This window comes from Pseudomonas sp. 2822-15, assembly GCF_002742515.1.
Taxonomy (GTDB): Bacteria; Pseudomonadota; Gammaproteobacteria; order Pseudomonadales; family Pseudomonadaceae; genus Aquipseudomonas; species Aquipseudomonas salomonii.
In genome coordinates, this window is the sequence record NZ_LJRY01000156.1 from 564,558 (window position 1) to 621,893 (window position 57,336).

52 protein-coding genes (2 of these 52 running past the window's edge) are annotated in these 57,336 nt (G+C 61.0%); 27 read left to right on the forward strand and 25 right to left on the reverse strand.

Annotation, left to right across the window (positions count from 1 at the left end; translation table 11 throughout):
* The 3 genes from AOA59_RS04355 to AOA59_RS04365 all read left to right on the forward strand — a co-directional run.
* Positions 1 to 88, forward strand: the final stretch of a protein-coding gene (locus AOA59_RS04355; protein WP_099486099.1) for an L-serine ammonia-lyase. Its footprint begins 1,289 nt before the window's first position; only the last 88 of its 1,377 coding nucleotides appear in the window; its start codon lies beyond the left edge, outside the window; its stop codon occupies positions 86 to 88.
* Positions 89 to 150: 62 nt separating this feature from the next.
* The gene (locus tag AOA59_RS04360) at positions 151 to 1,455 is read left to right on the forward strand and encodes a serine/threonine transporter (RefSeq protein ID WP_099486101.1); all 1,305 of its coding nucleotides are present in this window, start codon (positions 151 to 153) and stop codon (positions 1,453 to 1,455) included.
* Between the two features lie 286 nt (positions 1,456 to 1,741).
* A complete protein-coding gene (locus tag AOA59_RS04365; protein WP_058419385.1) occupies positions 1,742 to 2,059 on the forward strand; it encodes a DUF3509 domain-containing protein in 318 nt (105 codons plus the stop codon).
* On the opposite strand, the gene AOA59_RS04370 is transcribed toward AOA59_RS04365, so the two are convergent.
* Entirely contained in the window at positions 2,056 to 2,544 is a 489-nt protein-coding gene (locus AOA59_RS04370) for a phosphate-starvation-inducible protein PsiE (RefSeq protein WP_056858911.1), read from the reverse strand. The two genes, AOA59_RS04365 and AOA59_RS04370, sit on opposite strands and share 4 nt — an antisense overlap.
* Before the next feature lie 391 nt (positions 2,545 to 2,935).
* On the opposite strand from AOA59_RS04370, the gene AOA59_RS04375 reads away from it, so the two are divergent.
* The gene (locus tag AOA59_RS04375; RefSeq protein WP_003188807.1) at positions 2,936 to 3,196 is read left to right on the forward strand and encodes a YebG family protein; all 261 of its coding nucleotides are present in this window, start codon (positions 2,936 to 2,938) and stop codon (positions 3,194 to 3,196) included.
* 55 nt (positions 3,197 to 3,251) lie between these two features.
* Here the strand turns inward: AOA59_RS04375 and AOA59_RS04380 are convergent, their stop codons facing one another.
* The gene (locus AOA59_RS04380; protein ID WP_065912635.1) at positions 3,252 to 4,271 is read right to left on the reverse strand and encodes a Glu/Leu/Phe/Val dehydrogenase dimerization domain-containing protein; all 1,020 of its coding nucleotides are present in this window, start codon (positions 4,269 to 4,271) and stop codon (positions 3,252 to 3,254) included.
* A gap of 187 nt (positions 4,272 to 4,458) precedes the next feature.
* On the opposite strand from AOA59_RS04380, the gene AOA59_RS04385 reads away from it, so the two are divergent.
* Positions 4,459 to 5,262, forward strand: a complete 804-nt coding sequence (locus AOA59_RS04385; protein ID WP_099486103.1) for a SirB1 family protein — start codon at positions 4,459 to 4,461, stop codon at positions 5,260 to 5,262.
* A 105-nt stretch (positions 5,263 to 5,367) separates the two neighbouring features.
* On the opposite strand, the gene AOA59_RS04390 is transcribed toward AOA59_RS04385, so the two are convergent.
* The 4 genes from AOA59_RS04390 to hmgA form a co-directional block, all read right to left on the reverse strand.
* Entirely contained in the window at positions 5,368 to 6,738 is a 1,371-nt protein-coding gene (locus AOA59_RS04390) for an aromatic acid/H+ symport family MFS transporter (RefSeq protein WP_099486105.1), read from the reverse strand.
* A 137-nt stretch (positions 6,739 to 6,875) separates the two neighbouring features.
* The gene (gene maiA, locus AOA59_RS04395) at positions 6,876 to 7,520 is read right to left on the reverse strand and encodes a maleylacetoacetate isomerase (protein WP_099486107.1); all 645 of its coding nucleotides are present in this window, start codon (positions 7,518 to 7,520) and stop codon (positions 6,876 to 6,878) included.
* A gap of 12 nt (positions 7,521 to 7,532) precedes the next feature.
* Entirely contained in the window at positions 7,533 to 8,819 is a 1,287-nt protein-coding gene (fahA, locus tag AOA59_RS04400; RefSeq protein ID WP_099486109.1) for a fumarylacetoacetase, read from the reverse strand.
* 3 nt (positions 8,820 to 8,822) lie between these two features.
* Positions 8,823 to 10,106, reverse strand: coding sequence for a homogentisate 1,2-dioxygenase (hmgA, locus tag AOA59_RS04405; RefSeq protein ID WP_099486111.1), 1,284 nt, complete (start codon positions 10,104 to 10,106; stop codon positions 8,823 to 8,825).
* 120 nt (positions 10,107 to 10,226) lie between these two features.
* Here hmgA and AOA59_RS04410 point away from each other — a divergent pair, with 120 nt between their 5' ends.
* The gene (locus AOA59_RS04410) at positions 10,227 to 11,006 is read left to right on the forward strand and encodes an IclR family transcriptional regulator (RefSeq protein ID WP_065912620.1); all 780 of its coding nucleotides are present in this window, start codon (positions 10,227 to 10,229) and stop codon (positions 11,004 to 11,006) included.
* 1 nt (position 11,007) lies between these two features.
* Here the strand turns inward: AOA59_RS04410 and dacB are convergent, their stop codons facing one another.
* The 7 genes from dacB to AOA59_RS04450 all read right to left on the reverse strand — a co-directional run bounded on the left by dacB (position 11,008) and on the right by AOA59_RS04450 (position 18,786).
* A complete protein-coding gene (gene dacB / locus AOA59_RS04415) occupies positions 11,008 to 12,465 on the reverse strand; it encodes a D-alanyl-D-alanine carboxypeptidase/D-alanyl-D-alanine-endopeptidase (protein WP_099486113.1) in 1,458 nt (485 codons plus the stop codon).
* A 259-nt stretch (positions 12,466 to 12,724) separates the two neighbouring features.
* Complete coding sequence (locus tag AOA59_RS04425; protein WP_099486115.1) at positions 12,725 to 15,139, reverse strand: TonB-dependent receptor; 2,415 nt, start codon at positions 15,137 to 15,139, stop codon at positions 12,725 to 12,727.
* Between the two features lie 109 nt (positions 15,140 to 15,248).
* Positions 15,249 to 16,184, reverse strand: coding sequence for a glutathione S-transferase family protein (locus tag AOA59_RS04430; RefSeq protein WP_099486117.1), 936 nt, complete (start codon positions 16,182 to 16,184; stop codon positions 15,249 to 15,251).
* Between the two features lie 75 nt (positions 16,185 to 16,259).
* Positions 16,260 to 16,535, reverse strand: a complete 276-nt coding sequence (locus tag AOA59_RS04435) for a GIY-YIG nuclease family protein (protein WP_099486119.1) — start codon at positions 16,533 to 16,535, stop codon at positions 16,260 to 16,262.
* Between the two features lie 36 nt (positions 16,536 to 16,571).
* The gene (locus tag AOA59_RS04440; protein WP_065912611.1) at positions 16,572 to 17,042 is read right to left on the reverse strand and encodes a nuclear transport factor 2 family protein; all 471 of its coding nucleotides are present in this window, start codon (positions 17,040 to 17,042) and stop codon (positions 16,572 to 16,574) included.
* 90 nt (positions 17,043 to 17,132) lie between these two features.
* Positions 17,133 to 17,768, reverse strand: coding sequence for a response regulator transcription factor (locus tag AOA59_RS04445; protein WP_099486120.1), 636 nt, complete (start codon positions 17,766 to 17,768; stop codon positions 17,133 to 17,135).
* A gap of 199 nt (positions 17,769 to 17,967) precedes the next feature.
* Positions 17,968 to 18,786, reverse strand: coding sequence for a response regulator (locus AOA59_RS04450; RefSeq protein WP_065912610.1), 819 nt, complete (start codon positions 18,784 to 18,786; stop codon positions 17,968 to 17,970).
* Between the two features lie 393 nt (positions 18,787 to 19,179).
* Between AOA59_RS04450 and AOA59_RS04455 the strand changes: the two genes are divergently transcribed.
* The 9 genes from AOA59_RS04455 (at position 19,180) to AOA59_RS04495 (ending at position 27,539) form a co-directional block, all read left to right on the forward strand.
* Positions 19,180 to 19,803, forward strand: a complete 624-nt coding sequence (locus AOA59_RS04455; protein ID WP_099486122.1) for a DUF1120 domain-containing protein — start codon at positions 19,180 to 19,182, stop codon at positions 19,801 to 19,803.
* Positions 19,804 to 19,818: 15 nt separating this feature from the next.
* A complete protein-coding gene (locus AOA59_RS04460) occupies positions 19,819 to 20,448 on the forward strand; it encodes a DUF1120 domain-containing protein (protein ID WP_099486124.1) in 630 nt (209 codons plus the stop codon).
* A gap of 31 nt (positions 20,449 to 20,479) precedes the next feature.
* Positions 20,480 to 21,100, forward strand: a complete 621-nt coding sequence (locus AOA59_RS04465; protein WP_065912606.1) for a DUF1120 domain-containing protein — start codon at positions 20,480 to 20,482, stop codon at positions 21,098 to 21,100.
* A gap of 12 nt (positions 21,101 to 21,112) precedes the next feature.
* Complete coding sequence (locus AOA59_RS04470; protein ID WP_099486126.1) at positions 21,113 to 21,730, forward strand: DUF1120 domain-containing protein; 618 nt, start codon at positions 21,113 to 21,115, stop codon at positions 21,728 to 21,730.
* Between the two features lie 3 nt (positions 21,731 to 21,733).
* Positions 21,734 to 22,408 carry a DUF1120 domain-containing protein gene (locus AOA59_RS04475; RefSeq protein WP_099486128.1) on the forward strand — a complete coding sequence of 225 codons (675 nt, stop codon included), beginning with the start codon at positions 21,734 to 21,736 and terminating at the stop codon, positions 22,406 to 22,408.
* 33 nt (positions 22,409 to 22,441) lie between these two features.
* Positions 22,442 to 23,146: a fimbria/pilus chaperone family protein gene (locus tag AOA59_RS04480; RefSeq protein ID WP_065912600.1), complete on the forward strand. Its 705-nt coding sequence runs from the start codon at positions 22,442 to 22,444 to the stop codon at positions 23,144 to 23,146.
* A gap of 118 nt (positions 23,147 to 23,264) precedes the next feature.
* Complete coding sequence (locus AOA59_RS04485) at positions 23,265 to 25,718, forward strand: fimbria/pilus outer membrane usher protein (protein ID WP_256593025.1); 2,454 nt, start codon at positions 23,265 to 23,267, stop codon at positions 25,716 to 25,718.
* A gap of 11 nt (positions 25,719 to 25,729) precedes the next feature.
* Positions 25,730 to 26,869: a DUF1120 domain-containing protein gene (locus AOA59_RS04490; protein ID WP_178076235.1), complete on the forward strand. Its 1,140-nt coding sequence runs from the start codon at positions 25,730 to 25,732 to the stop codon at positions 26,867 to 26,869.
* A gap of 25 nt (positions 26,870 to 26,894) precedes the next feature.
* On the forward strand, positions 26,895 to 27,539 hold the full coding sequence (locus tag AOA59_RS04495; protein ID WP_099486131.1) for a DUF1120 domain-containing protein: 645 nt from the start codon (positions 26,895 to 26,897) through the stop codon (positions 27,537 to 27,539).
* On the opposite strand, the gene AOA59_RS04500 is transcribed toward AOA59_RS04495, so the two are convergent.
* Positions 27,536 to 28,801, reverse strand: a complete 1,266-nt coding sequence (locus AOA59_RS04500) for a CynX/NimT family MFS transporter (protein WP_099486132.1) — start codon at positions 28,799 to 28,801, stop codon at positions 27,536 to 27,538. The two genes, AOA59_RS04495 and AOA59_RS04500, sit on opposite strands and share 4 nt — an antisense overlap.
* Positions 28,791 to 29,450, reverse strand: coding sequence for a FadR/GntR family transcriptional regulator (locus AOA59_RS04505; RefSeq protein ID WP_099486134.1), 660 nt, complete (start codon positions 29,448 to 29,450; stop codon positions 28,791 to 28,793). The genes AOA59_RS04500 and AOA59_RS04505 overlap by 11 nt, the downstream gene beginning before the upstream one ends.
* 159 nt (positions 29,451 to 29,609) lie before the next feature.
* Here AOA59_RS04505 and AOA59_RS04510 point away from each other — a divergent pair, with 159 nt between their 5' ends.
* Together AOA59_RS04510 and AOA59_RS04515 are read left to right on the forward strand one after the other, a co-directional pair.
* Positions 29,610 to 29,921: a type II toxin-antitoxin system MqsR family toxin gene (locus AOA59_RS04510; RefSeq protein WP_058419372.1), complete on the forward strand. Its 312-nt coding sequence runs from the start codon at positions 29,610 to 29,612 to the stop codon at positions 29,919 to 29,921.
* Positions 29,918 to 30,406 (forward strand): type II toxin-antitoxin system MqsA family antitoxin, encoded by a 489-nt coding sequence (locus tag AOA59_RS04515; protein ID WP_065912587.1) that lies wholly within the window; start codon positions 29,918 to 29,920, stop codon positions 30,404 to 30,406. Before AOA59_RS04510 ends, AOA59_RS04515 begins: the two co-directional genes overlap by 4 nt.
* 52 nt (positions 30,407 to 30,458) lie before the next feature.
* On the opposite strand, the gene AOA59_RS04520 is transcribed toward AOA59_RS04515, so the two are convergent.
* From AOA59_RS04520 to AOA59_RS04535, 4 genes are all read right to left on the reverse strand, one after another.
* Positions 30,459 to 31,223, reverse strand: a complete 765-nt coding sequence (locus AOA59_RS04520) for an amino acid ABC transporter ATP-binding protein (RefSeq protein WP_003171943.1) — start codon at positions 31,221 to 31,223, stop codon at positions 30,459 to 30,461.
* A gap of 11 nt (positions 31,224 to 31,234) precedes the next feature.
* Positions 31,235 to 32,332, reverse strand: coding sequence for an amino acid ABC transporter permease (locus AOA59_RS04525; protein WP_056858936.1), 1,098 nt, complete (start codon positions 32,330 to 32,332; stop codon positions 31,235 to 31,237).
* Positions 32,333 to 32,342: 10 nt separating this feature from the next.
* Positions 32,343 to 33,524, reverse strand: a complete 1,182-nt coding sequence (locus AOA59_RS04530; protein ID WP_065912585.1) for an amino acid ABC transporter permease — start codon at positions 33,522 to 33,524, stop codon at positions 32,343 to 32,345.
* Positions 33,525 to 33,596: 72 nt separating this feature from the next.
* A complete protein-coding gene (locus AOA59_RS04535) occupies positions 33,597 to 34,628 on the reverse strand; it encodes an amino acid ABC transporter substrate-binding protein (RefSeq protein WP_099486135.1) in 1,032 nt (343 codons plus the stop codon).
* A 345-nt stretch (positions 34,629 to 34,973) separates the two neighbouring features.
* Here AOA59_RS04535 and AOA59_RS04540 point away from each other — a divergent pair, with 345 nt between their 5' ends.
* Together AOA59_RS04540 and rhlB are read left to right on the forward strand one after the other, a co-directional pair.
* Complete coding sequence (locus tag AOA59_RS04540; RefSeq protein ID WP_099486137.1) at positions 34,974 to 35,630, forward strand: alpha/beta hydrolase; 657 nt, start codon at positions 34,974 to 34,976, stop codon at positions 35,628 to 35,630.
* 96 nt (positions 35,631 to 35,726) lie between these two features.
* Entirely contained in the window at positions 35,727 to 37,196 is a 1,470-nt protein-coding gene (gene rhlB, locus AOA59_RS04545; protein ID WP_178076240.1) for an ATP-dependent RNA helicase RhlB, read from the forward strand.
* Between the two features lie 103 nt (positions 37,197 to 37,299).
* On the opposite strand, the gene moaE is transcribed toward rhlB, so the two are convergent.
* From moaE to AOA59_RS04575, 6 genes are all read right to left on the reverse strand, one after another.
* A complete protein-coding gene (gene moaE, locus AOA59_RS04550; RefSeq protein ID WP_069786120.1) occupies positions 37,300 to 37,749 on the reverse strand; it encodes a molybdopterin synthase catalytic subunit MoaE in 450 nt (149 codons plus the stop codon).
* A gap of 2 nt (positions 37,750 to 37,751) precedes the next feature.
* On the reverse strand, positions 37,752 to 37,994 hold the full coding sequence (moaD, locus tag AOA59_RS04555) for a molybdopterin converting factor subunit 1 (protein WP_099486143.1): 243 nt from the start codon (positions 37,992 to 37,994) through the stop codon (positions 37,752 to 37,754).
* Positions 37,991 to 38,464 (reverse strand): cyclic pyranopterin monophosphate synthase MoaC, encoded by a 474-nt coding sequence (gene moaC, locus AOA59_RS04560; protein ID WP_099486146.1) that lies wholly within the window; start codon positions 38,462 to 38,464, stop codon positions 37,991 to 37,993. Before moaC ends, moaD begins: the two co-directional genes overlap by 4 nt.
* 115 nt (positions 38,465 to 38,579) lie before the next feature.
* Complete coding sequence (locus AOA59_RS04565; RefSeq protein ID WP_099486148.1) at positions 38,580 to 42,314, reverse strand: autotransporter domain-containing protein; 3,735 nt, start codon at positions 42,312 to 42,314, stop codon at positions 38,580 to 38,582.
* A gap of 309 nt (positions 42,315 to 42,623) precedes the next feature.
* Positions 42,624 to 44,018 (reverse strand): PhoH family protein, encoded by a 1,395-nt coding sequence (locus AOA59_RS04570; RefSeq protein ID WP_012722339.1) that lies wholly within the window; start codon positions 44,016 to 44,018, stop codon positions 42,624 to 42,626.
* Positions 44,019 to 44,357: 339 nt separating this feature from the next.
* Complete coding sequence (locus AOA59_RS04575; RefSeq protein WP_069786118.1) at positions 44,358 to 45,482, reverse strand: polysaccharide deacetylase family protein; 1,125 nt, start codon at positions 45,480 to 45,482, stop codon at positions 44,358 to 44,360.
* A gap of 120 nt (positions 45,483 to 45,602) precedes the next feature.
* Between AOA59_RS04575 and yaaA the strand changes: the two genes are divergently transcribed.
* From yaaA to AOA59_RS04620, 8 genes are all read left to right on the forward strand, one after another.
* Positions 45,603 to 46,382: a peroxide stress protein YaaA gene (gene yaaA / locus AOA59_RS04580; RefSeq protein ID WP_056858945.1), complete on the forward strand. Its 780-nt coding sequence runs from the start codon at positions 45,603 to 45,605 to the stop codon at positions 46,380 to 46,382.
* 893 nt (positions 46,383 to 47,275) lie between these two features.
* On the forward strand, positions 47,276 to 48,592 hold the full coding sequence (locus AOA59_RS04585; protein WP_065912575.1) for a nucleotide sugar dehydrogenase: 1,317 nt from the start codon (positions 47,276 to 47,278) through the stop codon (positions 48,590 to 48,592).
* 83 nt (positions 48,593 to 48,675) lie between these two features.
* Positions 48,676 to 50,157 carry a mannuronan synthase gene (gene alg8, locus AOA59_RS04590; RefSeq protein WP_056858947.1) on the forward strand — a complete coding sequence of 494 codons (1,482 nt, stop codon included), beginning with the start codon at positions 48,676 to 48,678 and terminating at the stop codon, positions 50,155 to 50,157.
* 36 nt (positions 50,158 to 50,193) lie between these two features.
* The gene (locus tag AOA59_RS04600) at positions 50,194 to 51,360 is read left to right on the forward strand and encodes an alginate biosynthesis protein Alg44 (protein WP_065912574.1); all 1,167 of its coding nucleotides are present in this window, start codon (positions 50,194 to 50,196) and stop codon (positions 51,358 to 51,360) included.
* Between the two features lie 9 nt (positions 51,361 to 51,369).
* Positions 51,370 to 52,893, forward strand: coding sequence for an alginate biosynthesis TPR repeat lipoprotein AlgK (gene algK, locus AOA59_RS04605; protein ID WP_256593026.1), 1,524 nt, complete (start codon positions 51,370 to 51,372; stop codon positions 52,891 to 52,893).
* The gene (locus AOA59_RS04610) at positions 52,890 to 54,377 is read left to right on the forward strand and encodes an alginate export family protein (RefSeq protein WP_017135216.1); all 1,488 of its coding nucleotides are present in this window, start codon (positions 52,890 to 52,892) and stop codon (positions 54,375 to 54,377) included. Before algK ends, AOA59_RS04610 begins: the two co-directional genes overlap by 4 nt.
* Positions 54,377 to 55,945 carry a mannuronan 5-epimerase AlgG gene (algG, locus tag AOA59_RS04615; RefSeq protein WP_099486150.1) on the forward strand — a complete coding sequence of 523 codons (1,569 nt, stop codon included), beginning with the start codon at positions 54,377 to 54,379 and terminating at the stop codon, positions 55,943 to 55,945. The genes AOA59_RS04610 and algG overlap by 1 nt, the downstream gene beginning before the upstream one ends.
* Positions 55,946 to 55,956: 11 nt before the next feature.
* Positions 55,957 to 57,336 carry the 5' portion of an alginate O-acetyltransferase gene (locus tag AOA59_RS04620; protein ID WP_099486318.1) on the forward strand. The gene runs 69 nt beyond the window's last position, so only the first 1,380 of its 1,449 coding nucleotides appear in the window; the start codon lies at positions 55,957 to 55,959; the stop codon falls past the right edge of the window.

Below are 57,336 nucleotides of genomic sequence, written 5' to 3' on the forward strand. Positions count from 1 at the left end.
CACCATGCGCGATACCGGCGCCGACATGCATGACAAATACAAAGAAACTTCACGGGGCGGCCTGGCGGTCAGCTGGGTGGAGTGCTGATCGGAGCACGCCTACCCGCCCCATACGTGAGCCCGCGCAAAAATAATAACGAGGCAATATCGATGACTGATGTACGTACACCTGCCGCTGAAAACCCTGCTGTTGCTGTAGATAACGCTGTAGACAAAACTGTCACTACAGGCTGGACCAAACACGATACCACCTGGATGCTTGGCCTCTACGGCACCGCCATTGGCGCCGGCACCTTGTTCCTGCCGATCAACGCCGGCGTTGGCGGCTTCTGGCCGCTGATCGTGCTGGCGTTGCTGGCCTTCCCCATGACCTTCTTCGCTCACCGTGGGCTGACGCGCTTTGTGCTGTCGGGCAAATCCGGTGACATCACCGAAGTGGTCGAAGAACACTTCGGCGTCGGCGCGGGCAAGCTGATCACGCTGCTGTACTTTTTCGCGATTTTCCCGATCCTGCTGGTCTACAGCGTGGCGCTGACCAACACCCTCAGCAGCTTCATGGAACACCAACTGCACCTGGCCCCGCCGCCCCGGGCGATCCTGTCGCTGGTGCTGATCCTCGGCCTGATGGCCATTGTGCGCTGCGGCCAGGGCGTGATCGTCAAAGCCATGAGCGTGCTGGTGTACCCCTTCGTCGCTGCCTTGCTGTTGCTGGCCGTAAGCCTGATCCCCAACTGGAACGGCGCGTTCTTCGCTTCCGCCAGCGAAAGCATGCCATTGCCGATGTTCTTCAAGACGCTGTGGCTGGCGATCCCGGTGATGGTGTTCTCCTTCAACCACTCGCCGATCATTTCCGCCTTTGCCGTCGACCAGAAGCGCGTCTACGGCCCACAGGCCGAGCGCAAAAGCAGCGGTATCCTCGCCACCGCCCACGGCATGATGGTGCTGACGGTGATGTTCTTCTGCTTCAGCTGCGTGCTGGCCCTGTCGCCGGCTGACCTGGCGGCCGCCAAGGCGCAGAACATTTCGATCCTGTCGTACCTCGCCAACCACTTCCAGACGCCCGTGATTGCCTACGCCGCGCCGTTGATCGCGCTGGTGGCCATCACCAAGTCCTTTCTCGGCCACTACATCGGCGCCAGCGAAGGCTTCCAGGGTTTGATCGTCAAATCCCTGCGTGGGCGTAACCGTTCGATGTCATCCAAAGGGTTGGAACGCTGCACCGCGCTGTTCATGGTGCTGACCTGCTGGGCCGTGGCGACCTTCAACCCAAGCATCCTGGGCATGATCGAAACCCTGGGCGGGCCGATCATCGCGTGCCTGCTGTTCCTGATGCCGATGTACGCGATCCGCCGCGTGCCCTCTCTGCGCCAGTATTCGGGCCAGGTGTCGAATGTGTTTGTGGTGCTGATCGGGTTGATTGCGCTGTCTGCGATCGTTTTTTCGGTTTTGCCCTGAAATCGAACACAACCCCCATCCCCTGTGGGAGCGGGCTTGCCCGCGATAGCGGTCTGTCAGGCAGAAATTATTGAGCTGATACACCGCAATCGCGGGCAAGCCCGCTCCCACAGGGGTCGGGCGCAGTCTGGTAGAGCGCTATACGGCACGCCCCTTGCTGTACAGCTAACGAGGCAAACGGACCTTGTGAAACCTCAGCGACGGAGTGGCCGGTGGTCAGGCAATGCGAACTTAACCCGACACCGGTCGTCAATGACTGCATGTTCTTATCAGGCGGTAACGCACCATGGACAATCCTTTTCAGATCATCACTGACACCTTCACGCCCACCTACCGCGTCAACCTGAGCATCCAACGGCTCGACGGCAGCATCATGCTCACCCTCTCGGACGAGACGGGGGTGGTGGCCAAACGCATGATCAGCGCCGAACAACGCAACGACCCGGAGCGGCTCAAGCGCCTGGTGCAGAGCATTCAATTCGGCATCGCCATCGAACAGGGCCACAGCGCCATGGAGATTCTGGCGGTGATGACCGACGGCGACAGCCACAAACTCTTGCAGCCACCGCCCGCCCGCACCCTGCCCTTCAGCGTCGGGCTTTAAAGCTCGCCCTTCTCGGTTTCCAGGCTCGCCTCGCCCTTGCGACGCGGGCCTTCGACCTTCACCGACGGGAACGCCGACGAAGCGTAGCGCACCACCAGAATCGAGAACGCCAACAGCAGAATGCCGCCGCACAGGTAGATGATGCCGACGTCCGGCGGGTTGTGGTGGGAGACGTTGGAGATCAGCAGGCGCGTCAGCGCCGTGATTGCCACGTAGATCAGGAAGCGCACGGGCATGTGGTTGGTCTTGAAATAAATCCCGACCATTGCGCCCAACTCCAGGTAGATGAACAGCAGCAAGATGTCATCGATCTTGATGTGCCCGTTCTCCAGCATCCCCAAAAACTCCATCACCGCCGCCCAGGCTGTTACGGCACCAATGGCGAACAGCGCCAGGTAGTGGAACGTCTCGACGAACAGATTGCCCAGCGACTCGGCCAGCCCATGGACTTGCTGACGCAGCTTTTCGGCCCAGTTGATTTTCACGATGATGCTTCCTTAGGTCGGCTCGACCGGATAATGCGGGGTGGACGTGACGGTTGTTCTGCATGCAGAAAAAAGGCCAGTGGCAGGTAAGTGAGAAGATAGCTGCAGGATATGAGGCACAAGGCCAGGATATAGATCGTTCCTACGCTCTGCGTGGGAATGCATCCCTTGACGCTCCGCGTCACACGAGCACCGTCGTCGACAGCGGGACGCAGAGCGTCCCAGGCGGCATTCCCACGCAGAGCGTGGGAACGATCGCAAGGCAAACCTGTATTTACGGGCTACATTAAAAAACTGCTACCCAAACCCCGTGGTTTGGCTTACCCTTTTCACTGTATATGAATACAGTAGTCGCAAAAGACAACTATCGTGAAGGCATGTGAGGTGGTGAATGGCCGTCGAAGTGGTATACCGCAGCAGCCGAGATCTGGAGCGTTTGTTCATGGATAAAGCCGAAGCTGACCGTCATGACAAGATGCTTGAACTCGCTGAGTTGCTGGCAGAAGTGTTGCAAAAAGCCGTGCCGTCCCTGAGCGAGCAGCAGGTGGAGGAAGCCGGGATCTACATGGCGAAGAATCGCGATGTGTTTGCCAAGGCGTTCAAGAGCCAGCCGGACGCATTGTCCGAGTTGCTGAACCCGGCGGCAGAATAAAGCCCGAATTGAACAGGCCCTGAATCATTGATTCAGGGCCTTTTTAATGCCTGGGCTATTTGTAGAGCAGGCGCTCGGCCAACTCGTCCGCCACCCGTGCCGGGGAGCGTTTTTCGGCTTGGGCGTGGGCGAAGATTTCGGTGAGGCGCGTGCCGATGTTCGACAGGTGTGCGGTGATGGCGGGCAACTCGGTGCCGGCGTGTTTGAGGGCGACGTAGATCAGGCCGCCGGAGTTGATCACGTAGTCCGGGGCGTAGAGGATACCGCGCCCTTCCAGTTGGTCGGCAATGTCCAGGGTGGTCAATTGCGCGCTGGCGGAACCGGCCACGGCGGCGCAACGCAGTTGGCCGACCGTATGACGATTGAACACCGCGCCGACACCGCACGGCGCCAGAATGTCACACGGCGTGCTGAGCAACGCATCATTGGCGATGGGGTGTGCACCCAGCTGCTCCATGGCCAGTTGCACCTTGCCGTGGTCGATGTCGCTGACCAGCAGTTCGGCACCCGCCGCGTGCAGTTGTTCGGCCAAAGCAAAACCGACATTGCCCAGGCCCTGGATCGCGATGCGCAGGCCTTCGAGGTTGTCACTGCCCAGGCGTGCCATAGCGGTGGTGCGGATACCGGTGAACACGCCCATGGCGGCATGGGGCGCCGGGTCGCCTGCGGCCGTGGTGCTGGTGACGAAACGGGTGTGTTGGGCGATGCAGTCCATATCGGCGACAGATGTACCGCTGTCGATCGAGGTGACAAAACGGCCGTCGAGTTTTTCGATACAACGGCCGAAGGCTTCAAACAACGCCGCGCGGCTTTCCACGTGCACGGGTCGGATGATCACCGCCGTGCCGCCGCCCACCGGCAAGCCGGCCAGGGCGGCTTTGTAGCTCATGCCTTGGGCCAGGCGTGCGGCATCGGCCACGGCACTTTCATCGTCTGGGTAAGCAAGATAACGGCAACCGCCCAAGGCAGGGCCGAGGCGGCTGTTGTGGATGGCGATGACAGCCTTCAACCCGGTCACCGGGTCGACGCTCAGGTGCAGCGATTCAAGGCGGGTGCTGTGCATGAGCGCAAACATCAATAGGCTCCCGAATCACTTCTGGTAGAGGCCCCAGTATAGGCTTGCAGCAAAAAACTGCTGAATCACGCTGGAATAAGCCGCCAGGTTTAATAGGCATCAGGACATAAGCCCGCAGGACATTTCCTAAGTTACTGGACGAAAATTCACAGCAAGGCTAAAACGTGGGCATCCGCCGGAGAATGCAATGAATCCCCGCACAGCCTTTTTCGCCTGCCTGGACCGCTCACCGCCTGCGCTGTTTGAAGCCGCGTTGTGGATGGCGGCTGAACACGATCCGAGCGTGCAACCCCTGCTGATCCTGCAAGACCTGACCTTGCTGCAACAACAGATCAGCGTAGGCATGCCCATGCTGCCGGCGGATGAACTCGGCCAGCCGTTGCTGCGGCGCATGAATGACCTGGGGTTTGCCCAGGATGATTCCACACCGCTACGCCCCGCCGCCGCGCTGCTCGACAAGGTAATGCTGCGCAAACGCGGCCAACCCTTGGCCATGGGCCTGATCGCGCTGGAGATGGCGCGGCGCCTGGATATCCCCATGGCGGGAGTTAATTTCCCCGGCCACTTCCTGCTGCGGGTGCCCGGTGCCGACCACCTGTTGGACCCTTGCGGCGGCCGGCGCCTGTACCCCAACGACTGTCGCGAGTTGCTGCACCGCCAGTACGGGCCAAACCTCAAGTTGCAGGCCGAGCACCTGCTCACCGCCGAACCGCGTTCGATCCTGCAACGGCTGTCACGTAACCTGCGCCAACTGCACCTGGCCAATGACCACCCGCTGTCGGCCCTGATCGATGCCGAGCGCGTGCTGGAGTTGGGCAACGCCAGCGCTGCGGATTATCTGGCGCGGGCCAGCCTTTACCAGCGCCTGGACTGCCCGAGTGCCGAGCGCTTTGACCTGGAACACGCCCTGTTGCTCAGCGAAGACCCGATCCAGCGCCTGCGCCTGACCGAGCGGCTGGGGCATTTGCCGCCCAACACCGTGGTGCACTGAAGGGTGGGAGCTGGCTCGCCTGCGATGCAGACGACTCGGTACACCTGGCCTACCGAAGTGATGCTATCGCAGGCAAGCCGGCTCCCACACTTGAGCTGCGTTGAATCAACGATTGGCCGGCGTCTTGAGAATATCGTTGTGTAACGGGCCCGGCAGGGCGTTGGAGCCAGGCGAGCGCACCTGAATGATCAACAGCGCCGCAATTACCGCCGGAATCGCGCAGAAGAAGAAAATCTGCTCCACCGGAATATGCATCGCCAGCAACAGGCTGCCGAACAGCGGCCCCAGGATTGAACCGAAGCGCCCCACACCCAAGGCCCAGCCTGTGCCGGTAGCGCGCACGTGTGCCGGGTAGAAATTACTCGCGAAGGCGTTGAGGGTCAGTTGCCCGCCAATAATGCAGAAGCCGGCCGCGAACACGCAGGCCACCAGATAACGCGGGTTGTCGTGATTCAGCCCCAGCAAGATCGTGCACACCGCAGCCGCCGCCAGCACGCCGGAGAGCAACCGCACCTTGCTTTTCAGGCGGTCGGCAAACCACGCCATACCGATGGCGCCCAAGGTGCCGGCAAACAGGAACATTGAGGTCACCAAATTGGCTTCCTTCAACGCCAGGCCGCTTTCCAGCAGCAGCGTCGGCAGCCAGCTGATCATGAAATACAGCAGGATCAGGCTGACAAAAAAGGTCGCCCAAATCAGCAAGGTCGGACGCGCATAGCCGTTGCGAAACAGCTCCACCACCGTAAGTTTGCTGCTCTGCTCCTGAAGGTTCTCTGCCTCGCTCGCCAGCGGCGGCTGCCAGTCGGGCAGCATGCGCGCCGTGACCTTTTGCAGCCGTGTATACGGTGGCGCATCCCGCAGCAAACGCGGCAAGGATTCCGGCAGCAACCACACCAGGAAAGGGAACAGCAGCAACGGCGTCACCCCGCCCGCCAGGAAGACCGCCTGCCAGCCGTAACCTTCGATAAACCCCGCCGCCACAAACCCACCCGCCGCGCCACCGAACGAGAAGCCGCAGGCGGCCAGGGTCACCATCAGGGTGCGCATGCGCGGCGGGGAATATTCAGACATCAACGCCATGGCGCTGGGCATCGCGCCGCCCATGCCGATGCCGCAGATAAACCGCGCAGCCATCAGGGTGGTCAGGGAATTGGCGAACACCATCAGCACGGTGAGGCTCGCGTAGATCAGCACGCAGGCGAGCAGGATGCGGCGCACGCCGAAGCGGTCGGCCAGCGGCGTTACCAGCAATGAGCCCAAGGTCAGGCCCAAGAGGTTGGCGCTGAATACCGGGCCGAACGCGGCTTTTTCCAGCCCCCAATCCTTGGCCAATGCCGGCACCACGTAGCCCAGCACCTGGGCGTCATAGCCGTCGGTTACCAGCAGCAGCGCCAGCAACAGGAGAATCAACCACTGGTAGCGCGACACCGCACGGGCGTCGAGTGCCGCGCGAAAGCTGGCAATCTGATTGTGCATCGCAAGGTACCTGTTATTTTTATAAGGATGACGCGGATCAAACGGTGGGAGCTGGCTTGCCTGCGATGACGGTGTGTCAGCCAGTTCATTATCAACTGATAGACCGCTATCGCAGGCAAGCCAGCTACCACATTGATTTAGGGTGTGTCAGGGGTGTCGGGTTGGTTGGCCGGATGCGCCTGCACAAACGCCGGATGCTGCGCCGCCAGCGCGGCCACTCGCCCGATACGCGGGTACGCGCCCAACGGCACCTTGAAGCGCTCAGCCGCGTACAGCTGCGGGATCAGAAACGCATCCGCCATCCCCGGTTGCGGCCCAAAGCAAAAACCTTCATCGCCAATCAACTGCTCCACCGCGCCCAGGCCCTGGCTTATCCAATGCCCGATCCACTCGAGCACTTGCGCCTCGTCATGCCCCCATTTGCGCAGCAGGTTTTGCGTGCTGGAGTTGTGCAGCGGATGGATATCGCAGCCAATGATCGACGCCACCGCCCGCTCATGGGCACGGGCTGCCAAGTCCTTGGAGAGCAACGGCGCCTGTGGATAACGCTCTTCCAGGTACTCGATGATTGCCAGTGATTGGATCAACAGCTCACCCTCATCGGTACGCAGCGCCGGTACACGGCCCTGCGGGTTGATCGCCAGGTAATCGGGCTGGCGATTCGCGCCGCCCGGCGGCACCAGCAAATTAACCGGCACGGCGGTAAAGTCCAGGCCCTTGAGCGCCAGGGCTATACGCACCCGGTACGACGCCGTAGAACGGTAGTAGGTATAGAGTTGCATCGCCCTGCCCTCTTAACGTGCTGCGGTCACGGTGCCACGGCATTCGCCGAAACCGATGGAGGCAAAACCTTCACGGTTGCAACGGGCACGCAGGATGATTTCGTCACCATCTTCAAGGAACTTACGCACTTCGCCGGAGGCCAGTTCAATCGGCTTTTTACCGCCTTCGGTGATTTCCAACAGGCTGCCGTACTGCCCCGGTTGCGGCCCGGACAAGGTGCCCGAACCAAACAAATCACCGGCCTGCAACTGGCAGCCGTTGACGCTGTGGTGTGCAACCAACTGCGCTACGGTCCAGTACATGTGCTGGGTGTTGCTCAGGGCCAGGCGGTGTTCCGGCAGGTTTTGCTCGCGCATCGCAGCGGTGGTCAGCAGCACTTCCAGCTCGATGTCCAGGCCTCCCGTGGCCTGGTCACGCGTATCCAGCAGGTACGGCAGCGGCTGTGGGTCACCTGCGGGACGTGCCGGTTGGGCCTTGCGGAACGGCTCCAGCGCTTCGGCGGTGACCACCCATGGCGAGATGCTGGTGATGAAGCTTTTTGACAGAAACGGGCCGAGCGGCTGGTATTCCCAGGCCTGGATATCCCGTGCCGACCAGTCGTTGAGCAGGCAGAACCCGGCAATATGTTCAGCGGCGTCGCCAATGGCAATCGAGTCGCCCATGGCATTGCCCTGGCCGATCCAGATGCCCAGTTCCAACTCATAATCCAGGCGCGCGCACGGGCCGAAGGTTGGCTCGGCCTGGCCGGCTGGCAGCGTCTGGCCTTTAGGCCGACGTACATCCGTGCCCGAGGGGCGAATGGTCGAGGCGCGACCGTGATAGCCAATCGGCACGTACTTGTAGTTGGGCAGCAACGGGTTGTCGGGACGGAACAGTTTGCCGATGTTTTGCGCGTGTTCGATGCCGACGTAGAAGTCGGTGTAATCGTTGATCTTCGCCGGCACATGCATGTGGCAATCCGCCGCGCGGTGCAGTACCTGCGCCTCACGGGTGTGCAGCTTGCTGCCTTCGGCGAGCAGTTCCAGCAGGCGCTTGCGCAAGGCTACGCGTGGGCCACGGCCGAGTTCGAAAAAGCCGTTCAGTTGGCCACCGGCAGTGGCTTCGACCGCACGGCGTGCTTCACCTTCAAACTCGTCCAGCGCAGCGTGCAGGTCGAGAATCGAATCGCCAATCGCCACGCCACTGCGCGGGGCCGAGCCATTGATGCTGAACACGCCCAGCGGCAGGTTCTGCAAGGGGAAATCGCGGTGGCCGTTGGCGGAGGCTACCCAGCTGCGGGCAAGTGTTGGCTGAGTCATGGGTTATCTCCGGTTCGGGTTGAAGGTGGCGGGCAGCGAGGCCCAGCACGCGTCGTAGGAAGGTTGCAGTTGTGGGCACTCAAGGGCGAACTGTGTGGGGCGCAGCACTTGGCTGGTCTCGAACATGAAGGCCATGGTGTTATCGATCTTGTGCGGCGCCAGCGCCACGTTGATGGCTTTGGTGCAGGTCTCGCCGTCCGGGCCGTGGGCGCTCATGCAGCTGTGCAGTGACGCGCCGCCCGGCAGGAAACCTTCGGACTTGGCGTCATACGCGCCCTGGATCAGGCCCATGTATTCGTTCATCAGGTTGCGGTGGAACCACGGCGGGCGGAAGGTATTTTCGGCCACCATCCAGCGCGGCGGGAAGATCACGAAGTCGAGGTTGGCCAGCCCATGCACGCTGGTGGGCGAGGTCAGTACGGTGAAAATTGACGGGTCCGGGTGATCGAAACTCACCGTGCCGAGGGTGTTGAAACGGCGCAGGTCATATTTGTACGGCACGTTATTGCCGTGCCAGGCGACCACGTTCAGCGGCGAATGGTCGAGCTCGCAGGCCCACAGTTCGCCGAGGAATTTCTGCACCAGCGTGGTCGGCTTTTTGCTGTCTTCGTAGTGAGCGACCGGTGTGAGGAAATCACGCGGGTTAGCCAGGCCGTTGCTGCCGATTGGCCCCAGATCCGGCAGGCGCAATGGCGCGCCGTGGTTTTCCGCAACGTAGCCGCGTGCCTGGGCATCCAGCAGTTCGATGCGAAATTTCAGGCCGCGGGGCAGCACCACGATTTCCAGCGGCTCGACGTCCAGCACACCCAACTCGGTGGCGATACGCAGACGGCCCTGCTCGGGGACGATCAACAGTTCGCCATCGGCGTTAAAGAACACCCGTTCCATCGAACGGTTGGCGCAGTAATTGTAAATGCTGATGCCTGAGGGTTTTGCCGACCCGGAGTTGGCGACCATGCCGACCAGGCCGTCGATAAAGTCAGCCGGTTCGCCGGGAATATCCAGCGGGTTCCAGCGCAAGCGGTTCGGCGTCACCGCCCCCAGCGGACCACCGGCCAATTGCCGTTCCAGCTTGATAAACGCCGGGTGATTGGCCGACGGCTGTATGCGATACAGCCAAGTGCGACGGGCTTCGCTGCGCACCATGGTAAAGGCGGTGCCGGAGAACAGCTCGGTGTACAGACCGTAGGGAGCTTTTTGCGGGGAATTCTGGCCGACCGGCAATGCGCCAGGCAACGCTTCGCTGGCGAACTCATTGCCGAAACCCGATTGGTATTCGAGGTTCATGGACCATCCTCTGTGCGGAAGTTGTTTTTATCGTAATCCAGTTACGCATAACGTAATTTGATCACTATCGACCGTCAAGCTATAAAGACGCCCATTCATCTCTCGGATTATCGCCCCTCCATGGAAAAGCCCCGCGACACCGGTAAACAGAAAGTCCGCTCGGCCGAAGTGGGCACCGATATCCTCAAGGCGCTGGCCGAACTGTCCCCCGCCACCTCGCTGTCGCGCCTGGCCGAACATGTGCAGATGCCGGCGAGCAAGGTCCACCGCTACTTGCAGGCGCTGATCGCTTCGGGGTTTGCCGAGCAGAACACCGCTACCAACCATTACGGCCTGGGCCGCGAGGCGTTGCGCGTGGGCTTGGCGGCGCTGGGCAGCATGGACGTGTTGAAAGTCGGCGCGATGCCCCTGGCAGAACTGCGCGATGAATTGAATGAAACCTGCTTTTTGGCGGTGTGGGGCAACCAGGGCGCGACCGTGGTGCAGATAGAACCGGCGGTGCGTGCCGTCACTGTGGTGACGCAGTTGGGTTCAGTGTTGCCGCTGCTCAGCTCGTCCACCGGGCTGGTATTCAGCGCTTACCTGCCATCGCGGGAAACCGTGGAATTGCGCGCACGCGAGATTCAGGCCGGGACTGCCCATGCCCTGGCGGACGACGCGGCCTACGCCGGCGCCTGCGAACAGATCCGCAACCGGGGCCTGCACTTTGTGCATGGTTTACTGATGCCCGGCGTCGATGCGTTGTCGGCGCCGGTGTTCAATGCGGTCGGGCAAGTCGCGGCGGTGATGACCGTGGTCGGCCCCACCTCACTGTTCCATGCCGATGAAGATGGCCCGGCGGCGCAGCGCTTGCTGGCGGCGACCCGGGCCGTGAGTTGGCGCATGGGCTATCAGCCCTGAATCATTCGTCCCAGCGTGACAGGGCCAACGCCACGCGGTTTTCCACGGCTTTGACCTGCGCGCCGCCCACCACGTAGTTGTTGCTCAGCATCGAGAACACCAGCTTGCGCCCCTTGGTATCGGTGATGTAACCGCTCAAGGACGACACGCCGCCCATGGAGCCGGTTTTGGCATGCAGGTTGTTCTCGGCCGGGGTGCCGCGCAGGCGATAACGCAGGCTGCCGCCGGTCATGCGGTCGGTATTGCCGGCAATCGGCAGCGCGTTGTACCAGGCGTTGAACCACGGCTGCTTGCTCGCGGCCAGCAGCAGGTCGGTGAGGTTTTGTGACGACACCAGGTTACGCCGCGACAGGCCCGAGCCGTCGACCTGGCTCAGCGTCGCCGTGTCCAGCCCCTGCCGCTTGAGAAACCCGGCCACCGCCACCGCGCCCGCCGCCGCCGTGCCGCTGTTGGCCGTCTGGCGGCCCATGGCCTTGAGCAAGGCTTCGGACATGTTGTTATTCGAGAGTTTGAGCAGCGGCGTAATCAACGCCTGCAAAGGCGCCGATTTATGCTCGGCCAGTACCGTCACCGCCGCCGGGCTTGCGCCGCCCATCACTCGATGGCCAAGCACCGAAATGCCTTGCTGCGCCAGCGCTTGCTCGAACAGGTTGGCCACCAGCTGCGTTGGCTCCCACACACTCACCAGCTGTTCGCTCTGTCGCCCCGGCGCCACGGCGCCACTGAGTTGCAGCAGGTTGGTGCCATGGCGACGGTTGATCCCATAGGTGTTGCCCGGCCCGCTGACCGCGCGGTTGCTCAGTTGCAGGTAGTTGGTCGGCGGAAAGATGTCGACGCTCACAGGCTGCCCGGCCTGCGCTGGCGCCTTGGCGGTGACCAGCACGCTGCCGGCATCAAAATCGGTATTGGGCGACACGGTCAATGCCGAAATCTGTGCGCCGTAGTAGGTGGTTTCGTCGTCGTGAGACCAGTCGACGCCCAGCCGCTCGGCGTCAAACCAGGTGTCATCAAACACCAGATCGCCCTGCACCTGACGCACGCCCTGGCTGGCCAACTGCGCCGCCAACGCCTGGTAATCGGCGAACTGAATGGTCGGGTCACCCAGGCCGCGCAGGTACAGGTTGCCGGTCAGACGGTCGCCCTGGCGAATGCCGTTGCTCAACAGTTGCGTGGCGAAACGGTACTGCGGCCCGAGCACATCCATGGCCGCAGCCGTGGTCAGCAGTTTGAGGTTGGAAGCCGGCACCAGCCGCGTGCGCGGGTTGTGCTGATACAGCGTGGCGCCACTGTTGGCGTCCCGCACCATCAGCGAGACCGAAGCGCCATGCAGCGCCGGGTCGGCCAGCAATTGGTCGAGGCTCTGGCCGGTAGCCGTCTTCGAAGGCGTGGCGCAACCACCCAGTAACAAACTCAAGCCCACCAGCATCGCGCTGGTGTGTATCCATCGACCCAACTGCATCAGTACCGTTTTCCCGCAAAATATTCAGTGGCGGCAACGCTACCAGCTCAATGCCGTTGTGGCGAGCGTGGCTGCTGTGGGATCGGGGCTATTGTGGCGAGCGGGCTTGCCCCGCGTTGGGCCGCGTAGCGGCCCCTAGTAGGCCCACCGCATTTTTTCAGGCTTTACGCAGTGCCAGGTTTTGGGGCCGCTACGCAGCCCAACGCGGGGCAAGCCCGCTCGCCACAACAAGCTCCCTCGCCACAGGATATCGCCTGTCTTAGAACTGCAGGGTGCTGGAAACCGACACCTGCCGCGCATCGCCGATGGACACAAACTGGGTGTTCACCGACGAGGTGTAGTAGGTGCGATCAAACAGGTTCTTCACATTGAGCTGGAACTTGACCTTCTGCCCGTCGATTTTGGTGTCGTAGCTGGCAAATGCATCGGCCACGGTGTAGCTCGGCAGTTCGAAGCTGTTAGCCGCGTCCCCGGCCCGCTCGCCCACGTAACGTGCGCCGGCGCCCACACGCAGCTGGTCACCCCCCAAGAGGCTGCCGAAGTCATACACGGCCGACAACGACGCGGTGTTTTTCGCCACGTTTTGCAGGCGATTGCCTTTGAGCGTCGGGTCTTCGGTCACCTCGGCATCGGTGTAGGCGTAGCTGCCGATCAGGCTCCAGTTGTCGGTCAACTGGCCGCTGGCGTCCAGCTCAAGGCCACGGGAACGTACCTTGCCCGCCACGCTGTAGACGGCGGCCAAACCGTCGCCGACCTGCACCAGCACGTTGCGTTTTTCGATATTGAACAGCGCCGCACTGGCGGTGATGCGCCCCGGTATGTCGAGCTTGGTGCCCAGTTCCCAGGCCTTGGACTGTTCCGGTTCCAGGCTGCCGTCCAGCACGCTTTTGTTCGCCAACGGCGCGATGGTGGAATTGGGTTTGAACGACTCGGTGTAGCTGCCATAGAACGACAGTTGATCGGTGTAGCGATACACCAGACCGGCACGCGGCACCCACTTCTGGCCGTTGCCATCGGTGTTGGCGGTGAACGGCACGCCTTTTCCGGCGTATTGGTCGTACATCTGGTAGCGCGCACCGCCGACCAGAATCCACTGGTCATTGAGGTGGATGGCGTCCTGGAAGAACAGCGAATCGCTGCGCAGCAAGTCGGTCTGGTTACTGTCCGGCGCGCTGACTTTGGTGCCCGCGACTTCGTTGCCGTACACCGGATCGTTATAGTTGAAGACGCCACGCGGCGCCTGGCGAATCAGGTCGGCACGGTAGATCTTGCGGTACTCGTCGTCGAGCCCGAACACCAGGTCGTGCTGCATGCCGCCGACATTGACCTTGCCTTCCAGGCTGGTGGTGGCGAAGCGGTCGGTGGTCAGCGCGCCCTGGGTGCCGTCCATGCTGCGGGTGAGGGTGCCGTTGGTGTTGACCTTGACCACGCGCACCTGGCTGGCGTCGTAGGTCTCGCGGTTCCAGCTGTAGCCGAAGTGCGCCTTCCAGTCGTCGTTCAAGTCGTGGTCGACTTCCAGGCGATACAGGTCGGAACGGCCTTGCATATTGTTGAACGGTTCATCCAGGCGACGGGTCGCGGGGATGTTCAACGGGTGGTTGGTCTTGGGGTCGATGGCGGTGCCACGGTCGAACGGCGAGAGAAATTCGCGGTGCTCATAGGCGAACACTACTTTCGTGGTGTCGCCGTACCAGGCCAGGGACGGCGCCACCAGCGTTTCGCGGTGGGTGCCGTAATTGCGCCAGTAATCTTCGTCTTCGTGGTCGACGATCAGCCGATAGGCCAGGCCACTGTCACCGATCGGGCCGGTGGTGTCGAGGTTGCCGCCGCTGCCGTTCTTGCCGTCACCGAAGGTCGAGCCGCGCGCGGTCAACGAGGTGGACTGCACCAGCTCGGGCTTTTTGCTGACGATATTGACCACGCCGCCCGGGTCCTGGATGCCATACAGCAAAGACGACGGGCCTTTGAGCACTTCGACGCGCTCGGCGGTGGCGTTCAGCGCCCGGCCCTGCACCACGGGCATACCGTCCTTCATGATCGAGCCGTTACGGTTGTCACCAAAACCGCGCAGCATCACCGCGTCCTGGGTGCTGCCGAGGGTGTTGGCCTGGGTGATGCCACTGATATTGCCCAGGGCGTCATCCAGGTTGCGTGGTTGCTGGTCGCGCAGCACCTGGGCCGGCACGACGTTGACGGTTTGCGGGGTTTCCAGCAGCAGGCCGTGGGAGCGCATCACCGAGCTGGTGGGCGGCGGCTGGTAGCTGGTGGTGTCCTGGGCTTGGCTCGCGCCGCTGATGGTGGTGGCGCCCAAGTTGACTGCGCCGTCGGTAGGCACAGGCTCAAGCGCCAGAGTACGGGCGTCGATCTGGCGAAAGGTAAAGCCTGAGTTGCCGAGCAGCCGTTGCAGGGCCTGGGTGGCACTCATCTGCCCGCTGACCGCCGGAGCATTGAGACCATAGGGCGCTTCGTCGGTGTAGATCACGCTGATGCCGGTTACCCGGCTGAAATCACTCAGCGCCTGGGGCAGCGGTTTGGCTGCCAGGGCAAAGTTGAACTGGGCACTTTGTTGCTCCTGCGCCTGCGCAATCGCCAGGGGCAACAACGCCAGCCCAGATACTGCCAATACCGAGGCTCCCAGCCACTGTTTTACCCAACCGCCCGCCGTCGACTTCATGCTGTGAGAACCCGTGTAGAAAACGCTGTTAATGCGAATAGCTCGCAGTTTCAAACACTACACGGATGGGCGGGCGATTTACCTCACCTTTGTTTGCAAATATTTTTATTTACTGCGCCTGAATGCGGAACCCCATACGCGGGAAGTGCACGTGCACGGTGCCGGCACGTTCGTCGGTACGGCGCAGGATCAGCTCTTCACGCCCGGCAAACAGCAGTTCACCCGCAACGGGATCAACCCCGTAATCAATGGCCGCAATCGTTACCGACTGACCCGCCTTGAAACCATTCAAGTCCTCGAACTCGTCATCCGGTAATGCCGCAGGCGTGGCATCACGGGCGATCGCCAATGCCTGCTCCGCCGTCATTTGACTCGCACTGCCGTGACCAAAACCCAGCACCCGCGCCAGCCAAGCCAGGACGGCCGGATAAGCATCCACCAATGGAGCCGTCACGGGAGTGGCTTTGAGGAACCACATCGGGTGGGCCAAGGCAAAGTCGGCAATCGACGGTTCACCGAACAGAAAGTCACCCGGCGCGTGCTGCAGCTGGAACTCCAGACGTGCCATGATCGCCGGCCACTGGTGCTTGGCCAGCTCGGCCGGGAGCTTGCTGGCCGTGCCGCCACTGAACAATGCGGCACGGTCAGCGATAAACGCCTTGATCGCGTCCGGCGATAATTTGCCAAAGCGCACCGCCACTGACTCCGGCTGGAATACCAGGCTGACGGCATGGGCGAACACCACGCTGTCGGCCCAGGCGGCGAACGTCTGTGTGATCATTTCCTGGCCCAGCGGGAACAGCGCCGGCGAGGACGTTTCCTGCTCAAGGCGACGGGCGATCAGGGCAGTGTCGCAATAGATATCGGCGCCGACTTGCAGTACCGGGGTTTTCCGGTAGCCGCCGGTCAAGGCTGTCAAGTCGGGTTTGGGCATGACCGGTGATATGTGTACGGAGTGCCAGGACAACCCCTTGAAACCCAGCAGCAGCCTGGCTTTTTCTGCAAAGGGTGAGGTCGGGTAATGGTGCAGGATCAACTCAGACATGCCAGGCTCCGCTCGATAGGTGAGCCGCCAGCTTAGCCTGCAAAGCCCTGCGTGGGGACGATGAGAACCTATCAATCAAATCAATGAGCCACTCGCCGCCAGGCATTCCTTGGCGCTTTTCTTCAATTTCTTGATCAGCCGTTCCTGGCGCAGCGCCTCGCCCTTGGAGGCGCACTGCTCGGTGTACACCAGCGCCACGGCCGGGCTGGACAGAAAAAACCGCGCGCCCTTGCCGCTCTGGTGGGAGGCAAAGCGGCGCACCGGGTCATTGCTGATGCCGCAATACAGCGAGCCATTGGCGGCACGTACCAGGTAGACGAACCAGGGTTTGGGGTCAGGAGTATCAGTCACGAGTGATTTCGGCAAACCAAAGGAGCGTCAAGCTTATCAACGACCGGCCTGAAATGCCTTCAAGCCTTTAAGCGCCTGGGCGCGCACGGCGTTTTTCAGCGCCGGCGACCAGCCCAGCAGCAAGCCCTTCAAGCCCAGGGCCTGGCGCGACCAGCGCCACAGGTCGAAGTGGTCGTGATGCTCAGAGATCTTGCCATCACGAAACACAAAGCGTGCACCAATGTCGTTGACCACCGTATTGCCCGTGGCGCTGAACAGGTAGGTCGCCACCCAGTGCGCACTGCCGGTGCTGTCATCGCTGCGCACATGGTCGAAGGTCAGGGAAAAGTCCTTGGCCCGCGTGGTGAGCATGCGCCACATGTCCCCGGCGTCGCGCCCGCGCAACTCGCCAAAGGCCGGGTCGCTGAACACCACGTCAGCGGTGTAGCAGGCGGCCATGGCTTCGGCGTCCAGGCGCTGGAAGGCACTGTAGAACTCGGTGATCAGGGCGTTATGGGCATCACTCATGGGCAGGCTCCGCAGGCGTCGAAAGAATAGGCGCACGATAAGCTGCCCACGCGGCCCTGGCTACTGACATTCGCCACGCAAATGATAAGCCTAAGGCACCATTCCAACACTGCGGGCATAGGCGAACAGGTCAACATCGGTGGAAATACTCAGCCGCTGCATGGCCGTGCTTTTCTGCTTGCTGATCGTGGAAATACTGCGATTGACCTGTGCCGCGATCTCGCTGACGGTCATGCCGCTGGCCAGCATGCGCACCACCTCGCGCTCCTTGCCGGATAATTGCGGCTCCTGGGACTGATCGCCCGTGCCCGCCTCGACCATTTGCACCCGCAGCGATTCACTGGCGAAGGTCTGGCCGGCACACACGGCCTTGATCGCCAGGGGCAGTTCCTTGGCGGAAGCACTTTTGGCCACCACCGCCTTGGCCCCATGGGCGAAGGAAGCACGCAAGGTGGCGACGCTGGCGAACATGGTCACCAAAATCACCGGCAACTGCGGATACTGGCGGTGCAACAGGCTCAACAGGCCGTAGCCATCGACCTGCTGGCCGCCCGGCATGGCAAAGTCCGTGACGATCACATCGCACGGCGTGGTACTTAACAGGCAGAGCAGTTGATCGGGGCCATCGGCCTCAGCGACCACTTTGCATCGGCCGTGCGCCTCAATCACGACTTTCTGCCCGATACGAACAATGGGGTGATCGTCAGCAATAATTACTCGAAGCATAAATCCCCACGAATGATGGCAGCTTGAATCCGCGCAAAATACCCCCGCAGGCGCTCATCAACAACCGCTAACAAACAGCCGTTTGCAGTCGCCCCCAATGTTCACTAGTTCACATTTTTTTGCCTACAGAACAACAGGAAAAAACCTACAACCAAAACTAGATCGTCGGATTGCAAACGCCTGAAGCAAATACCGTTCTTCAGACCTCAGTCAGGTACTCGAGATACACCAGCAACCGGGCCAGGAACAATTCCAATTGCACCTTGTGCGCCGCAACGCCCTGGGACCGGACCTGCTCGATCAACTTCACGGCACACGACTCAAGGCCTGTACCGCCCAAAAACACCAGGCTGCCGACCAAACGATGCAGGCGCTCAGCGGTCAGTGGCGCGTTCAACGTCGAGCAGGCGTGGCGCAATACACGATGGTCTTCCCACGCTTCCAGCAACAGGGTTTCCAACAACTGATCGACGATATCCCCGCTGCCAAAGGTTGCGATCAGCGAGGCCCGGGTTGGCCAGCCGGCGCGCGGCGCAACAGTCTCCTGGGCGACGGAGCAGTCATGCACGCCCGGCAACCAACGCGCCAGCACTGCGTGCAATTGTTCCAGCGTCAGTGGTTTGATCAACCAGGCATCCATGCCGGCATCGCGACAACGTTTGGGGCTGTCGTTTCGCAGGTTGGCGGTCAAGGCGATGATAGGCACGCGTCTCATCCCGGTGTCGCACTCATGTTGGCGAATGGCGCGGGCCATGCTGTAGCCGTCCATAAATGGCATCTGGCAATCGCTGATCACCAGATCGAAGGGGCGACTGGTATAGGCCACCAGCCCGAGGTAGCCGTCGGCGGCCACCTCGTGTCCCAGCCCCAGTTTCTGCAATAACCCACCCAGCAACAGACGATAGGCAGAATGGTCATCCACCACCAGCACGCGCAGGCGCCGCCAATGAAACGCAGGTGTGCCTGGCGGCTTCAGCAGGCGGCTCGCTCTTGCGGTTGAACCTACCAGCGAACCCATCAGTACCTCTATCGCGACTATTGATCCGGCAGCAATCCGCAGCACTGGTGCAATAGCCCGTGAGGCCTGTCATGCAGCAATGGTCGACGCATCCTTTTGAATGCTATCGGCTGCAAACAAATAACCTTTCGAGTTAATTAAAGCCCATACAACTACTACGAAAATCCCCCCTGAATCATTGCCTTTGCGCCGTCCTGACAATGTCGTATTAGTTGTATTTCCCCTGCACATCCCCCTCGCTAAATTGTGCTCACCCCAAAGAGGGTCGGCTTGCCACTCCCCGGCTACAGCCAATAAACATCGAGACCGCCGCTTGGCCAACCACCCGCTCATACCGGGTCGGGGGTAGCCCTGCACGCGCCTCTATCTGCCAGTTTGCAATGGAACATTAAAATGAAGACCCCTGTATCCCTGTTGAGCAGTGCCCTGCTGCTCGCCATGACTTCCTCGGTATTGGCCGCCAGCAGCGTCGACCTGACCGTCAAGGGTTTGATCACCCCCAGCGCCTGTACCCCCAGCCTGCCGGGTGATGTCGATTTTGGAAAAATCGCGGCAAAAGATCTGAATCAAGACACCGCCACGCGGCTTGAGAACAAGACCGTGCAACTGAGCGTCAACTGCGATGCCGCAACGCTGTTTGCAATCCACCCCCTCGACAATCGCGCCGGGACCGCATTGCACGGCGCCACCTTTGGCCTGGGCCTGATCAACGAAAACCAGAAGCTCGGCAAGTATCAGTTGGTGTTCAGCAACCCCGTCGCCGAAACGGCATCCACCCTGATCGCCATGTACAACTCGGAGGGTCAATGGACTGAGTTGCTGGATGATGAAGCCGTAGCGCCAAACGATCTGGTGGCGCTGGGCAGCCGTGGGGATAGCGGTTGGGCACCGCATCCGATCAAGGATGCGGTCATGGACATGACCCTGTACACCTCGATTGCACCTGCAAGCAGCCTGACATTGACCAGCGAAGTGGCAATCGACGGCTCCGCGACCTTTGAAGTGAAATACCTGTAAATGGACACTTTCCCAATGAAAACCTGCCTGTCCCTGCTGAGCAGTGCCCTATTGCTCGCCATCAGTTCATCCGCGTTCGCCGCCAGCAGTGTCGACCTGACCGTCAAGGGTTTGATCACCCCCAGCGCCTGTGCACCGAGCCTTTCAAACGGTGGCGTCATCGACCACGGCAAGGTAGCGGCCAAGGATTTGAAGCTCGATAACTGGACGTTGCTTGGCAATCACAGACTGGAAATGGCGATCACCTGCGATGCACCGACCCTGCTGGCCCTTAAGGGCATCGACAATCAAGGGAGCGCCTATGACTCAAGCAACGCGTACGGCCTGGGCTTGGTCAGCGGCAAAAAACTCGGCGGGTACACCCTGGCACTGGATAACCCAATGGCTGATGGCGCGGTGATTTCCGTGATTAATTCCCGGGACAACGGCCTCAGTTGGCTCGAAATCTTCCCAGGCGACGTCTGGCCAGCCGCCGACCTCGCTTCGTTTGGCGATCGCTCGACCGGCAGTTGGGCGCCCACACCGGTCCGGCAAGTAACTGCGGGGCTTTTGGTGCAAACCCTTATCGCTCCAACTGCCGGGATGGACCTGACCACTGAGGTCCCCATCTATGGCTCCGCCACGATTGAAGTGAAATACCTGTAACCCCATCCCCGTACTAAGGAAGGTTCAAACGATGACTTACTTAAGAGCGGCGCCCCTGGCCGCCCTGTTGTTGGGCACCTCGTCTCTCGCACTGGCCGCCAGCAGTCAGGATCTGACCGTCAAAGGCATCATCACGCCCAGCGCCTGCGACCCTGTGGTCTCCGGCGGCGGTAACGTCGACTTCGGCAAGGTATCGGTCAAGGACCTCAATGCGGACACCTACACTGATCTGCCAAGGGAAACCATGCTGTTGAGCGTGCGTTGCGACGGGCCGACGTTCTTCACCCTCAACACCATCGACAACCGCGCAGGCACCACCGCCAACCACTTCAGCTGGCATGGCCTGGGCATGACGCCCAACGATGAAAAAGTCGGTGATGCCGGGCTTGGCCTCTACATGCCGGTAGCCGACGGCGTGCCGGTGCGCACCATCACCTCCAGGGATGGCGGCGTGACCTGGATGCCCTCGGTAATGCTCAGCCACACCCTGCTGACAGCCGTTGCCAACAACGATGGCGTGATGCCGATTGCGATACAGGAACTGGACGCCGAGATCCGCCTGATCACCCACATTGCCCCCGCAAACGGCCTGACGCTGACCGACGAAGTGCCTATCGACGGCCACGCCACCGTACAAGTCAATTACCTTTAAGGAGCCGCACTGATGAAAGTACGATTGGCCACTCTGGCAGCCAGTGTATTGCTGCTCAACTCGGCGAATACTTTCGCCGCTTCCAGCGTCGACCTGACGGTAAAGGGCCTGATTGTACCCAGCGCCTGCACGCCTAGCCTGTCCGGTGGAGGCGTGATCGACCATGGCAAAATCTCCGCCAAAGACCTGAACTCAGACCGTATCACCGTGATCGGCAACAATACGCTGAGCATGGCGGTCAATTGCGACGCCCCAATCCTGTTTGCCTTGCACTCGATCGATAACCGCGCGGGTTCGGGTCTCGCTACGGACTACGGCCTGGGTTTTATCAACGACACCCAAAAACTGGGCCGGTACTCGCTCACTATGCTCAACCCAGTCACGGGTGACGGCACAGTGGTGCAAACCATTGGCTCGTATGACCTGGAAACCTGGTACCAGGAAAGGTTCTGGGACCCAGGCATGTACATGTCCGTCGCCGCAATGGATGACGACACCCAACCCGTCCCCGTCCAGGACTTGAGCGTTGATCTGGAGGTGCAGACCATCATCAATCGCGCCGATGGCCTGGACTTGAGCAACGAAGTGAACATCGACGGCTCCGCCACCCTTGAAGTGAAGTACCTCTAACCCATGGCCGCCCATCCCTTGAACACAGTCGGGCATGGGCTGCGCCTACCTGTGCTGGTACTCAACAGGTTCGCCTGTTGCCTCGCCGCCCTACTGTGCCTGGCCGATGCCCACGCGGCGTCGACTGTCGACCTCACGGTGACCGGCCGGATCACCCCGGACGCCTGCCTTATCGAGTTGACCAATAACGGCACCGTCGATCACGGCAAGATTCCTTCCCACAGCCTCAACGCCGACGAGTTCACCGTGCTGCCTGTCCAGGTGCTCGACCTGCGCGTGCAGTGCGCCAGGCCGATGCTGTTTGCGCTGGTGGGCATCGATAATCGCGCCGACTCCTCGTCGGCCCCCGATTACTTCTACGGGCTGGGCAGGAACATCCACGTCCCCGAGGAGCGTCTGGGTTCGGTGGCGTTGGCCTATCGCAACGCTGTGGGCGATGCGCAGCCCATGCAGGTATTGGCTTCCATCGACAACGGCGAAACCTGGTCACAGGAGCCCAACGCCTACCCACGCGTGTTTATGGCCTTTGCGCCAGTCGGGGACCACCAACCGGACTTCATCGGCCAGTTGACCGTTCAGGTTCAAGTAAGCACCGCCATCAATTTTTCGCAGTACCTGACCCTGGACCAGGAAGTCCCGCTCGACGGCGCGATCGTCCTGGACCTGCGCTATCTCTGAACGATCCTCTTTTGGCCTAATGGAAACCCCGTCATGACGACGATATTCTCAAACACCGCTGTGGGCCTGATTGCCTTGCTGTTGATACTCGGCAATCAAGTCAAAGCCGACGGTATGGTCCCGGACACCTCCGTAGTAATCGTGCATGAAGCCGATGGCGAAGCGGCGGTGTCGGTGACCAACACCGACAGCCAACTCGCGCTGCTGCATGTCACCTTGCAGGACATTCCTGAAGACACCGAGCCACTGCTGGTGGTGACGCCGCCGCTGTCGCGGGTCGAGGCGTCCAAATCCCAGCTGGTGCGTTTCATCCTGCAGAACCAGCAACCGCTACTCACCCAACGGCTTAAACGCGCAGTGTTCGAAGGCATGCCCCAAGGCCGCGCGGCCACCGCCGCCGGGCATGCCCGGGTGGGCGTGACCGTGCGCCAGAACCTGCCGGTGATCGTGCATCCCAAGGGCCTGGCGCCCAACCGCACGCCGTGGACCGACCTGACCTGGACCCTGCGCGACGGCCAATTGCAGGTGCGTAATGACACGCCGTATGTGGTGCGCCTGGCGCAGGAACTGCTGCTGTTGCCGAGTCACCGCAAGGCGATGCTGCCACGCACCTATGTGCTGCCGGGTGAGGCATTGAGTATGCCGGCCGGCAATGACCCGGCCACCACGGTCAGGCTGCAGCCGGCCACGGTGTATGGATTTGCGGTCAAGGCCTACGACGCACCGATCACCCTCTGACTAAAAACCACAGGCGCCGTATAAAGACCGCCGCCTGATAACGAAGTGACGGCTCATTGACCGTCACCGGAACGCCTGGGAGCACCGGGCCTGTGCGTTCACTATTCGAGTACCTTGCGTGAAAACAGTATTGAGCTACCGTGACGGCGAAGCCGTGTCTGACACCCCCGCCAACCCGGCCTTGTCGCTGGTGTTGTTGCTCTGTGCACTCGTGCCTGCCAAGGCCTGGGCCGAAGGCGCCAGCCCGTCCGGTTTCGACGCCCAGACCTTGCATCAGCGCGGCATCGACCCGCAATTGGCCAGCCTGCTGCTGGCGGCACCGCGCTTCGCCGCCGGGCGGCACACCGTCAACCTGCGGGTCAACGGCCAGCGGCGTGGCCGACAAGACCTGACCTTCGACCCACAAGGCAACCTGTGCTTCGACCGTGCGTTACTGGACGCCGCCAACCTGGTGGTCCCCAGTGACACGGTGGGCTGTCAGGATTTCCTCGCGCAGTACCCGCAAGCCCTGGTGGAGCCGGACCCGGCGACACTGACGGTGTCGCTGGTGGTGCCCACCGAAGCCCTGCGTCCTGTGCAGCAGGATATTTCGGGCTACGAGACCGGCGGTTTTGCCGGGCTGCTCAACTACGACCTCAGCGGTTTTTACAACCGCTTCGGCGATGACGCCAGCCGCTTTGGCTCAGCCAATACCGAAGTCGGGTTCAACGCCGGCGACTGGATCGTGCGCAGCCGCCAGGTACAGACCTGGCAGGATGGGCTGTCGCGCAGCACTCACCTGGAAGCCTATGCGCAACGCACCTTCGCCAGCCACCAGGCGGTGCTGCAGGCCGGGCAGATCAACCTCTATAACCCGGTACTGTCCGGTGCGCAGATCACCGGCGTGCAAGTGCTCACCGAACATGCGCTGCAAGAACAGGGCGAAGGCGCGTTGATTCAAGGCATCGCCAACAGCCCGGCACAGGTGGAAGTGCGCCAGAACGGCGCGCTGATTCATTCCACCGTGGTGCCTGCCGGGCCCTTTACCCTGAACGATGTACGCCGCTTGAACACGCGCTCGGACGTCGAAGTCACGGTCAAGGAAAGTGTCGGTGGCGAACGGCGTTTTACGGTGCCCGCGGCGATGCTCGGCCTTGGATTACCGGCGCCGGGCTATTCCGTGGCTGCGGGCCGGGTGCGCAATGTGGGTGACGCCAAGGGCGATGATCCGTGGGTAGTGAGCGCCGGCTGGACCGGCGCCCTGCACCCGCAATTGACCCTGGGCACAGGCGTGCTGGCGGCCAGCGAATACCGCTCGGCGGGCGCCAGCCTGGGCTGGTTGCCGTGGCTGGACAGCCAGATCCAGCTGTCGACTCAGCTGTCCAATTCCCAGGCGTGGGAAAAGGTCTCGGGCGTGCAGACCGACCTGTCATGGTCCCAGCGCCTGGACGAACAGTGGTCGATCAGCGCCGCCAACTCCTGGCGCAGCGTCGGCTATCGCGAACTGGAAGAAAGCACCTACGAGCGCGACGACAGCCCTGGGCGCAACAGCGAACGTCGCAACTCACGTTATCGCGACCAGCAAAGCCTCAACCTGGGCTGGTCACACCCGCTATTGGGCGCGTTCAGCGCCGGGGTTTCGCGCTCGGCCAATTTCGCCGGCGACAGCAGCAGCCGCGCCCTGGCGTCCTGGGGCACGAGCATCGGCGCGGTGGCGTTGTCGGCCAGTGCCGAGTGGCAAATGGGCGGCAGCCAGCAACAGGACAACGCAGTCTATTTGAACGTCAGTGTGCCGCTGGGCGAAAGCCGAAGAATGCGCAGTTGGGTGCGTAACTCCGGCGGTGAAAACCGCACCGGCCTGGGCGTTACCGAGCAGATCGACGATCAACTCAGCTATCGCGTCAGTGCCGAACACGACAGCAGCGATCACCAGGTAGAAACCACTCTGGGCGTCTCGGCATTGCCGCGCTATAGCCAGCTCGATTTCAGCTACAGCCGGTCCGATGCCGAGCGTTCCAGTTACCAAGGCGGCGCGCGCGGCGGTGTGGTGCTGCACAGCGACGGCATGACCTTTTCCCCCTACCCGGTGCGTGACACCTTCGCCCTGGTGTCGGTCGGCGACATGAGCGGCATCAAGCTCAGTACGCCCAGCGGCCCGGTGTGGACCGACTGGCAAGGCCAGGCCGTGGTGCCGCAAGTCGCCGCTTATGGCCGCAGCCCGGTGGAAGTGCAGACCCGTTCGCTGCCGCGCAATGCCGATATCAACAACGGCCTGGCGATGATCTCGGCCGGGCGCGGCGCCGTGGACCGGGTTGAGTTCGGCGTCGGTCTCACCCGCCGCATGCTGCTTACCGTCAGCAACGACCAGGGCGCGCCGCTGCCGGCGGGCGCCTCCGTCAGCACTGCCAGTGGCGAGTTCGTCACCTTGGTGCAGGACGGCAGCCAGGTGTTTCTACCCAATGTATTGGAGCAGCCAACGCTCTGGATAACCACGCCGCAAGGCGGGCGTTGCGAGCTGCGCTACGAACTGCCGGCAAAGGCCGATCCGTCGGTGTACTTCGAAACTGCTCCCGCACATTGCAACGTGCCTTGAGGATGTCCGCCATGCCCGTCACACCTTACTTGCGTCAACTGTGCCTGTGGCTGCTGCTCGGCGTCGCCGGTACTGCCCAGGCCGTGGAAGAATGCCAACTGAACGTCAGCGATGCGCTGGTGGATTTCGGCCGGATGAGCCGTCTGGCGCAGAACGACAGCGCGCCGCAACGCCTGCTCGGCGAGCGCCGCCTGAGCGTGACCGTCAACTGCCCGCAAGCCGACGACCTCAGCCTGTTCTACCGCGCCCTGGCCGCCAACCCGCAGCGCCTGCAATTTACCGAGCACGGCAGTTACGCCATCGAAGCCGGCAACGCCCTGCTCGACGGCCGCGCCGTAGAACTGGGTTTGCTACCGGCCGCCGGCCAGGCGCCCGTCGCCATTGGCAACGTGCTGGAGTGGCGTCCCGGCCACGGCATCGCGCCGGTCGAGCGCGGCGCGGTACTCACCGGCAACACGCTGTCGCTGCAACTGACCTTACGCGCCTGGGCCGACCTCGCCGCCACACAAGTGCGCGATGCCACCACCTGGGAAACCACCGCCATGGTGTACGGGGCACAGCACGGGGGCTACCGGGAACTGACACTGCGTGCGCACTTTGCGCCGATCGCCTGCCTGCCCTCGCTGTCGGACCACGGCGTGGTGGACTACGGCACCCTGTATGCCAAGGACTTGAGTGCCACCAACGAATCGCCGCTGCCCACCCGCACCCTGCGCTTGAGCGTGACCTGCGACGCGCCGATTCCCTTCGCCCTGCGCATGAAAGACAACCGCGACGGCTCGGCCACCGGCGGCACCGATGAAACCGCCTATGGCCTGGACCTGGACGCCAGTGGCAACAAGATCGGACGTTTTTACCTGACCATCGACCCGGCGGAGTTCAGCGCCGATAGCTTCCCCACGCTGTACCGCACCGATTCCACCAGCAATGGCGTGGCGTGGAGCAGTTCCACCGCACGGCAAATCCCCATGGCCGCCAACAGCATCCTCGGTTTTACCGACAAGACCGGTGTCACCACCGGCCCGGTCGCCATCCAGACCCTGACCGGCACCCTGCGCATCAAGACTTACCTGGCGCCCATGCAAAGCCTGGATCTGCGCGAGGTGGTGCATATCAACGGTTCCGGCACCCTTGAAATCGTCTATCCCTAACCCGTCACTGCAAGGAGTCCGCCCCATGAAAACCCACGTGCTTTACAGCTTGCTGTTACTGGCCTGCGCCCCCTCGTTGCTGGCTGCCTCGGCAGTGGACTTGAGCGTCAAAGGCCTGATCACGCCCGCCGCCTGTTTGCCGCAGTTCCCCGGCGGCGCCTTGATCGACTACGGCAAGATCGCCCAGCAAGACTTGAACCTGACGACCGCCACGCGCCTGCCCGTCCAGACCCTGCGCATCGGCATCGCCTGCAACGGCCCTACCCGCTATGCCCTGCGCATGCGTGACAACCGCGACGGCTCGGCCATGGTCAACAGTGAGATTTACTACGGGCTGGGGTTTGATAGCAGCGGCAACCGCCTGGGGGTGTACTCCATGACCTTCGACCCGCGCCAGACCCAAGCCAGCAACACCGCGCAAATCTTCGGCACCGAGTCCACCACCGGCGGCCTGGCGTGGCGCACGTCCAACCTCAACCCTATCGACATCGGCTCGCGAAGCTACCTGGGCTTTACCGAAGTCGAGGGCAGCGTCAGCGGGCCCACGGCCATCGGTACCCTGACGGGCGCCGTGACGGTGCAAACCGTGATCAACGCCCGGCAGAACCTCGACTTGAGTGTGGAAACCCCACTCGATGGTTCGGCCACCCTGGAGGTGGTGTACCTCTAGAGTTTCTCGCTGGTCACTTGCACGTAGCGCGCACGCCCGGCGCCAAGGCCCGCGACAATCGCGCCCAGGCCGATCACGGCGAAAATCCAGCCGATGGCCGTCCAGCCACCGGTCCAGTCATGCACCAGGCCGACCGCAAAGGGGCCCATCGATGCCAGGGTGTAACCAATGCCCTGGGCCATGCTCGACAGGTTGGCAGCCACATGGGAATCGCGCGAGCGCAGCACGATCAAGGTCAGCGCCAGGCTGAAGGTGCCACCCTGCCCAAGGCCGAGCAGAATCGCCCAGCCCCACAAACCGTCCAGCGGCGCATACAGGCAACCGAACAGACCGCCGAGGGTCAGCAGCATCACCACCACAATCGCCAGGCGCTGGTCCTTGCCGCGCGTGGCCAGCCAAGGTGCGGCCAGGGAACTGAGCAGTTGCACGATGATCGAGCCTGAGAGCGCCAGGCCCGCTTCGGTGGCACTCAGGCCGCGCCCAATCAGGATCGACGGCAACCAGCCGAACACGATATAGGCCAGGGAAGATTGCAGCCCCATGTACAAAGTCACCTGCCAGGCCAGCGGGTCACGCAGCAAGCCCTTGACCCGGTAAGCCACCTGATGGGCGCCGTGCTTTTGCCTCACTTGCGGCAACCAGAACAGGGCCGCCAGCAACGCCGGGACAACCCAGAACCCCAGGCCGATGGCCCAACTGTCGGCGAAGTGCTGACTCAGGGGCACCGTGGCCCCGGCTGCCAATGCGGCGCCCAGACACAACGCCATGGTGTAGACGCCGGTCATGGCGCCCGCCTGCCTGGCAAAATCACGCTTGACGATACCCGGCAGCAATACACCGATAATGCCGATGCTCGCGCCAGCGATCAGGCTGCCCGCGAACAAACCCACTTCACCGAATGCACTGCGCAAAATGATGCCGCAGGCCAGGGTGATCAGAATCCCCAGGACCACGCGCTCGGCGCCAAAACGTCGGGCCAGGATCGGCGCGGTCGGCGCGAACAGACCCAGGCACAACACCGGCAAGGTGGTCAGCAACCCGGCCTTGGCCGCCGATAACCCCAGGCTGCCGGAGACTTCAGCCAGCAGTGGCGACATGCTCGACAGCGCCGGCCGCAGGTTCAACGCCACCAGCACCAGGCCCAGCAGCAACAGCCACGGGCGAGCCACCTGCGGCGGGGCCTGCTGGACGGTTTCGTCATCGGCTTCGGCGTCGATCAGCAGTTCTTCGAGTTCAGTCGTACGTTTGGCTTCAAGGTTCATTGATCAACTGCCGGCAGAGGGATTTGGCGCGTTCGGGGTCTTGGTTTTCTACCGCGTCGAGCAACGCGCTATGCAGGTCGAATACCGACTGGCGACGGGGTGAGATGTTCAGGGTCTGACGCAACTGGGCGCCGACGATGCTGGAAAAATACTGATACAGCTCGCTCAACGCCGGGTTGCGCGCGGCATCCACCAGGCGCTTGTGAAACACCAGGTCAGCGCTGATATAGGCTTCCAGTTCACCGTGGTACAACTCGCCGCTGCGCTCAAGGGCTTCACGCAGGCCTTTGAGGTCGTCCTCGGTACGGCGCAACGCCGCCAGGCCGATGGCCTCCACTTCGAGAATCTGCCGCGTCTCCTGCGCCTGCGCCAGTGTGCAGTGGGACAGCGCACGCATTGCGCCCAGCGGGTCGGTCATCGAGCGCAGGTAACTGCCGTCGCCCTGGCGGATTTCGATCAGACCCGAGAACGCCAGGACGCGCATGGCCTCACGCACGGTATTACGGCTGATGCCCAGTTCGGCGGACAACTCCGGCTCGGTGGGCAGGCGTTCACCGATAGCCCATTTGCCTTCGGTAATACGCCAGCGCAGTTGCTCCAACGTTTGATCGACCAAAGAGCGTTTGATCAGAGGGGCGATGTCTGTCATGGATTTTTCACTTTCGTCCAATCATAGGATGAATTTTCCTACAGCCTATTCAGACTTGCCTACAAAGGCAACGCACTAGGGATCATAAGCAGCAAAAGGAGCAGTATTTTCGATTGGTAAAATTACCCATATAGGGTAATTATTGGACTCAGGTGTCTTATGGAAAAGTACACACCTCACTACGATCTGGCGGTGATCAAGGCGGATGTCAGGCGACTGGGTGCAAAAGCATTCACCCGTGCAGCCAAGGAGGCGGGAAAGCAACTCGACCTCGACATCAGCGAGATGCAGGCGGTCGTTTTCAAACTACAGAACAGGATGCTGTACAAGTCGATGACCACCTATGCGGATCACCGCGTCTGGCAGGACGTCTACCACATCCATTCACACGGTCTGGAGATTTACATCAAGGTCACTTACTGCTCCGGCAGTAACCCACCGGTGATCTCCTTCAAAGGGATGAACCTATGAAAACCCAACATTGTTTTATCTGCGGCGCCCCCGACGCCATGGTGCGTTTTGAGGGCCGCAGTGAAACCCTGCGCATCAAAGGCCTGGAGCAGCGCATTGATGATCTTTCGGGCTGGGAATGCGAGGTGTGCGAGGACGGCATGTATGACTCTGAATGCTCCGAGCGCCATGCCAAAGCAGGGGATGAGTTGCTTCACGCCGCTCGGCGGATGGTCGGAGCCGAACTCAAACGTATCCGCCGCAAGCTGCAGCTCACGCAAAAAGAAACCGTAGAACGGCTGTCCGGTGGCGGGCACAACGCATTCTCACGTTACGAACGCGGCGAAATAACGCCGCCCAAACCGTTGATGGTGTTGATGCGCCTGCTGGACCGTTACCCGCATTTGCTCGCCGACGCCAAAGAGCTGGCCGAAGGTGCAGACCTGCGCAACGCCTTCACCTGCACCGTCAACCACGAAACACAAGAAGCACTCAAGGCCTCCTGAACAGGCAAAAATAAACCCGGCACCAGGCCGGGTTTATGGGTTCAAGCTTCGATCAATGCAGAATCTGGCTCAAGAACAACTTGGTCCGATCATTCTGCGGGTTGTCGAAGAAGTCATTCGGCGCCGCCTGTTCCACGATCTCGCCCTTGTCCATGAAGATCACGCGGTTGGCCACGGTGCGCGCAAAGCCCATTTCGTGGGTGACGCACAACATGGTCATGCCGTCTTCGGCCAGGCCGATCATGGTGTCCAGAACCTCTTTGACCATTTCCGGGTCGAGTGCCGAGGTCGGCTCATCGAACAGCATGATTTTCGGCTTCATGCACAGGGCACGGGCGATGGCAACACGCTGTTGCTGGCCGCCGGACAGTTGCCCCGGAAACTTGTGCGCCTGCTCCGGAATACGCACACGCTCCAGGTAGTGCATGGCGATTTCTTCGGCCTTGCGCTTGGGCATCTTGCGCACCCACATCGGCGCCAGCGTGCAGTTCTGCAGGATGGTCAGGTGCGGGAACAGGTTGAAGTGCTGGAACACCATGCCGACTTCACGGCGGATCGCTTCGATCTGCTTGAGGTCGTTAGTCAGTTCCACGCCATCGACCACGATGCGGCCCTGCTGGTGCTCTTCCAGGCGGTTGAGGCAGCGGATGGTGGTGGACTTGCCCGAACCCGACGGGCCGCACAGCACGATACGCTCGCCCTGCTTGACGTTGAGGTTGATGTCTTTCAACACGTGGAACTGGCCGTACCACTTGTTGACGCCCTGCATCTGGATAATGCCTTCAGGGCTCACAGGCTGTTTGATCGCTTCGCTCATAACAACAACTCCTAACGCTTGTGGCCTGTGTCGAGCTTGTGTTCCAAATGAATGGAATAGCGCGACATACCAAAACAGAAAATCCAGAACACCAGGGCGGCGAACACGTAGCCTTCAGTGGCCATGCCCAACCATTTAGGGTCGGCGGCGGCTTGCTTGACGCTGTTGAGCAGGTCGAACAGGCCGATGATGATCACAAGGCTAGTGTCCTTGAACAACGCGATAAACGTGTTGACGATGCCGGGGATCACCAGCTTCAGGGCTTGCGGCAGAATCACCAGGCCCATGCTGCGCCAGTAACCCAGGCCCATCGCCGCGGCCGCTTCGTACTGACCTTTGGGAATCGCTTGCAGGCCACCACGCACCACCTCGGCCACGTAGGCCGACTGGAACAGGATCACGCCGATCAATGCACGCAGCAGCTTGTCGATGCCCATGCCTTCGGGCAGGAACAGCGGCAGCATCACCGAGGACATGAACAGCACGGTGATCAACGGCACGCCGCGCCAGAACTCGATGAAGGTCACGCAGACCACCCGAATCGCCGGCATGTTCGAGCGTCGCCCCAGTGCCAACACAATGCCCAGCGGCAAGGCGCCGGCGATACCGACAGTGGCGATCACCAGGGTCAGCATCAAGCCGCCCCATTGGCTGGTGGGCACGTTGGTCAGGCCCAGAACCCCACCGTGCAGCAGGCAGTAGGCGATGATCGGGTACAGCACCAGGAAACCCAGGCCATACACAGCCTTGCGTTGAAACCGCGAGATGAACAACGGCGCCACGCCCACGATAGCCAGCCACACGGTCAGGTCCACGCGCCAGCGCAGGTCGCCGGGGTAGTAGCCATACATGAACTGCCCGAAGCGCTGTTGGATAAACACCCAGCAGGCGCCTTCTTTGGTGCAATCGGCGCGCGTGGTCCCGACCCAGTTGGCATCCAGGATGGCCCAGTGCAGGATTGGCGGCACGATCAGGTAAATCAGGTAGAACGCCAACAGTGTCAGCAAGGTGTTGAGCCAGCTGGAAAACAGGTTGGCGCGCATCCAGGCCATCGGTCCGAAGACTTTGTTCGGCGGCGGCATATCGGGTTTGAAAGTATGCGAACTCATGTGCGTTTCCTCACCGCTCGATCAGCGCAATGCGCTTGTTGTACCAGTTCATCAGCAGGGAAATGCTGATGCTGATCGCCAGGTACACGCTCATGGTGATGGCAATGACTTCGATGGCCTGGCCGGTCTGGTTGAGCACCGTGCCGGCAAACAGCGAAACCATTTCCGGGTAACCGATACCGGCGGCCAACGACGAGTTTTTCGCCAGGTTCAGGTATTGGCTGGTCAGCGGCGGAATGATCACCCGCAGGGCTTGCGGGATGATGACCTTGCGCAGCGTTGGCCCAGGGCGCAGGCCCAGGGAGCGTGCGGCTTCGGTCTGGCCGTGGCTGACGGACTTGATGCCCGAACGCACGATCTCGGCAATAAACGCCGCCGTGTACACGGTAAGCGCCAGGGTCAGCGCCAGCAGTTCAGGGATCAGTACCCAGCCGCCGACAAAGTTGAAGCCTTGCAACTTGGGCATTTCCCAATGCAGCGGGGCGCCGAAGACCAAGGCACACAAAGCCGGGATCACAATAAACAGCGCCAGGCCCGCCCAGAACTTATGGAACGGTACGCCGGTGGCCTCAAAGCGTTTGTTGGCCCACCGCGCCATCAGCACGATCGCCACAATGGCAACCACCACACTGGCTACAAACGGCCAGAACCCATCGGCAGCCAGCGCCGCCGGCATGTTCAGGCCACGGCTGCTGACAAAAAAGGTGTCACCGAAGTTATGGCTGTTGCGCGGCCCCGGCATGGTCAGGAATACCGCGAAGTACCAGAACAGGATTTGCAGCAACGGCGGGATGTTGCGGAACACTTCCACATACACCGTCGCCAGCTTGTTGATCATCCAGTTGGGCGACAAGCGCGCCACGCCGATGATGAAGCCCAGGATAGTCGCCAGAACCACACCGATCACAGTCACCAGCAAGGTGTTAAGCAGCCCGATTACAAAAACGCGGGCATAGCTGTCCGATTCGGTGTAGTCGATCAGATGCTGAGCGATGCCGAAGCCGGCACTGCGCTCAAGAAAGTCGAAACCCGAGGTAATGCCCCGGTGTTGCAGGTTGGTCTGCGTATTGTTGAAGAGGTACCAGCCCAGCGCGACGACCGCCACAATGGTGATGATCTGGAAGAGCCACGCACGCACTTTAGGGTCGCTGAAGCTGAGCTTCTGCTTGGGTGCGCCGATTTGATTTTGCATGAAGTGCCCCGGAAAGAATGGAACAGAACATCACCCGGTGGTTGGCCCACCGGGTGATAGAACCATCAGCGATCAGCGCACAGGGGGTGCGTATTGAATGCCACCGTTGGTCCACAGTGCGTTCAGGCCACGGTCGATTTCCAGCGGGGTGCTCTTGCCCAGGTTGCGCTCGAACACTTCACCGTAGTTACCGACTTGCTTGACGATCTGTACAACCCAATCTTTTTTCACTTTCAGGTCTTTGCCGTATTCGCCGTCGGAACCGAGCAGACGAGCAACGTCCGGGTTCTTGGTGGACTTGGCTTCAGCTTCAACGTTTTTAGAGGTGATGCCGGCTTCTTCAGCGTTGAGCATGGCGTAGCCAACCCAGCGCACGATGGCCAGCCACTCGTCGTCGCCGTTACGCACGACCGGGCCCAGTGGTTCTTTGGAGATGGTTTCCGGCAGAACCACGTAGTCTTTCGGCGAAGCCAGTTTGCTGCGCTGTGCGTAGAGCTGGGATTTGTCCGAGGTCAGCACGTCGCAACGACCGGATTCCAGCGACTTGGCGCTTTCATCGGAGGTGTCGAAGGTGATCGGCGTGTATTTGAGGTTGTTGGCGCGGAAGTAGTCGGAAACGTTCAGCTCGGTGGTGGTACCGGCCTGGATGCAGATGGTTGCACCGTCCAGTTCCTTGGCGCTTTTAACGCCCAGCTTGTTGTTCACCAGGAAGCCAACACCGTCGTAGTAGGTGATGAAGCCTGGGAATTTCAAGCCCATGCCCGCATCGCGCGAACTGGTCATGGTGGTGTTGCGCGACAGTACGTCGACTTCGCCGGACTGCAGCGCGGTGAAACGCTCCTTGGCGTTCAACTGGCTGAATTTGACCTTGGTTGCGTCACCGAACACGGCAGCGGCCACAGCGCGGCACACGTCAGCGTCGATCCCGAGGATCTTGCCGCTGGCATCCGGCACCGAGAAACCCGGCAAGCCGTCACTCACGCCGCATTGCACAAAGCCTTTCTTCTGCACGGCGTCCAGGGTGGCGCCAGCGTGGGCAAAACCACTGACACCCAGTACAGCAGCCGCGGAAACGATGGCCAGGGTGGATTTCAATACCTTCATTCAAACCTCCAGTTGCTCTTGTTGTGTCGGAGCTCGAACCTCAGCGCACCCTTATGAGGCGATATCGACCCGTGTTGGCTTTTTTTGGGGTCAAGCGGCATGAGGTTTTCGCGGTAATTCCAGTTGCTATCCCACAAACGGCAGTCACTGATAGTGTTACCGTCATAAGATAGTTCTGACATCGACCTACACATAGCAAGGCGCGTACCAGAGTGGTGGCTGACTCGTTTCAGCCCATGGTCAATAGCAAAACATTCAACATTGCGACATTCTCTTAACAGATCAACCCGTCGCGCACCGTTCCGACGCACCCAATCGGAGCGCACGCACATATATGGAGCAGACATGACCGAACCCTTGATTCTTCAGCCCGCCAAGCCCGCAGACGCTTGCGTTATCTGGTTGCATGGCCTGGGTGCCGATCGCTATGACTTTTTGCCGGTGGCCGAAGCGTTGCAGGAAAACCTGCTGAGCACGCGCTTCGTTTTGCCCCAGGCACCGACACGCCCGGTAACCATAAATGGCGGTTACGAGATGCCGAGTTGGTACGACATTAAGGCCATGAGCCCGGCCCGATCGATCAGCCTGGAAGAGTTGGAAGCATCTTCCAAAATGGTCACCGACTTGATCGAAGCGCAGAAGAGAACCGGAATAGACGCTTCGCGAATTTTCCTCGCGGGTTTCTCCCAGGGCGGCGCCGTGGTTTTCCACACCGCCTTCCTTAACTGGCAGGGACCCTTGGGTGGAGTAATCGCCCTCTCGACTTATGCACCGACCTTTGGCGATGAACTGGAGTTGTCCGCCAGCCAGCAGCGTATTCCAACGCTGTGCCTGCACGGCCAATACGATGACGTGGTGCAGAACGCCATGGGCCGCAGCGCCTACGAGCATTTAAACAGCCGTGGTGTCACCGTGACATGGCAGGAATACCCAATGGGTCACGAAGTGTTACCCGAAGAGATACGCGATATCGGTACCTGGCTGGCCGCCCGCCTGGGCTGAACACCCGCCTTTATGTAGCTGTATGACAGACGCACTACGCCGCGCCCGTTTCTTGCATTACACTGGCCGGCGTACATTCCTTAACCAATTAATGAGATCACCGTGCTCAAAGCACTTAAGAAGATGTTCGGCAAAAGCGAGGCTGAGCCGCTCGCGCCAGTTCCCAGTGCTCCCGTGCCCTCCTCCGGCAGCCGCAATGACGGCCAGCAGCCGGCCCGGACCGCACCTGCCGCACAGCCGCAGAAGCCCAAGGTGACCGCGCCCGAACAGGCCCAACCTGTCGAGGCAGCCCCCGCGCCGGCGCCGAAAGCGCCGCGTCGTGAACGTGCACCGAAGCCGCCCGTGACCCCGTGGAAACTCGAGGACTTCGTGGTCGAGCCTCAGGAAGGCAAGACCCGCTTCCATGACTTCAAACTGGCCCCGGAACTGATGCACGCCATCCAGGACCTGGGCTTCCCGTACTGCACGCCGATCCAGGCGCAGGTGCTGGGCTTCACCCTCGCCGGCAAAGACGCCATCGGCCGCGCGCAGACCGGCACCGGCAAGACCGCCGCGTTCCTGATCTCGATCATCACCCAGCTGCTGCAAACACCGCCGCCCAAAGAACGCTACATGGGTGAGCCGCGCGCATTGATCATCGCCCCGACCCGCGAGCTGGTGGTGCAGATCGCCAAGGACGCCGCCGACCTGACCAAGTACACCGGCCTCAACGTCATGACGTTCGTAGGCGGCATGGACTTCGACAAGCAGCTCAAGCACCTCGAAGCCCGTCACTGCGACATCCTGGTGGCCACGCCAGGCCGCTTGCTCGACTTCAACCAGCGCGGCGACGTGCATTTGGACATGGTTGAAGTGATGGTGCTGGACGAAGCCGACCGCATGCTCGACATGGGCTTTATCCCGCAAGTACGCCAGATCATTCGCCAGACCCCGCCGAAAAACGAGCGTCAGACCCTGCTGTTCTCCGCGACCTTCACCGAAGACGTGATGAACCTCGCCAAGCAGTGGACCACCGACCCGTCCATCGTCGAGATCGAAGCGCTGAATGTTGCCAGCGAAAACGTTGAGCAACACATCTATGCCGTGGCCGGGGCCGACAAGTACAAGCTGCTCTACAACCTGGTCAACGACAACGGCTGGGAGCGCGTGATGGTGTTCGCCAACCGCAAGGACGAGGTGCGCCGCATCGAAGAACGCCTGGTGCGTGATGGCGTCAATGCCGCGCAACTGTCTGGCGATGTGCCGCAGCACAAGCGTATCAAGACCCTGGAAGGTTTCCGCGAAGGCAAGATCCGCGTGCTGGTGGCCACCGACGTGGCCGGGCGCGGGATTCACATCGACGGCATCAGCCACGTGATCAACTTTACGTTGCCGGAAGTACCGGACGACTACGTGCACCGCATTGGCCGTACGGGTCGTGCCGGGGCGGCAGGGGTGTCGATCAGTTTTGCCGGCGAAGATGATTCATATCAGTTGCCGTCGATCGAGACGTTGCTGGGTCGCAAGATCAGCTGCGAGACGCCGCCGACGCACCTGTTGCGGGCGGTAGAGCGCAAACGTCCTTAAGCTGGAATACAGTAGGAAATATGGGAGCTGGGCTTGTGTGGGAGCCAGCTCCCACACAAGCCAGCTCCCTCATTTGGATCTCCATACACCTTTAGTCAGCGGTTTATTTCCAGCGCTCAGCCGCCGCGTGATCACTGCCCCGCCCTTCCACCCAACGCGGCCCTTGCGGGGTGTTCTCCTTCTTCCAGAACGGCGCCCGCGTCTTCAAGTAATCCATCACAAACGCACAGGCATCAAACGCTGCCTGGCGATGGGCGCTGGCTGCCGCCACAAACACAATCGGCTCGCCCGGCTCCAGCGCGCCAATGCGGTGCAGCACTTCCAGCTTGAGCAACGGCCAGCGCTGCTCGGCTTCCACGCTGATCTTGGCCAGGGCTTTTTCGGTCATGCCGGGGTAGTGCTCAAGGAACATCCCGGACACATCGCGACCGTCATTGAAGTCGCGTACATAACCGACGAAACTCACCACCGCGCCCACGCCGACATTGGCGGCGTGCATGGCGTTGACCTCTGCGCCGGGGTCAAATGCCTCGGCCTGTACGCGAATGGCCATGTTCAGCCTCCGGTCACGGGCGGGAAAAACGCCACGTCATCACCGGCCTGCACCGGCTCGTCGAGGCCGCACAGTTCCTCGTTACGCGCGCACATCAGGCTGCTCTCATTGAGCACCGCAAACTCAGGGTCTGCCGCCAACGCCAGACGCACCGCATCGACGGTAGCAAACTCGCCCTCCATCTCCAGTGAATCGAAGCCTGTCGCTTCGGCATAACGCGCAAAAAACAATACGTTGATGCTCATGCCAGGTCCGCCTTGAAATGCCCGCTTTTGCCGCCAAGCTTTTCCAGCAGGCGAATACTTTCGATGGTCATGCCACGGTCCACGGCCTTGCACATGTCGTAGAGGGTCAGGGCTGCGACGCTGGCGGCGGTGAGCGCTTCCATTTCCACGCCGGTCTGGCCGCTGAGTTTGCAGCGCGCGAGGATATGCACAGCGTCCACACCGTCGGCGCGCAGCTCAACCTTGACGCCGGTCAGCATCAGCGGATGGCACAACGGGATCAGGTCACTGGTTTTTTTCGCCGCCTGGATCCCGGCGATGCGGGCCACGGCAAACACGTCACCCTTGGGGTGGGCGCCGTCGACAATCATTTTCAAGGTGTCGGGCAGCATGCGCACCCGCGCTTCGGCCACAGCTTCACGGAACGTCACGGCTTTGTCAGTGACGTCGACCATATGGGCGCGACCTTGGGAATCGAGATGAGTCAGCACAGGGATACTCCTGATCAGGAGCGGCAATTGTAAACCTGTGAGTCAATTTTGCGCAGGGCTGTTTATCCCATGAAAAAAGGGGCGCAAAGCGCCCCTTCAAAAACCAACACTTGCGTTAGAACCGGAAAGTAAACCCGGCATTGATCCCGTTGTTGTTACCCCGGTTGGACAGCAAACCGCTGTAGTTCAACGACACCAGTGTGTCCTTGGTCAGGGCCATTTCCGCACTGGCCTTGATCACCGCGCCATCGCGGGCCACGGGCACGCTGTTGACCGCAAACGCGTTGTCGCTGCCGGCAAACTTCAGCGAGGCGTCGCGATCGGTATCGCCAAACTGATGCTCCCAGCCCAGCTCACCGCGCAACGTCACTGCCGAGGTGGAACTGACCGGCAGTTGGGTATGCGCGCGCAGGCCCAGGGTGGACAGCGTGGCGTCCTGGCTTTGCTTGCTGGCATGCAAGGCTGCGGCGCCGCCTTTTTCCTTGAACGAATCACTCTGGTAGTTCAGGTAGGTCAGGTTGGCGAAGGGTTCGAACTGGTTCCACTGGGTGTAACCGATCTCGGCAAACACCTGGTCGGTGCGCGCGTTGTAGTCGGCTTTGTCGTAGTCCGACTGGTTGGCGTAAGCCACGCGGCGCGAGCTGTCGATACGGTGCCAGGTGGTGGCGCCGCCCATGCGCAGAGCGATCGCGTCGAAGCGTTTGCCGCCGTAGACCGACAGGTGATAGTTGTCACTGTCTGCCGAGGCCGACTCGCCATTGAGATGGCTTTGGGTGTAGCCGGTGGCGGCGCCCACACGCCAGCCGTCGCCGACCTCGGTGTCGAGGCCCAGCAGCACGCCACTGGTAGACGAGGAGTAACCGCTGGCGTTGTTGTCACCGCTGACGTTATTGCGCCCGCCCAGCAGCTGGACCCAGCCGCCGTTGTCATGGGTGTCGATCTGCGCGCTGGAATCCAGCGCCTGAGCCTGTTGCAGGCGGCCGTTCAGCGCTTCACGAATGTAACGGCTGTCGGCCATTTGCGCCGCCGCCACGTCCGAGTGCAGTTGCCCCGAGAGTTGCTTGAATGCCGCTTGCGCCTGGGCTGCCGAGTCCGAGGCCAGCAGGCTTTCATACACCGGGCTGCCCGCGCCCAAGGCTTCGGCCGCCGTCGCCACGGCGCGTTCATTGCGGGTTTGCGCAATGCTGGCAAAGGTCGTCTGGTTACGCGCCACGGCCAAGCTGAGTTGGTTCGGCTGATAGCTCAACTGAGTGCCGATAAACAGGTAGTTGGGCGCGATCGCTGCAAACTGGCCATTGATGCCCTGGCTGGCGGTAAGGATGTTGAATTGCTGGCCCACCAGGCTACGGGCCTCGGTGGCCGACAGCAGGTTCGGGCTGTTTTCCAGGGACACGGTCACCACACCACCGTTAAGGGTGGCGACGCCGCTGCTCTGGATCTGGTCGCTTCGCCCGTTCGGGCCGACCTCCACGGCGTATACCGAACCAGGGTTGAAGGTCACGTCGCCGGTGCGCAGCGTACCGATCGAATGGCCCGGTGCCACGCGCCCGCCGGTGTTCACGGTCAAGGCGCCCACCGTGCCGTTACCGGCCAGTGTGCCGCCCAACGTGGTCAGCACGCCGTTATCCGCATTGCGGGTGCCCACGGCGCTGCCATCCACGGTCACGGCGGAGGTCAACGAGCCGTCTACCGACAGCTTGCCGCCGCGCACCCAGGTGCTGCCCGAATAGGTGTTCCGGCCCTCGAGCACCAGTTCGCCGTCGCCCGACTTGGCCAGGCTGCCGACGTAAGTCGCGCCGGTGAGCAGATCCTTGCCGCGTGCCAGCGTCGCCTGTTCCCGGGCGTGGCCGATTTCGTAGGCAAACTGATCATCGTCAGAGGCATTGGCGGGCAAGCCGTTGAGCCAGCCCTTCTGTTGCTTGGTGGCGGCCCAGGTAGCTTGTTCGGCGGTGTCTTCGACCCGGCGGGCGCGGATCGCCTCATCGGAAATCGGATTAGCCCAGATATCCCGCGTGCCGGTGGGCAATGCCACCGCCATCGAGCCGAGGAACTGCCCCGGCCCCTGCATGGCTTTTTGCAGGTTGGGCAAGCCCCAGCCGCTGACCACGCCCGGCACTTGCGGCGTGCCCGGCGCGGCGTCGTGCACAGGTTGCAGGTTGTCGTAGGTGCGGCCGCCGGTCAGGTCGCCTACCGGCGTATCGGGCCCGTCCGGCGCCTGCAGGCTGGAGGTGGTCAGCAACACATCCCGAGCCTGGCTGGCGGTCATGTAGGGGAAGCGCTGAATCACCAGCGCCAGCGCCCCGGAGACGCTCGGCGCAGCGGCAGAGGTGCCGTTGGCATTGGGGATAATTTCCCCTTCAGGCCCGGTGGACGGAATGCCCGAAACGCCCATCACGCACCACCACTTCGACGTGCCGCAGCGGTTGTAGACCTGGGCGCTGGTCTCGTCATAGCCGGTGATCGAGAGGAATTTGCTCTCGATATCCGGCTTGAAAAACGGCAGGTTGGCGTTGGTGTCCGGGTTGGCACCGTGGCTGTCGTTGCCCGCCGAGATAATCTGGATAAAGGTGTTTTGCCGCGCGGCGTCAGCCATCGCGTCCATCCAGGTCTTTTGCCCGGCGTGGGCCTTGTCCCAGAACGGGCGATAGGCAGCGGTCATGTCGCGCAAATTATCGGCCGCGCTGTCGCCTACGTTGCCGAAGTGGTTTTCCACATCATTGCGCGAATTCTGCCCCCAGCTCTGGTTGACGATCGACACGTTTTTCGCCGCCAGCGCGTTGTAGCTGGCCATGAACGCGTTGTAGTCCAGGTCATTGGAGCCCTGGAAACGGTTGTCGTCAGTGCCGCCGGTATTGGCGACAAAGATATTCGCGTCAAACGCAATGCCATGCATGCCGGTGCCGTTGCGGCTGGCGCCCAGCACGCCGGACATCTCGGTGCCGTGACCGTCATTGATGGTCGGGTCGTACTCACCGGAAATACTGAAGTGCTCGCCCTTCTGAAACTCGCCATCGGGCGTGTCATGAATGTAACGCGGGTGGGTGGCGTAGTACTCGCCGGTGGAGGTTACGGCCTGCACGCGGTCCTGGCCCTGGGCATTCTTGCCCTGGAACTCGAAGTGTTCAGTGAGGATGCCCGAGTCGAGCACGCCGACGTTCACACCCTTGCCGGTCATGCCCAAGGCATAGGCGTAATACGCGTTGGTGCGATCCAGGCCGGAGTTGACCTGGGCTTCGGGGGTTTTCCAGGTTTGCGCGTTGGCGCTCCAGTCACGGGTGGCGCCAGCCCAGGATTGGCCGGCATTCAGTTGCGCGTTGAGGTTGCTGCTCACACCCGGCTCTACGTAGGTGTAGGGCTTGGCCGCCGGCAGGTTGGCGATAATGGCCTTGGAGAAGTCGAGAATATTGGTGGTATAGCGCCCGCTGTTGCTGAACAGCCGGCTGCGGTAGTAATCCAGGCGCGAGGCGTAGTCCAGCGGCCGCTTGGTATCGCCGAGCATGGCACCGATGGTGAGGTTTTCCGGTTGCAGTTCATAGTTTTGCTTGAGGGCCGAATCGAACTTGCCGGACTGTGCGGCAAAGTCCTTGGCCGCAAGGTCGACGATATCGGCGTAGGCGAACCGCAGGTTTTTATACACATCGGTGTTGGGGCCAAACGAGGCAACGGCTTTTCTGAAGGCCGACTCCAGCACCTGCGACGTGTAAGGGTTGGCGTCATCGGCCCAGGCCACGGAGCCTTGGCCCAGCCACAGGGCCAAGCCGAGTGCGATAGGTGTGAGAGGTATCGATTTGGAGCCTGTAGCGCGCTTGCGTTTTTGCGACAAAGTGAAGCCATTACCTGCTGCGTCCATTTTCCTTTCCCTTTGAATATGTGCTTCGTCAATGAGCGATGTATCGGGCTTTTTGTAATAGGCAGGATCACGCGCAAGACCAACGCCGGGTCTTGAATAAATCGTCGAGTCAAAGCGATCGCGTTTCGACGGGGTGACGCAGTGTTCTTATAGTTTTCGGCGATAAAAAATGTAACAAAATAATTACAAAGCCTACAAGCACCCAGGACGCATTAACGAAGACAAATGTCGCCCATAACAAAAACCCCGAACTTCGCGAGAAATTCGGGGTGTTTTGTGGCATTTAGCCACTAACTACAGCATGGGCGATTACAGATGGGATTCGGCGTACTCGGCCAGAATCGAACGTGGCACCCCTTGCAGCGCGATGTGCACGCCGTTGGGGAAGTCTTTGAAGCGTTCCGTCAGGTAAGTCAGCCCGGAGCTGGTCGCGGACAGGTAAGGGGTGTCGATCTGTGCCAGGTTGCCCAGGCACACCACTTTGGAACCGGCACCGGCACGGGTGATGATGGTTTTCATCTGGTGCGGTGTGAGGTTCTGGCATTCATCGATCAAAATCAGGCTTTGCTGGAAGCTGCGACCTCGGATGTAGTTGAGGGATTTGAACTGCAACGGCACTTTGCTGAGGATGTAGTCGACGCTGCCATGGGTGTTTTCGTCATCCATGTGCAAGGCTTCGAGGTTGTCGGTGATCGCCCCCAGCCACGGCTCCATTTTTTCCGCTTCGGTGCCGGGCAGAAAGCCGATTTCCTGGTCCAGGCCCTGCACACTGCGGGTGGCGATGATGCGGCGATAGCGTTTGGTCACCATGGTCTGCTCGATGGCGGCCGCCAGGGCGAGGATGGTTTTCCCCGAGCCTGCGGCGCCGGTCAGGTTGACCAGATGAATATCCGGGTCGAGCAGCGCGTACAGCGCCAGGCTCTGATAGATATCACGCGGTTTCAGGCCCCAGGCTTCCTGGTGCAACAGGGGTTCCTGATGCAGGTCGAGGATCAGCAGCTTGTCGACCTGAATCTCTTTGATCCAGCCCACAAACCCCTGTTCATCGATAATGAATTCATTGATGTGCACGGCCGGCAGGTTGTCGATCAGCTGTACCTGGTGCCAGGTGCGGCCATGGTCCTGACGGGTTTCGACCTTGCTCACAAGGTCCCAGAAAGAGCCGGTCACGGTGTGATAACCCCGCGACAGCATCGACACGTCGTCGACGAGCTGGTCGGTACTGTAGTCCTCGGCAGCGATCCCACACGCTCGTGCCTTGAGGCGCATATTGATGTCTTTGGTCACCAGCACCAGGCGCAGGTCCTTGTCGCGCGCGTGCAGGTCGATCAATTGGTTGATGATTTTGTTGTCGTTGAGGTTTTCCGGCAGCAGGCTGTTGGGCTCGCTGCGCTTGCTCATCAGAATCGACAGCAAGCCCTTCGGCCCGCTTTTGCCACGCTGGATCGGCACGCCGACCTCAACGTCCTCGGGCGAGGCTTCACCCAGGGTCTTGTCGATCAGGCGGATCGCCTGGCGGCATTCGGCAGCCACGCTGTGGTGCCCGCTTTTGAGTTTGTCGAGCTCCTCAAGCACGATCATCGGGATGGCGACGTGGTGTTCTTCGAAGTTAAGCAGTGCGTTTGGATCGTGGATCAATACGTTGGTATCAAGCACATAAAGGATTGGCTGGTCGGAAGAAGGGTTACGTCCATGATCATCCATACTCGGTCACCTTTGTGGGAGCCATTCGACGCAATACCTGGGCGGTGCTGCGCCTCGATTCGACCACCGACTGCACCTCAGTGACGTCAAGTGCAGTGCCCACATGAGGAGTCTTGGAAGACGCCACCTGTGTTGCAGGGTTCGGCGATCTGACTTCGTAATACCGCAAAACCCATGACAGGAAAAAGCACTTTGACGCTTTTTTGAAGTTTATTTTTCAGGATGACGAATAGCACTAGCCGAGTGCCAGTGACCCCGTTAAAGTCGGAAGTCCGCCTGCATCGAAATGTCGCACAAAATCACCCCTGAAATTCCCCATCCCTAACAGGGCCGGGCACTTCAGCGAAATGCCTCCCGGCAGTCCTGCCACCCCAAGCCACTTTGCGCCGTTGCCTGCAATAACATCGGCAATGCCACCCGCGCCTTGTCCTGGGTGTCGTGAAACACGATCACGCCCTTACGCCACAACAGCATCAACGTCAGCACCCGTTGCGCCGACTCATCGGCCTTGAGTTTGCCCGGTTCATCCTGGGAGTCGATGTCCCACAACGCCACCTGCAAACCCTGGGACTGGAAGAAACCCTGGCTGTCGGCACGTCGCTGGCCATAGGGCGGGCGAAACAGCGGCACATAGTTTTCCGGCATCAGGTTCTGCACCAGCGCGGCGCTGCGGGTAATCGAGCTTTGCCACTCGACCCAATGGCTATGGGACCGGTATTGCCAACCCTGGGTGCCCACGCACTGGCCTTGGTACAAGGCCTGCACGTCACTGCTGGAGCTGCGCTCTACGCGGGTTTGCAAACTGCTGCCAAGCGCGAAGAACGTGGCGTTCATCTTCTGCTTGCGCAGGTAGTCGGTGAGCCAGTCGGTATTGCCGCTGACCGGCGCCGGGCCGCCGTCGAAGGTCAGCAGGAACAGCCGGTCGTTCAACTCGTCGCCATTGCGTTCGTGGTCACCAAAGCGCAGCACTTCGCTGCCGATCTGGGGGAACAGCGCGGCTTTGCGCAACAGTTCGTCCAGGTAGCGCTCATGGAAGTTATGGCTGGGTCCGGCCCAGCCTATATAGAAGGAGTTATCGCTGACCTGGAACTTGCCGGCCTGCTCGCGCAGATCGTCCATGTTCTCCACCAGGTAGCAGAACGAGGCGTCCTCTTCACAGCTTTGCTGGGCGGCCGTGTAGTTTTCCAGCAAGCGCTGCCAGAGCTGTCGACGCAGGTCGTCGATGGCGGCCAGGTTGATGATCTTCAGGCCAAGACGTTGTTTGAGGGCGGCCTCATCCTGATTTTCGCTGGCCAGCAGGCTATGGGAGAACATCAGGATTTCGGCGCGTGAGGCGACATCGAACAGTGCCGGGCTGCTGAGCTTTTCGGGCCAGGTGCCACGGTCCAGGCTGGCCACATCCACCGGCGCGGCGTGGGCGTTCAGGCACAGTAAGCAGGCTGACAATAAAAGTGCTAGGCGCACGCAGGGTCTCCCTCTCCAGAGTTACCGCCCATCATAGCGGATCGTGCCTATCGCCATCATAGGTGGAGTCAAACCACTCAACCCCCTAGAATCCCTGCCACGATTACAGGAGCCAACTTCATGCTGATGGTGATTTCCCCCGCCAAAACCCTCGACTTCGAGTCAAAGCCGGTCACCCCGCGCTTTACCCAACCGCAATACCTCGACCACTCCCAGGAACTGATCGAACAATTGCGCGAACTGAGCCCGGCGCAAATCAGCGAGTTGATGCACGTCTCCGACAAAATCGGTGGCCTCAATGCCGCCCGTTTCGGCAGCTGGACCCCGGCCTTCACGCCGGCCAATGCCAAGCAGGCGCTGCTGGCATTCAAGGGCGACGTCTACACCGGCCTGAATGCCGAGACCTTCAGCGATGCCGATTTCAGCTACGCCCAGGACCACCTGCGCATGCTCTCGGGCCTCTACGGCCTGCTGCGCCCGCTGGACCTGATGATGCCGTACCGCCTGGAGATGGGCACCAAACTGCCCAACGCCCGCGGCAAAGACCTCTACGCGTTCTGGGGCACGCGCATCAGCGAATGGTTGAATGAAGCGCTGGCCGAACAAGGCGACGACGTACTGCTCAACCTGGCCTCCAACGAGTACTTCTCGGCGGTCAAGCGCACGGCCCTGAACGCACGCATCATCAACACCGAGTTCAAGGACCTGAAGAACGGCCAGTACAAGATCATCAGCTTCTACGCCAAAAAGGCCCGGGGCATGATGAGCCGTTTTGTGATTGAAGAGCGCATCAATGATCCTGCCAAGCTCAAAGCATTTGATGTGCAGGGTTACCGCTTCAATGCGGAGCAGTCCAAGCCGGATAATCTGGTGTTCCTGCGCGATCACGCACCGGAATAGGGCCCGCTCTCACGCTGTAGTTCAACTGTGGGAGCTGGCTTGCCTGCGATAGCGGAGTGTCAGGTTAAGAAATACTGACTGATCCACCGCTATCGCAGCGATGCGGCGACCCGACAAGCCAGCTCCCACAGTTTTGTCTGCATTCCACGCCGAAAAAGTCATTTATTTGACGTCAAAAAATCCGCAGGCAGATTTCTAAAGAATCTTTCACTCGACATTCGTCATTTTTTTTCGTAGTGGCACCACTTTTTTCAAACACTAGTGGCACAAAACTATCCCCTCTCTTCAACTCCCCATAACCACTCGCCCAAATAGCAAGTGCTATCAATATAGTACCAGTGCCATCTTTTCTAATATTTCAAGAAATTTCCGGAAACAGGATGAGCGGCCAGGAACTTCACCCTCAAGCACCGCTCATACCACCGGTAACGAAATTCTCTGTTGCTGTAAGAGATGACTTACATGACCAACCCACGGAAGTAGCGAAGTTGTCATATTTCAACTTTGACTCAGGAGTCATATTGCCAATTGATCAGTTGATAGCGGCGACAAGGATGAATTGCCACGCACTATAAGGCCAAGGCCAAGCTTCCCCTAATGGGTCAGTGAGATAACCCAAGGCATTGATATTCAAAGGCTATCAGCCTCTATCAAGGCCCTGCGGCACTGACGCCAGGCCCTTCTCCCAGGAAGGCCGGCTGCATTTGAGGGCAAGCTCCAATAACAAGGCCACGTTGCGCACACCTTGGGTGCACTTATTAGTCACTCGTCATTAAACATGCCTGCACGCGGTAAGTCGGCGTCTATTCGCCCAACTTTCGCGGCATCAGTGACGCTTGCAAACATGAACTCCAGCCATCTAATGGCCTGTATTAAACAACGAGGTAATTGCGATGCGCATCAGCATATTTGGTTTGGGTTACGTTGGCGCAGTCTGTGCCGGTTGCCTGTCTGCCCGTGGCCACGAAGTGGTCGGCGTAGACATCTCCAAGGATAAGATCGACCTGATCAACGCGGGTAAATCGCCGATCGTTGAACCGGGTCTGGGCGAACTGTTGAGCCAAGGCATCGCAAACGGTCGACTGCGCGGCACTACCAACTTCGCCGACGCCATCCGCGATACCGACCTGTCGATGATTTGCGTGGGCACGCCGAGCAAGAAAAACGGCGACCTGGAACTCAACTACATCGAAGCGGTATGCCGCGAGATCGGTTTTGTCCTGCGGGACAAAACCACCCGTCACACCATCGTGGTGCGCAGCACCGTACTGCCAGGCACCGTGGCCAACGTAGTGATCCCGATCCTGGAGGACTGCTCCGGCAAAAAAGCCGGTGTCGACTTCGGCGTGGCGGTGAACCCTGAGTTCCTGCGTGAATCCACGGCCATCGCCGACTACGACTTGCCGCCGATGACCGTCATCGGCGAATTCGACAAAGCCTCCGGCGATGTCCTGCAGTCGCTGTACGAAGAGCTCGATGCACCGATCATCCGCAAGGACATCGCCGTCGCCGAGATGATCAAGTACACCTGCAACGTGTGGCACGCCACCAAGGTCACGTTCGCCAACGAGATCGGCAACATCGCCAAGGCCGTCGGCGTCGACGGTCGTGAAGTGATGGAAGTGGTCTGCCAGGACAAGACTCTCAACCTGTCCCAATACTACATGCGCCCAGGTTTCGCCTTCGGCGGTTCGTGTCTGCCCAAAGACGTGCGCGCCCTCACCTACCGCGCCAGCTCGCTGGACGTGGAAGCGCCGCTGCTCAACTCGCTGATGCGCAGCAACGAGTCCCAGGTGCAGAACGCCTTCGATATCGTCGCCGGCCACGACAAGCGCAAAGTCGCCCTGCTGGGCCTGAGCTTCAAGGCCGGCACCGACGACCTGCGCGAAAGCCCGCTGGTGGAACTCGCGGAAATGCTGATCGGCAAGGGCTTTGACCTGAGCATCTACGACAGCAACGTCGAATACGCCCGTGTCCACGGTGCGAACAAGGACTACATCGAAGGCAAGATCCCCCATGTGTCGTCGCTGCTCAATTCCGACTTCGACGACGTGATCAACAACTCCGATGTGATCATCCTCGGCAACCGTGACGAGAAATTCCGTGCCCTGGCGCACAACGCTCCCCACGGCAAACAGGTGATCGACTTGGTGGGCTTCATGTCCCGGGCCACCAGTGTCAGTGGCCGTACCGAAGGCATTTGCTGGTAACAGCAACGGCAAGTTTCGCACTGCACGTGTCCTGATCCCCAGCACGTGCAGTGCGGAGCCTTCTTCACCTTCGGATGACGCTCATGTCCAAGTTAAAACACGTACTGCTCCAATCCGCCGGCTGGCTGTTCTTCCTCAGCCTGCTGATGGGTCTCGCCCTGCTGCTGCCGGCGAGTACGTTCGACTCCGAGTCGAAGAATTTTATTTTCCTGATTGGCGCCGTCGGCATCTGGCGCTACTCGATGGGTGCTACGCATTTCTTTCGCGGCATGCTGTTCCTGTACGTGGTCTACCCGCACTTGCGCCGCAAGGTGCGCAAGCTGGGCAAGGCTGCCGACCCGTCCCACGTATTCCTGATGGTCACCAGTTTCCGTATCGACGCGCTGACCACCGCGCAGGTCTACAGCTCGGTGATTCGCGAGGCCATCGAATGCGGCTTCCCGACCACTGTGGTGTGCTCGCTGGTGGAGATGTCCGATGAGCTGCTGGTGAAAAGCCTGTGGGAGCGCATGAACCCACCGGAACGCGTGAAGCTCGACTTCGTGCGCATCGCCGGCACCGGTAAACGCGACGGCCTGGCCTTCGGTTTCCGCGCCATCTCGCGCCACCTGCCGGATGACCGCGCCGTGGTGGCGGTGATCGACGGCGACACCGTGCTCGCCGAAGGCGTAGTGCGCAAGACCGTGCCGTGGTTCCAGCTGTTCGGCAATGTCGGTGGCCTGACCACCAACGAATTTTGTGAAGTACGCGGCGGCTACATCATGAGCGAATGGCACAAGCTGCGCTTCGCCCAACGCCACATCAACATGTGCTCCATGGCCCTGTCCAAGCGCGTACTGACCATGACCGGTCGTATGTCGGTGTTCCGCGCCAACGTGGTGACCGACCCCGGCTTTATCGCCGACGTGGAAAGCGACTCGCTGCAACACTGGCGCCTGGGCCGCTTCAAGTTTTTGACCGGTGACGACAAGTCGAGCTGGTTCAGCCTGATGCGCCTGGGCTACGACACCTTCTACGTGCCGGACGCCGCGATCCACACCGTGGAACACCCACCGGAAAAGAGCTTTATCAAGGCCAGCCGCAAACTGATGTTCCGCTGGTACGGCAACAACCTGCGCCAGAACTCCCGCGCCCTGGGCCTGGGTATGCGTCGGTTGGGTCTGTTCACCAGCATCGTGTTGTTCGACCAGCGCGTATCGATGTGGACCTCCCTGCTCGGCCTGACCGTGGCGATCATCGCCACCTTCAAATATGGCGGCGCGTTCATCCTCGCGTACCTGCTGTGGATCGGCATCACCCGCCTGATCCTGACCCTGCTGCTGTCGTGCTCCGGCCACAAGATCGGCCCGGCCTACCCGGTGATTCTGTATTACAACCAGATCATGGGCGCGCTGGTGAAGATCTACGTGTTCTTCCGCCTTGATCAACAGTCCTGGACCCGCCAGGACACCAAACTGACCCGCGATTTGGCCAGCTTTCAACGTTGGTTCAACACCTGGTCGTCTCGGACCATGACCTTCTCCGCCGGCAGCATTTTCGTCGCCGTGTTGCTGATGATGGTCTGACCCAGCCAAGCCTGAATTAACTAGGAAATCGAACATATGAACAGCCCAGTAAACGCCAACGTTGTCCACGAATCCGAAGCCCAGCGCCAACATGCCCGGGTCAAAATCCCGGCCAAGCTGCGCTTCTTCAACACCGACCGCACCCAGACCGAAGCACGGGTGATCGACCTGTCCGCCGGTGGCCTGGCGTTCACCGCCACCCAGCCGCTGACCGTCGGTGAAGTGCACAAGGGCCGCCTGCAGTTCGTGATCGATAACCTCGGTCTGGCGATGGATGTAGAGCTGCAGATTCGCTCCTACGACCGCCAGAGCGGCCGCACCGGTTGCCAGTTCCAGAACCTCGACGCCCAGGATATTTCCACCCTGCGCCACCTGATCACCTCGCACCTGTCCGGCGACATCGTGACCATGGGCGACGTGCTGGCCACCCTGCAACGGGACAACTTCACCAAGGCGCGCAAGGTCAAGGACGGCGGCAGCGGCATGAGCGCGTTCGGTCGCTTGCGCGCGGTGGTGTTCAGCGCCGGGATCTTCATTGTCGGCCTCGCCGCGTTCGGTTTTGTGTTCAAGTCGGTGTACGGCATGTACTTCGTCAGCCACGCTCAGGCGGGCCTGGTCAGCGTGCCCGGCATGAACGTGACCATGCCGCGCGACGGCACCGTGCAAAGCCTGCTCAAAGGCGACGCGGTTGCAGCCAAAGGCGCGCCCCTGGCGACGTTCAGCACCAGCATGCTCGATGTGCTCAAGGGCCATCTGGACGAAGACCAGCTGCAACCGGCCAAGGTTGAAGAGCTGTTCGGCAAGCAAATGACCGGCACCCTGACCTCGCCGTGCGATTGCGTGGTCGCCCAGCAATTGGTCGCCGACGGCCAGTACGCCAGCAAGGGCGATGTGATCTTCCAGCTGGTGCCACGCGGCAGCCAGGCCAATGTGGAAGCGCGCTTTACCTATCGCCAGTTCGGTGACGTACGCCCAGGTACACAGGTGAGCTTCCAGGTGGCCGACGAAGAACAGCTGCGCACCGGCACCATCGTCAGCAGCACCAGCCTGAACAGCGCCGACTTGTCCTCCGACATTCGCGTGCAGATCAAGCCGGATGCACCGCTGGACAGCACCTATGCCGGCCGCCCAGTGGAAGTCACCAGCGACCGCGGCCCTTCGCTGAACTGGCTGATCGATAAAGCCATGGCTCACGGTCTGTAAGCGGAGGACATGCCTGTGAACCCTATTTCAAGCACAACACAGAGCACTGTGGGAGTCGGGCTTGCCCGCGATGGGATCGACTCGGTGCACCTGAAAGACCGAGTTGCCCGCATCGCAGGCAAGCCAGCTCCCACACAGAGCGGGTCGCACTTCGCCTCTGCATTCTGCACATTGGCACTGGCGGTCAGCCTCGCCGGTTGCGCCGGCCTGCCCGACCAACGCCTGGCCAATGAAGCGTTGAAGCGCGGTGACACGGTCACCGCCCAACAGAACTACCAGCAGTTGGCGGACCTGGGCTACAGCGAAGCCCAAGTTGGCCTGGCTGACATCCAGGTCACCACCCGCGATCCCGAGCAAATCCGCCAGGCCGAGGCCACTTACCGCGCAGCCGCCGATACGTCGCCACGTGCACAGGCACGTCTGGGCCGCCTGCTGGTGGCCAAACCCGGCGCTACCGAAGCTGAACAGCACGAGGCCGAAGGCCTGTTGAAAAAAGCCTTTGCCAATGGCGAAGGCAACACCCTGATCCCGCTGGCGATGCTGTACCTGCAATACCCGCACAGCTTCCCCAACGTGAACGCCCAACAGCAAATCAGCAAATGGCAGGCGGCGGGTTACCCGGAAGCAGGTTTGGCCCAGGTGCTGCTGTATCGCACCCAGAACACCTACGACCAGCACCTGGATGATGTGGAGCGCATCTGCAAGGCGGCGCTGAACACCACCGATATCTGCTACGTCGAACTGGCCACGGTTTATCAGAAGAAAGCCGCGCCGGAACAACAAGCCGAGCTGCTCAAGCAGCTGGAAGCCGGCTACGCCCGTGGCACCGTCACCGCCCAGCGTGTCGACAGCGTGGCCCGCGTATTGGGTGACGCGACACTCGGCCAGCCGGACGAAAAAACCGCCCAGGCCTTGCTGGAAAAAATCGCCCCCGGCTACCCGGCCTCCTGGGTCAGCCTGGCGCAATTGCTCTACGACTTCCCCGAACTGGGCGACGTCGACCAGATGATGAAGTACCTGGACAACGGCCGCGCCGCCGACCAGCCGCGCGCCGAGCTGTTGCTGGGCAAGCTCTACTACGAAGGCAAGTGGGTGCCGGCCGATGCCAAGGCTGCCGAAGCGCATTTCGAAAAAGCCGTGGGCCGTGAAGTCGCCGCCGATTACTACCTCGGCCAGATCTATCGCCGTGGCTACCTGGGCAAGGTCTACTCGCAAAAAGCCCTCGACCACTTGCTGACCGCTGCGCGCAACGGCCAGAACAGCGCCGACTTCGCCATCGCGCAATTGTTTTCCCAAGGCAAGGGCACCAAGCCCGACCCATTGAACGCCTATGTCTTCAGCCAATTGGCCAAAGCCCAGGACACGCCAGAGGCCAATGACCTGGCCACGCAGCTCGAAGCCCCGTTGACGCCTGAGCAACGCGCCGAAGGCCAACGCCTGGTGCAACAGGAACTGGCCGCACGCGGCACCCTGGCCCAGAGCACGCTGCAACTGCACGCCCTGCAAGAAGAAGACGGCGAGGAATCCCTATGAAGCTCAACCCATTCGTCAAGGCCGGTATCGGCCTGACCTTCGCCCTGCTGTGGTCGTGCCCGACCCTGGCCGCGCTCACCGAAGCCAAGAACTTCGGCCTGGAAGTCAAAGCCACTGCGCAGTCCGAAGATGACCGCGACCTCGGCACGCAAAAAGGCGGCGACGTCAACGGCATCGGCCTTGACCTGCGCCCGTGGGTCTACGGTGAAAGCGGTGCGTGGAGCGCCTACGCCATGGGGCAGGCGGTCGTGTCGAGTGACATTATCGAGACCGACCCCCTGCAACAATCGGCCGATGACGAAAATCAGCAAACCACCAACAACGACCGCAAGTCCAAGAAAAATTACCTGGCCATGCGCGAGTTCTGGGTCGGCTACAGCGGTTTCACGCCTTACCCGGGCGAACTGCTCAAGCTGGGTCGCCAACGCCTGCGCAATGACGACGGCCAATGGCGCGACACCAATATCGAAGCGCTGAACTGGACCTTCGATACCACCCTGCTCAAGGCCAATGTCGGCGTTGCCGAACGCTTCAGCGAATACCGCACCGACCTCAAGGAGCTGTCGCCCAAGGACAAGGACCGCCAGCACCTCTACGCCGACGCCGCCTACCAGTGGACCCCAGGCCAGTGGATCGGCTTGCGCGCCCACCACACCCATGACAACGGTAAGCTCGACTACCCGGAACCGGGCGTGGCGACCGACTCGTTGGACAAGCGCGAAAACGGCGACCTGACCTGGCTCGGCATCGAAGCCAACAGCGATGCCTATAACTGGCGCAACACCAACACGGTTAACTACTGGGCCAGCGTCACCGGCATGAAAGGCAACCGCGACACGGTCAATGCCCTCAATGCCGACGGCACCCGCCCAACCCAGGCCAAGCGCAGCGACGACGTGAATGGCTGGGCCACCGATATCGGCGTGCGCCTGCGTCTCGACCCGCAGTGGCAGGTCGGCGCGGCTTATTCCCGCGCCAGCGCCGAGTACGAGCAGAACGGCCTGCAAAGCAACCGTTCGAACTGGACCGGCACCCAGTCCCGCGTGCATCGCTTTGGCGAAGCGTTTCGCGGCGAGATGAACAACATGCAGTCCATGAGCCTGTTCGGTTCCTGGCAGCTGCGCGAGGACTACGACGCCAGCCTGGTTTATCACAAGTTCTGGCGCGTCGACGGCAACAAGCCGGTGGGCAGCAACGGCATCGATGCGGTGCAGAACAACACCGACGACGTGACCGGCGCAATCCTGTCCAGCACCTCGTTACCGCTGGAAGACGGCAAGAAAGACCTGGGTCAGGAAATGGACCTGGTGGTCACCAAGTACTTCAAAAAGGGCCTGTTGCCGGCCGCCCTCAGCCAGTCGATCGACGAGCCGTCGGCGCTGGTGCGCTTTCGTGCAGGCGTGTTCAAGCCGGGTGACGCCTACGGCAGCCAGGTCGACTCGTACATGCACCGCGCGTTTGTCGACGTGATCTGGAAATTCTGATGGGAGCCTGCGCAATGAATGCTCAAAGCCTACTCGTCGCGGCAATGCTGATGGCCAGCGCCACAGCCTTTGCCGATACGGCGGCCAAGGCGCCGACCATCGCCAAGGAACTGCAACAGGCCAAGACCTACACTATTTCCAGCACGCCGACCGCGCCGCTGGAATTGCCCAAGCCTGCGCTGCCCGACCTGACCGGCTACACCGCGGCGGCGATGGAAAAGAAGATCGTGCGCAGCAAGTCGGGCAAAGTCAGCATCCGCCGCATGATGCAGGAAGACGCGCTCAAGGACTTTATCGGCGGCGATAACAAGATGGCCGAATGGGTGGTGCGCCAGCACGGCATTCCCCAGGCGATCTTTGTCGACGACGGCTACATGAACCTCAAGGACCTGCTCGGCAAAGTGCCCAAGCAGTACCTCAGCGAAACCTCGCCGGGGGTGTTTTTGGCCAAGCTGCCGATTGTGGTCGGGCGCAAAGGCATCCTCGACATCGACAAAAAGACCCAGGAGCTGCGCCTGTCCCAACAAGCCGGTTCGTTCCTGATCAACGACGGCCAGCTGTTTGTACGTGACACCAAAATCACCGGCTGGGACGAAAAGACCAACGGCCCGGCGCTGTTCAAGTCGCCCAAGGAGTTCCGCCCGTTCCTGCTGGCCTGGGGCGGCACCGAAACCTACATCTCCAAGACCAAGATGGCCAGCTTCGGCTACGCCAACAGTAAGTCGTACGGCGTGAGTATTTCCCAGTACACGCCGAACATGGCCAAGGTGCTCAAGCGTGCGGAACCGACCGGCTGGATCATCGATTCCGAGTTCTCTGACATGTGGTACGGCTTCTACTGCTACGAGACCACGGGCTTTGTGATCAAGGGCAACACCTACAAAGACAACATCGTTTACGGCATCGACCCGCACGACCGTTCCCACGGCCTGATCATTGCCGACAACACCGTCTACGGCACCAAAAAGAAACACGGCATCATCATTTCCCGTGAGGTCAACGACAGCTTCATCTTCAACAACCGCAGCTACGACAACAAGCTCTCGGGCCTGGTGATCGACCGTAACAGCGTCAACAACCTCATCGCCGACAACGAGATCTACCGCAACCACACCGACGGCATCACCCTCTATGAGAGCGGCGACAACCTGCTGTGGGGCAACAAGGTCATCGCCAACCGTCGCCACGGCATCCGCGTGCGCAACAGCGTGAACATTCGCCTGTACGAGAACTCCGCCATGGCCAACGGCCTGACCGGCGTGTACGGGCACATCAAGGATTTGACCGACACCGACCGCGACATCGCCCTCGACCCGTTTGACGCGAAAGTCTCGCTGATCGTGGTCGGCGGCGAGCTGGCCGGCAACGGCAGCGGGCCGCTGTCAATTGATTCGCCGTTGAGCATTGAGCTGTACCGCGTATCGATGCTGGCGCCGACCAAATCCAGCGGCATCAGCTTTGCCGGCGTGCTGGGCGATCGCCAGGAAGAGATTCTCGACCTGCTGGTGCGCCAGCAGAAAGCCGTGCTGATCGACCCTGTCGAACGCCAGACCCAAATGCAGGACTGAGGATGACCCTTATGCACCCACACATGATCAAACTGCTGAGCCTCTCGGGTCTGACCCTCGGCCTGCTGGCGGCCAGCCAGGGCGTGCGCGCCGATGAAGTCAAAGCCCCCACGTTCACCGCCGAGCCGTGCTGCAGCCTGTGCCCGGCCGCCCATGACGCAAAGAACTACACCACGCGCTACCAGCAGAACTTCACCACCCTGGTGCAAGCCCAGGGCGACTGGCTGTTCCGTACCCAGGAAGATTTGCGCACCGAATTCGACACCAGCCCCGCCGGCTACAAACGCATGCAGCAACTGCACGATGCGTTCAAGGCCAAGGGCGTGGAGCTGGTGGTGGTCTATCAGCCGACCCGTGGCCTGGTGAACCGCAACAAGCTCAATCCCGAAGAAAAAGCCAAATTCGATTTCGACAAGGCGCTGGGCAACTACAAAACCATGCTCGGCCGCTTTGCCAAGATGGGTTATGTGGTGCCGGACCTGTCGCCACTGACCAATGAACAGTTGCCCGATGAACTGCCGGCCCACGACTTCTACTTCCGTGGTGACCAGCACTGGACGCCATACGGCGCCCAACGCACGGCAAAAATCGTCGGAGCCAAAGTGCGTGCCATGCCCGAGTTTGCCGATATTCCCAAGCGCGAGTTCGAAACCAAACGCTCCGGGCGCATGGGCAAGACCGGCACCCTGCACAACATGGCCGGGCAACTGTGCGGCACCAGCTACGCGATCCAATACATGGACCAGTTCACCACCGAGCCTAAAGGCGAAGCCGGTGACGGCGACCTGTTCGGCGATTCGGGGAACCCGCAGATCACCCTGGTGGGCACCAGCCACAGCGGCAAAAACTACAACTTCGCCGGCTTCCTGGAACAGGAAATCGGTGCCGACATCCTAAACGTTGCCTTCCCCGGCGGCGGCCTGGAAGGCTCGATGATCCAGTACCTGGGCAGCGACGAGTTCCAGAAGACGCCGCCGAAAATCCTTATCTGGGAATTCTCGCCGCTGTACCGCCTCGACCAGGAAACCATCTACCGCCAGATGATGGCGCTGCTCGACAACGGCTGCGAAGGCAAGCCTGCACAAATGAGCGCCAGCACCACGCTCAAACCCGGCAAGAACGAGTTGATGGTCAACAGCTCGAACAAAGACCTGCGCAACGCCAACCATCAGGTCGATATCCGCTTCGCCGACCCGTCGGTGAAAACCTTGCAAGCCACCCTCTGGTACATGAACGGGCGCCACGAGGACATCAAGATCGAGAAACCCGAAACATCCGATACAGACGGGCGTTTCGCCTTTGAACTGCGCACCGATGAAGACTGGGCCTCGCAGAACTTGCTGGCCGTGGAAGTGCAAGGCCCCGAAGCGGGCACTGCCGCGCAGAAAGTC

Coding starts and splice junctions, on each gene's coding strand:
- alg8 (WP_056858947.1), top strand. CDS start 48,676: ATGTCCAAGTTAAAACACGTACTGCTCCAATCCGCCGGCTGGCTGTTC.
- AOA59_RS04360 (WP_099486101.1), top strand. CDS start 151: ATGACTGATGTACGTACACCTGCCGCTGAAAACCCTGCTGTTGCTGTA.
- AOA59_RS04530 (WP_065912585.1), bottom strand. CDS start 33,524: ATGCAAAATCAAATCGGCGCACCCAAGCAGAAGCTCAGCTTCAGCGAC.
- AOA59_RS04525 (WP_056858936.1), bottom strand. CDS start 32,332: ATGAGTTCGCATACTTTCAAACCCGATATGCCGCCGCCGAACAAAGTC.
- AOA59_RS04600 (WP_065912574.1), top strand. CDS start 50,194: ATGAACAGCCCAGTAAACGCCAACGTTGTCCACGAATCCGAAGCCCAG.
- AOA59_RS04540 (WP_099486137.1), top strand. CDS start 34,974: ATGACCGAACCCTTGATTCTTCAGCCCGCCAAGCCCGCAGACGCTTGC.
- yaaA (WP_056858945.1), top strand. CDS start 45,603: ATGCTGATGGTGATTTCCCCCGCCAAAACCCTCGACTTCGAGTCAAAG.
- AOA59_RS04515 (WP_065912587.1), top strand. CDS start 29,918: ATGAAAACCCAACATTGTTTTATCTGCGGCGCCCCCGACGCCATGGTG.
- dacB (WP_099486113.1), bottom strand. CDS start 12,465: ATGCAGTTGGGTCGATGGATACACACCAGCGCGATGCTGGTGGGCTTG.
- AOA59_RS04475 (WP_099486128.1), top strand. CDS start 21,734: ATGGCCGCCCATCCCTTGAACACAGTCGGGCATGGGCTGCGCCTACCT.
- AOA59_RS04500 (WP_099486132.1), bottom strand. CDS start 28,801: ATGAACCTTGAAGCCAAACGTACGACTGAACTCGAAGAACTGCTGATC.
- AOA59_RS04495 (WP_099486131.1), top strand. CDS start 26,895: ATGAAAACCCACGTGCTTTACAGCTTGCTGTTACTGGCCTGCGCCCCC.
- AOA59_RS04410 (WP_065912620.1), top strand. CDS start 10,227: ATGGAAAAGCCCCGCGACACCGGTAAACAGAAAGTCCGCTCGGCCGAA.
- AOA59_RS04440 (WP_065912611.1), bottom strand. CDS start 17,042: ATGAGTGATGCCCATAACGCCCTGATCACCGAGTTCTACAGTGCCTTC.
- moaD (WP_099486143.1), bottom strand. CDS start 37,994: ATGAGCATCAACGTATTGTTTTTTGCGCGTTATGCCGAAGCGACAGGC.
- AOA59_RS04390 (WP_099486105.1), bottom strand. CDS start 6,738: ATGCACAATCAGATTGCCAGCTTTCGCGCGGCACTCGACGCCCGTGCG.
- AOA59_RS04465 (WP_065912606.1), top strand. CDS start 20,480: ATGACTTACTTAAGAGCGGCGCCCCTGGCCGCCCTGTTGTTGGGCACC.
- AOA59_RS04365 (WP_058419385.1), top strand. CDS start 1,742: ATGGACAATCCTTTTCAGATCATCACTGACACCTTCACGCCCACCTAC.
- AOA59_RS04610 (WP_017135216.1), top strand. CDS start 52,890: ATGAAGCTCAACCCATTCGTCAAGGCCGGTATCGGCCTGACCTTCGCC.
- AOA59_RS04470 (WP_099486126.1), top strand. CDS start 21,113: ATGAAAGTACGATTGGCCACTCTGGCAGCCAGTGTATTGCTGCTCAAC.
- AOA59_RS04490 (WP_178076235.1), top strand. CDS start 25,730: ATGCCCGTCACACCTTACTTGCGTCAACTGTGCCTGTGGCTGCTGCTC.
- AOA59_RS04450 (WP_065912610.1), bottom strand. CDS start 18,786: ATGGGTTCGCTGGTAGGTTCAACCGCAAGAGCGAGCCGCCTGCTGAAG.
- AOA59_RS04570 (WP_012722339.1), bottom strand. CDS start 44,018: ATGGATGATCATGGACGTAACCCTTCTTCCGACCAGCCAATCCTTTAT.
- hmgA (WP_099486111.1), bottom strand. CDS start 10,106: ATGAACCTCGAATACCAATCGGGTTTCGGCAATGAGTTCGCCAGCGAA.
- AOA59_RS04480 (WP_065912600.1), top strand. CDS start 22,442: ATGACGACGATATTCTCAAACACCGCTGTGGGCCTGATTGCCTTGCTG.
- AOA59_RS04430 (WP_099486117.1), bottom strand. CDS start 16,184: ATGTCTGAGTTGATCCTGCACCATTACCCGACCTCACCCTTTGCAGAA.
- AOA59_RS04425 (WP_099486115.1), bottom strand. CDS start 15,139: ATGAAGTCGACGGCGGGCGGTTGGGTAAAACAGTGGCTGGGAGCCTCG.
- AOA59_RS04445 (WP_099486120.1), bottom strand. CDS start 17,768: ATGCTTCGAGTAATTATTGCTGACGATCACCCCATTGTTCGTATCGGG.
- AOA59_RS04535 (WP_099486135.1), bottom strand. CDS start 34,628: ATGAAGGTATTGAAATCCACCCTGGCCATCGTTTCCGCGGCTGCTGTA.
- maiA (WP_099486107.1), bottom strand. CDS start 7,520: ATGCAACTCTATACCTACTACCGTTCTACGGCGTCGTACCGGGTGCGT.
- AOA59_RS04385 (WP_099486103.1), top strand. CDS start 4,459: ATGAATCCCCGCACAGCCTTTTTCGCCTGCCTGGACCGCTCACCGCCT.
- AOA59_RS04585 (WP_065912575.1), top strand. CDS start 47,276: ATGCGCATCAGCATATTTGGTTTGGGTTACGTTGGCGCAGTCTGTGCC.
- AOA59_RS04565 (WP_099486148.1), bottom strand. CDS start 42,314: ATGGACGCAGCAGGTAATGGCTTCACTTTGTCGCAAAAACGCAAGCGC.
- algG (WP_099486150.1), top strand. CDS start 54,377: ATGGGAGCCTGCGCAATGAATGCTCAAAGCCTACTCGTCGCGGCAATG.
- AOA59_RS04455 (WP_099486122.1), top strand. CDS start 19,180: ATGAAGACCCCTGTATCCCTGTTGAGCAGTGCCCTGCTGCTCGCCATG.
- AOA59_RS04510 (WP_058419372.1), top strand. CDS start 29,610: ATGGAAAAGTACACACCTCACTACGATCTGGCGGTGATCAAGGCGGAT.
- fahA (WP_099486109.1), bottom strand. CDS start 8,819: ATGACTCAGCCAACACTTGCCCGCAGCTGGGTAGCCTCCGCCAACGGC.
- AOA59_RS04520 (WP_003171943.1), bottom strand. CDS start 31,223: ATGAGCGAAGCGATCAAACAGCCTGTGAGCCCTGAAGGCATTATCCAG.
- AOA59_RS04505 (WP_099486134.1), bottom strand. CDS start 29,450: ATGACAGACATCGCCCCTCTGATCAAACGCTCTTTGGTCGATCAAACG.
- AOA59_RS04380 (WP_065912635.1), bottom strand. CDS start 4,271: ATGTTTGCGCTCATGCACAGCACCCGCCTTGAATCGCTGCACCTGAGC.
- AOA59_RS04460 (WP_099486124.1), top strand. CDS start 19,819: ATGAAAACCTGCCTGTCCCTGCTGAGCAGTGCCCTATTGCTCGCCATC.
- AOA59_RS04375 (WP_003188807.1), top strand. CDS start 2,936: ATGGCCGTCGAAGTGGTATACCGCAGCAGCCGAGATCTGGAGCGTTTG.
- moaE (WP_069786120.1), bottom strand. CDS start 37,749: ATGGCCATTCGCGTACAGGCCGAGGCATTTGACCCCGGCGCAGAGGTC.
- algK (WP_256593026.1), top strand. CDS start 51,370: ATGCCTGTGAACCCTATTTCAAGCACAACACAGAGCACTGTGGGAGTC.